This is a genomic window from Herbiconiux sp. (genome assembly GCF_023264895.1).
Lineage (GTDB): Bacteria > Actinomycetota > Actinomycetes > Actinomycetales > Microbacteriaceae > Herbiconiux.
The window spans coordinates 1-43,110 of sequence record NZ_JAHFUY010000037.1; the positions used below are offsets into that span (position 1 = coordinate 1).

General features: G+C 69.3%; 37 protein-coding genes and 1 pseudogene. 30 read left to right on the forward strand and 8 right to left on the reverse strand.

Features of this window, described 5'->3' with window-relative positions; all coding sequences use genetic code 11:
• Positions 1 to 466 precede the first annotated feature (466 nt).
• From Q0D57_RS08420 to Q0D57_RS08450, 7 genes are all read left to right on the forward strand, one after another.
• Positions 467 to 622, forward strand: a complete 156-nt coding sequence (locus tag Q0D57_RS08420; RefSeq protein WP_162841963.1) for a hypothetical protein — start codon at positions 467 to 469, stop codon at positions 620 to 622.
• 93 nt (positions 623 to 715) lie between these two features.
• Positions 716 to 988 (forward strand): hypothetical protein, encoded by a 273-nt coding sequence (locus tag Q0D57_RS08425; protein WP_090586856.1) that lies wholly within the window; start codon positions 716 to 718, stop codon positions 986 to 988.
• A gap of 133 nt (positions 989 to 1,121) precedes the next feature.
• Positions 1,122 to 2,228 (forward strand): CBASS cGAMP-activated phospholipase, encoded by a 1,107-nt coding sequence (locus Q0D57_RS08430; RefSeq protein WP_090586858.1) that lies wholly within the window; start codon positions 1,122 to 1,124, stop codon positions 2,226 to 2,228.
• A complete protein-coding gene (locus Q0D57_RS08435; protein ID WP_090586860.1) occupies positions 2,225 to 3,220 on the forward strand; it encodes a cyclic GMP-AMP synthase DncV-like nucleotidyltransferase in 996 nt (331 codons plus the stop codon). The genes Q0D57_RS08430 and Q0D57_RS08435 overlap by 4 nt, the downstream gene beginning before the upstream one ends.
• Positions 3,217 to 4,971 (forward strand): ThiF family adenylyltransferase, encoded by a 1,755-nt coding sequence (locus Q0D57_RS08440; RefSeq protein WP_090586862.1) that lies wholly within the window; start codon positions 3,217 to 3,219, stop codon positions 4,969 to 4,971. The genes Q0D57_RS08435 and Q0D57_RS08440 overlap by 4 nt, the downstream gene beginning before the upstream one ends.
• A 153-nt stretch (positions 4,972 to 5,124) precedes the next feature.
• Entirely contained in the window at positions 5,125 to 5,496 is a 372-nt protein-coding gene (locus tag Q0D57_RS08445) for a sulfate permease (protein WP_090586863.1), read from the forward strand.
• 151 nt (positions 5,497 to 5,647) lie between these two features.
• Entirely contained in the window at positions 5,648 to 7,651 is a 2,004-nt protein-coding gene (locus Q0D57_RS08450) for an AAA family ATPase (protein WP_291041346.1), read from the forward strand.
• A 9-nt stretch (positions 7,652 to 7,660) separates the two neighbouring features.
• Here Q0D57_RS08450 and Q0D57_RS08455 read toward each other — a convergent pair whose 3' ends face one another.
• Positions 7,661 to 7,987, reverse strand: a complete 327-nt coding sequence (locus Q0D57_RS08455; protein ID WP_245702830.1) for a hypothetical protein — start codon at positions 7,985 to 7,987, stop codon at positions 7,661 to 7,663.
• Positions 7,988 to 8,261: 274 nt separating this feature from the next.
• Here Q0D57_RS08455 and Q0D57_RS08460 point away from each other — a divergent pair, with 274 nt between their 5' ends.
• The gene (locus tag Q0D57_RS08460; RefSeq protein WP_291041349.1) at positions 8,262 to 9,287 is read left to right on the forward strand and encodes a LacI family DNA-binding transcriptional regulator; all 1,026 of its coding nucleotides are present in this window, start codon (positions 8,262 to 8,264) and stop codon (positions 9,285 to 9,287) included.
• Positions 9,288 to 9,309: 22 nt separating this feature from the next.
• Here Q0D57_RS08460 and Q0D57_RS08465 read toward each other — a convergent pair whose 3' ends face one another.
• Positions 9,310 to 10,620 (reverse strand): NtaA/DmoA family FMN-dependent monooxygenase, encoded by a 1,311-nt coding sequence (locus tag Q0D57_RS08465; RefSeq protein ID WP_291041352.1) that lies wholly within the window; start codon positions 10,618 to 10,620, stop codon positions 9,310 to 9,312.
• Positions 10,621 to 10,948: 328 nt separating this feature from the next.
• On the opposite strand from Q0D57_RS08465, the gene Q0D57_RS08470 reads away from it, so the two are divergent.
• From Q0D57_RS08470 to Q0D57_RS08500, 7 genes are all read left to right on the forward strand, one after another.
• A complete protein-coding gene (locus Q0D57_RS08470; RefSeq protein ID WP_291041355.1) occupies positions 10,949 to 11,440 on the forward strand; it encodes a RidA family protein in 492 nt (163 codons plus the stop codon).
• 1 nt (position 11,441) lies between these two features.
• Positions 11,442 to 12,596 (forward strand): ABC transporter substrate-binding protein, encoded by a 1,155-nt coding sequence (locus tag Q0D57_RS08475; protein ID WP_291041357.1) that lies wholly within the window; start codon positions 11,442 to 11,444, stop codon positions 12,594 to 12,596.
• 90 nt (positions 12,597 to 12,686) lie between these two features.
• Entirely contained in the window at positions 12,687 to 13,595 is a 909-nt protein-coding gene (locus Q0D57_RS08480; RefSeq protein ID WP_291041360.1) for a branched-chain amino acid ABC transporter permease, read from the forward strand.
• A 2-nt stretch (positions 13,596 to 13,597) separates the two neighbouring features.
• Positions 13,598 to 15,439 carry a branched-chain amino acid ABC transporter ATP-binding protein/permease gene (locus tag Q0D57_RS08485; protein WP_291041364.1) on the forward strand — a complete coding sequence of 614 codons (1,842 nt, stop codon included), beginning with the start codon at positions 13,598 to 13,600 and terminating at the stop codon, positions 15,437 to 15,439.
• On the forward strand, positions 15,436 to 16,146 hold the full coding sequence (locus Q0D57_RS08490) for an ABC transporter ATP-binding protein (protein WP_291041367.1): 711 nt from the start codon (positions 15,436 to 15,438) through the stop codon (positions 16,144 to 16,146). Before Q0D57_RS08485 ends, Q0D57_RS08490 begins: the two co-directional genes overlap by 4 nt.
• A gap of 51 nt (positions 16,147 to 16,197) precedes the next feature.
• Positions 16,198 to 17,793 (forward strand): gamma-glutamyltransferase, encoded by a 1,596-nt coding sequence (locus Q0D57_RS08495; protein ID WP_291041370.1) that lies wholly within the window; start codon positions 16,198 to 16,200, stop codon positions 17,791 to 17,793.
• Positions 17,794 to 17,851: 58 nt separating this feature from the next.
• A complete protein-coding gene (locus tag Q0D57_RS08500; protein ID WP_291041373.1) occupies positions 17,852 to 19,234 on the forward strand; it encodes an NtaA/DmoA family FMN-dependent monooxygenase in 1,383 nt (460 codons plus the stop codon).
• A 3-nt stretch (positions 19,235 to 19,237) separates the two neighbouring features.
• Here the strand turns inward: Q0D57_RS08500 and Q0D57_RS08505 are convergent, their stop codons facing one another.
• Positions 19,238 to 20,194 carry a Dyp-type peroxidase gene (locus Q0D57_RS08505; RefSeq protein WP_291041377.1) on the reverse strand — a complete coding sequence of 319 codons (957 nt, stop codon included), beginning with the start codon at positions 20,192 to 20,194 and terminating at the stop codon, positions 19,238 to 19,240.
• 116 nt (positions 20,195 to 20,310) lie between these two features.
• Between Q0D57_RS08505 and Q0D57_RS08510 the strand changes: the two genes are divergently transcribed.
• The 4 genes from Q0D57_RS08510 (at position 20,311) to Q0D57_RS08525 (ending at position 25,920) form a co-directional block, all read left to right on the forward strand.
• Positions 20,311 to 20,949, forward strand: a complete 639-nt coding sequence (locus tag Q0D57_RS08510; protein WP_291041380.1) for a PadR family transcriptional regulator — start codon at positions 20,311 to 20,313, stop codon at positions 20,947 to 20,949.
• A 101-nt stretch (positions 20,950 to 21,050) separates the two neighbouring features.
• On the forward strand, positions 21,051 to 21,263 hold the full coding sequence (locus Q0D57_RS08515) for a hypothetical protein (protein WP_291041383.1): 213 nt from the start codon (positions 21,051 to 21,053) through the stop codon (positions 21,261 to 21,263).
• A 2-nt stretch (positions 21,264 to 21,265) separates the two neighbouring features.
• The gene (locus tag Q0D57_RS08520) at positions 21,266 to 24,301 is read left to right on the forward strand and encodes a LuxR family transcriptional regulator (RefSeq protein ID WP_291041388.1); all 3,036 of its coding nucleotides are present in this window, start codon (positions 21,266 to 21,268) and stop codon (positions 24,299 to 24,301) included.
• A 65-nt stretch (positions 24,302 to 24,366) separates the two neighbouring features.
• A complete protein-coding gene (locus tag Q0D57_RS08525; RefSeq protein WP_291041391.1) occupies positions 24,367 to 25,920 on the forward strand; it encodes an MFS transporter in 1,554 nt (517 codons plus the stop codon).
• Here Q0D57_RS08525 and Q0D57_RS08530 read toward each other — a convergent pair.
• Entirely contained in the window at positions 25,889 to 26,818 is a 930-nt protein-coding gene (locus Q0D57_RS08530) for an alpha/beta hydrolase (RefSeq protein WP_291041394.1), read from the reverse strand. The two genes, Q0D57_RS08525 and Q0D57_RS08530, sit on opposite strands and share 32 nt — an antisense overlap.
• 233 nt (positions 26,819 to 27,051) lie before the next feature.
• Between Q0D57_RS08530 and Q0D57_RS08535 the strand changes: the two are divergent.
• Positions 27,052 to 27,438 (forward strand): annotated as a pseudogene (locus Q0D57_RS08535) (Pr6Pr family membrane protein); the annotation flags it as partial.
• A gap of 52 nt (positions 27,439 to 27,490) precedes the next feature.
• Here Q0D57_RS08535 and Q0D57_RS08540 read toward each other — a convergent pair.
• Entirely contained in the window at positions 27,491 to 28,951 is a 1,461-nt protein-coding gene (locus Q0D57_RS08540; protein ID WP_291041397.1) for an FAD-dependent oxidoreductase, read from the reverse strand.
• 116 nt (positions 28,952 to 29,067) lie between these two features.
• On the opposite strand from Q0D57_RS08540, the gene Q0D57_RS08545 reads away from it, so the two are divergent.
• Positions 29,068 to 29,538: a pilus assembly protein CpaE gene (locus tag Q0D57_RS08545; RefSeq protein WP_291041400.1), complete on the forward strand. Its 471-nt coding sequence runs from the start codon at positions 29,068 to 29,070 to the stop codon at positions 29,536 to 29,538.
• 42 nt (positions 29,539 to 29,580) lie between these two features.
• Positions 29,581 to 30,411: an aldo/keto reductase gene (locus Q0D57_RS08550; protein ID WP_291041403.1), complete on the forward strand. Its 831-nt coding sequence runs from the start codon at positions 29,581 to 29,583 to the stop codon at positions 30,409 to 30,411.
• Here Q0D57_RS08550 and Q0D57_RS08555 read toward each other — a convergent pair.
• Positions 30,408 to 31,235 carry a DUF1295 domain-containing protein gene (locus Q0D57_RS08555; RefSeq protein WP_291041406.1) on the reverse strand — a complete coding sequence of 276 codons (828 nt, stop codon included), beginning with the start codon at positions 31,233 to 31,235 and terminating at the stop codon, positions 30,408 to 30,410. The genes Q0D57_RS08550 and Q0D57_RS08555 overlap by 4 nt on opposite strands.
• 165 nt (positions 31,236 to 31,400) lie before the next feature.
• On the opposite strand from Q0D57_RS08555, the gene Q0D57_RS08560 reads away from it, so the two are divergent.
• The 3 genes from Q0D57_RS08560 to Q0D57_RS08570 all read left to right on the forward strand — a co-directional run bounded on the left by Q0D57_RS08560 (position 31,401) and on the right by Q0D57_RS08570 (position 33,217).
• The gene (locus Q0D57_RS08560; RefSeq protein WP_291041438.1) at positions 31,401 to 31,814 is read left to right on the forward strand and encodes an FHA domain-containing protein; all 414 of its coding nucleotides are present in this window, start codon (positions 31,401 to 31,403) and stop codon (positions 31,812 to 31,814) included.
• Positions 31,814 to 32,512 (forward strand): MerR family transcriptional regulator, encoded by a 699-nt coding sequence (locus Q0D57_RS08565; protein WP_291041409.1) that lies wholly within the window; start codon positions 31,814 to 31,816, stop codon positions 32,510 to 32,512. Before Q0D57_RS08560 ends, Q0D57_RS08565 begins: the two co-directional genes overlap by 1 nt.
• Positions 32,513 to 32,653: 141 nt before the next feature.
• Positions 32,654 to 33,217 (forward strand): MerR family transcriptional regulator, encoded by a 564-nt coding sequence (locus tag Q0D57_RS08570; RefSeq protein ID WP_291041412.1) that lies wholly within the window; start codon positions 32,654 to 32,656, stop codon positions 33,215 to 33,217.
• A gap of 372 nt (positions 33,218 to 33,589) precedes the next feature.
• Here Q0D57_RS08570 and Q0D57_RS08575 read toward each other — a convergent pair whose 3' ends face one another.
• On the reverse strand, positions 33,590 to 34,399 hold the full coding sequence (locus Q0D57_RS08575) for a ParA family protein (protein ID WP_259528174.1): 810 nt from the start codon (positions 34,397 to 34,399) through the stop codon (positions 33,590 to 33,592).
• A gap of 75 nt (positions 34,400 to 34,474) precedes the next feature.
• Here Q0D57_RS08575 and Q0D57_RS08580 point away from each other — a divergent pair, with 75 nt between their 5' ends.
• The 3 genes from Q0D57_RS08580 (at position 34,475) to Q0D57_RS08590 (ending at position 39,517) form a co-directional block, all read left to right on the forward strand.
• Positions 34,475 to 37,882: a pyruvate carboxylase gene (locus Q0D57_RS08580; RefSeq protein ID WP_291041418.1), complete on the forward strand. Its 3,408-nt coding sequence runs from the start codon at positions 34,475 to 34,477 to the stop codon at positions 37,880 to 37,882.
• 31 nt (positions 37,883 to 37,913) lie between these two features.
• On the forward strand, positions 37,914 to 38,405 hold the full coding sequence (locus Q0D57_RS08585) for a peptide deformylase (RefSeq protein ID WP_291041421.1): 492 nt from the start codon (positions 37,914 to 37,916) through the stop codon (positions 38,403 to 38,405).
• A 134-nt stretch (positions 38,406 to 38,539) separates the two neighbouring features.
• Complete coding sequence (locus tag Q0D57_RS08590) at positions 38,540 to 39,517, forward strand: cell wall-binding repeat-containing protein (protein WP_291041424.1); 978 nt, start codon at positions 38,540 to 38,542, stop codon at positions 39,515 to 39,517.
• Between the two features lie 59 nt (positions 39,518 to 39,576).
• On the opposite strand, the gene Q0D57_RS08595 is transcribed toward Q0D57_RS08590, so the two are convergent.
• The gene (locus Q0D57_RS08595) at positions 39,577 to 41,400 is read right to left on the reverse strand and encodes an AMP-dependent synthetase/ligase (protein ID WP_291041427.1); all 1,824 of its coding nucleotides are present in this window, start codon (positions 41,398 to 41,400) and stop codon (positions 39,577 to 39,579) included.
• Between the two features lie 103 nt (positions 41,401 to 41,503).
• On the opposite strand from Q0D57_RS08595, the gene Q0D57_RS08600 reads away from it, so the two are divergent.
• Entirely contained in the window at positions 41,504 to 42,466 is a 963-nt protein-coding gene (locus Q0D57_RS08600) for an ROK family glucokinase (RefSeq protein ID WP_291041431.1), read from the forward strand.
• A partial coding sequence (locus tag Q0D57_RS08605) for a lysophospholipid acyltransferase family protein (protein ID WP_291041435.1) occupies positions 42,466 to 43,110 on the forward strand: 645 nt, incomplete at its 3' end. The genes Q0D57_RS08600 and Q0D57_RS08605, both read left to right, overlap by 1 nt.

The window sequence follows — 43,110 nt, forward strand, 5'->3', positions numbered from 1 at the left end:
CCGTCGGCCTCGGCAACATCCCATCGATCAGAGACCACTGAGCATCCGTAAGCAACCGAAACCGCGTCACCGCTCCAGCGTCTCAACCGATCCCCTCAACCTTTGTCAGACACGCCCTAGACCTCTGGAATGTTGAGCAGTTCCATGCGCCCATCCAGCGCGACTTCGACAGCCGTCCGCTGCTCACTGGCTCATGTTGTGGGACGACGTTCGAGCGGCGAGGGTACCCGTGCTCGAACTGTGGCCAGCCGTTCTGCCCTCGTTGCGGCGATTGCCGCTGCGAGCGAGACGCCAAGCGTGAAGTGGTCTGCACTGAGTGCTTTCTCCAGTTCCAACCACATCTCGTCGTCGACGGCCTCTGCGTGGACTGTCGCTCCTGACGCTAACTCCGCACGGCCCTATCTCGACTACCCAGTGAGAGCCCCCGCTGACTCGGACCTGGGCTGTCGGAATGGAGGTGAAGGAGATGGCTAAGAACACCGGACGAGGACACCGCGTCGGTGCCGTGAAGAGTCGCAGCGAGTTCAAGCGTGGCACGACGTGGTTCAAGCGCGACGCCGGTACCGGTCGCATCCTCAACGGCAGCCCCAAGCAGCACAAGGGCGTCCGCAACGAGAAGTGACTTCGTGGCCGGCGGCGCCGTGGTGTCGCTGGCCCAACACTGCGGCAGCGGGCGTGCCGTACAGAACCGATTCGAGTACAGCAGGAGGACGGCATGGCAGTTCACTGGGTCAACTACGACCTCAACAAGGCGGGACAGGACTACACCAAGCTCATCGACTACTTGAAGTCGCACCAGAGCTGGGCGAAACCCCTCAAGAGCAGCTTCTTCGTGAAGACATCCCTGACAGCGGCGCAGCTTCGAGACGGAGCCAAGAAGCACGTCGACGCGAACGACGACATCGTCGTCGTGACGGTCACCGGCCAATCCTGGGCCACCCACAGTATTCCCTCGGACGTGAACGAGTGGCTGAAGAAGAATCTCTAGTGTCCGACTGGGCACACGGTTCAGCGCGCCAAGGGCGGATGACAACGTCCTCTGCGGTTCGATGCCGTTTCCGTCGAAGCAGCCCGATCTTCGAGCCCGAAGGAGTGTCGGTGCCCCAGCGTAGGATACTTACATGGGTGTAGTTCGCGCAAATTCGACGGGCACCGGCGGCGAAACGCCGTCCGGGCCGCTCGAGGTGCTCGGCCACCAGGACCACTTGTCGGCGACAGACGAGCCGACCAGGCCGCCGTCCGATCGTTTCCAGATTCTCGCCCTTGATGGCGGGGGAGCCAAGGCACTGTTCACCGCTCACGTGCTCGCGCGGCTGGAACAGGACCTCGGCGTCAGCATCAGGGACTCGTTCGACTTGATCGCCGGCACGTCGGCGGGTGGGATCGTCGCGCTCGGGTTGGGTGCCGGTCTCACCCCGAGCGAGATCGTGGCGCACTACGAAGAACTGGTCGAGGCGGTCTTCCCGGCCGTGCGCCGGCGACTGTGGCGGCGACCTCGGCAACTCACTGCACCCATCTACGACGGCGATGCGCTGCGTACCGCCTTGACGAAGGTGCTTGGCGAAGGGCTGCTGGGAGACAGCGCGAAGCGGTTAATCATCCCGGCCTGGGACGTGCAACGAGGCTCCGTGCACATCTTCAAGACGCCGCACCACACACGGCTCGTCCGAGACTGGCGCATCCCGATGGTGGACATCGCGATGGCAACCTCGGCGGCACCGCTCTACTTCCCTGCCGCGCGTGTCGATGGGCACCGCCTCATCGACGGCGGCGTGTGGGCGAACAACCCCTCTGTCGTCGCGATCGCCGAGGCCGTGAGCATGCTCGACGTACCGCTCGCCTCGATCAGGGTGCTCAACGTCGGCACCATCGACCAGCTCACAAACCACCCCAAGCGCCTCGACCGCGGCGGGCTGTTCAACTGGGCGAAGCCGATCGCGCCACTGATCCTCACCGCCGGCAGCCGTGGCGGACAGGGCATCGCTGAGCATCTGATCGGCGAGTCCGCTTTCACGAGGTTCGATGCTCTCGTGCCGGGCGGACTGTACGCACTCGACTCGGCAGACCCGAGCGATGTCGTCGGCCTCGCCGCGTCCGTGAGCCGCGAGCTCAGCCCCGTCTACACCGCGCGGTTCGCAGATCATCGCGCGGCCGACTACACACCGTTGATCGGAGACCGACACCGCGGCGACCCGACCAGCACGTCGACCACGGAGGTCTCCCGATGAAACTCACTGACTACTTCAACGTCCTGCTCAAGGACACCGTCAACCTCAGCCAGGTGAAGCTCGACTCGCTCGACTCTCGCGTCGAGGCGGTCTACCAGGCGTTGAAGGCCGACGAACAGATCGGGCGCCTGATCCTCGGCAAGACGCCCCAGGGCTCGTGGGCGCACAAGACCATCATCAACCCGGTGGGCAGCAACGAGTTCGACGCGGACTTCATGCTCGACATGAGCGAGAACGCGGACTGGTCCGACGATCCCAAGAAGTACATCGAGGAGGTCTACGCGGCCCTGCACCGTCACAGCACCTACGGCAACATGCCGCACTCACGCAAGTGCCGTTGCGTCCGACTCGTCTACGCGAACTCCATGCACCTCGACATCGTGCCGCACCTCAACCTCGCCGATGGTCGCGAAGTCATCGTCAACCGCGACGACAACGACTGGGAGCAGACCGACCCCCAGGGCTTCACGGACTGGATGAAGGACAAGGACACGCTCGCGAAGGGCAACCTCCGCAAGGTCATCCGGCTGATGAAGTACCTGCGCGACCACAAAAACTCCTTCACCGGCACACGGTCGATCCTCCTGACGACACTGCTCGGCGAGCAGGTCACCGAGCTGCGCACGCTGCTCGACCCCGGCTACTACAGCGACGTCCCGACCACCCTCCTGCACCTCGTGAAGGACCTCGACGCCTGGCTCCAGGCGCGCCCGATCAAGCCCTCCATTCCAGACCCGTCCGGGTCCGGGGTCACCTTCGACCATCGGTGGGAGCAGTCGACCTACAGCTACTTCCGAGACCGCATCCATGTCCACGCCGCCGAAATCGAGGAAGCGTACGAAGAGGAGAACAAGGAGCGCAGCATCGAGCTTTGGCAGGGCATTTTCGGTGACGGATTCAAGGCCCCGGCCACCTCGTCCAACAGCGCGAAGTTCCCGGCAGCAGCTCCCGCGGCCGCTTCCACGGTGGGGCGGTCGGGCCGCGCGGGATGAGCCGACGCAACCGGGCCACGCTTTCGGCCTGGCAGAAGCATCTCGTTGACGAGTTGAGGTCACTCGCCAGGGAGCGCCCCCACGACGTGCGGATAGTCCAGCAGCCTCGGCTCGACTCTGACGGCGACGCCATCCTCCGACTCCGGCTCCACACCGCAGATATCCCTCACCGCCCCGGCGGGCTGGAACTTGGAGAAGACGAGGAGTTCATCGTCAAGATTCGCCCCTCGCTGTTTGCGCCCCCGAGCGCCGAGGTTGACCACACACGCTTCCTCGGTTTCCCGCACGTCCTCCAAGGGCAGCGGCTCTGCATCTATCTCGACCCTTCCCGCGAGTGGCGGCCGTCCGCCGGGATGGCCGGATTTCTCAGCCGACTGTGGGACTGGCTCACCGATGCCGCCGGCGGAGCATTCGATCCCTCGACCGCGATGTACCACGCTGTCGGAGGAGTGCTCCACCACGCTGACGACACACCCACCATCGTCGTCCGCGAACCTGGTCCGCCGAAGCGGCAGCAGATCGCTCGGCTCGTCGCCCGCTCACCGCACCGCTACGACCTCACCTACTCGACCGACCGCGACGGACACCGCACACCCGTCTTTGTCCTCGCGAGCGACCTTCCATTCGGCGCGGCATCCACCTTCGCGCTGTTCCTGACGCTCCTGGACGACCCGCACCTTGACCGCGCCGAAGGGCGACCACCAGAGGTCTCGCCGCAGTCGCCTGCGTTCCTTACCTCGCTGCTCGCCAGTGCTCTACGAAACCCTGACGGTACGGAGCAGTACTTCGTGCTTGCTGTGCCGCACCCCGCAGGGGGAGCGCACCATCTTCTCGGCGGACGCCTTCCCGCAACTACCGCCGACGCCTTGCGACGCCTCGCCAAGAAGCACGGCACCGCGGTCAACCTCGATCCCGCGATCATCAACGCCGACATCCCGATCGAATGGTGCAACATGTCCGACGAACGGCAAGAGGTCACGACCCGGCGCGACGACAACCGTCCCGTCAACGGCTTTCAAGGAAAGACTGTTCACATCTGGGGCTGCGGTGGCCTGGGCTCATGGCTCGCCGAGTTCATCGCACGCGCCGGAGCCAGCGCCATCACCGTCTGCGACCCCGGCACCGTCACCGGCGGACTGCTTGTGCGACAGAATTACACCGAAGCCGACATCGGCCAGACGAAGGCCGATGCCCTCGCCATACGCCTCCGCGCGATCCGCGACGACCTGACCGTCACCGTCGCAGAAGGAAGCGTCCCCGATCCAGCCGTTTCTCTCGCCGCGGACCTCATCATCGACGCCACCGTCAGTCACAGCATCGCTACCTACCTTGACACCCTCGCCGGCGAAGCCCGCAAGGCCCTCATCGCCCAGATCGCCACCGACGCCAGGACGGGATCGCTCGGTATCGCCAACATCTGCGCGCCCGGTGCCGCCTGTACGCCGTCTGAGCTTGACGACCAGGCAGGCCGCTCGGTAGTGGCCGATGGTGAGTTGGAGCTGTACCACCCGCTCTGGGAGGACGCAGCCGAAGGCGACGAACTGATCCCCACCAGAGGATGCTCAGTACCCACGTTCCACGGCTCGGCCGCGGACCTCGCTGCCGTCGCCGCGACACTCGTCAACATGATCGGCCTGCACCTCCAACAGGCAGAGGCACCTGTTTCAGGAACCCACCTCATCGCCCTGCCACACGCACCAGCAGGCCCACGGCATCGCTTCCTTCCCGCGGCGTCGGACCCCCGCGGATGAGATAGCGCGGGGTTACGTCTGTCGGCGCGCGGGCGTACAGTGGAGGCCGAGGCAGGTCCTCCTCGATTGCAGGTCCTTCGGGACGGCCCAGCTTGGGCGCTCATACACGTACTGCCTCCTCGACGGAGAGACACGTGTGACGAGAGGCCCGCCATGATCCGCATGATCTGGACGCTCAGCGCCCACACCCGCTACTACCTGCGCCGCTACATGCCGACCAATCGGCTGCTCGACGCGATCCGCCGCCGACGCAACTTGAAGTGGGGCATCCCCACGATGCTCCTCGCCGTTCCCTACCTGCTGATCGCGAGCATCTGCACCAACGCCCTCGCCGCCGGCGCCCCAGGCTGGCTGCATCTGGTCGTGTTGTGGGCGGTGTGGAACGCGATGAAGTTCATCATCATGGGACCGGTCAGCCTCATCCTCCTGATCCGTGCCCGGACCCAGGAAGCCATCGCCCGACACCGCATTCCTGCTCGTCCGGCGGTCAAGCCGTTTCAGGGAACCTCCGTCCTCCGACGGTGACAGTCGCCTCACGGGGCACGACGAGTAACCCTCGGGCGGTCACCTCCCTCGGGCCGACGCTTGCCCGCGGCGTGGCAGACGTCTCTCCCTGCTCGCCGCGTGACACGATGAGTTTGTGTCGAGGTGAACGAGAGGAGCGACACCGATGCGGTTGTCGACCATCGAGTTCAACGGCTACAAGCGCCTCGATCAGGCCTCGTGCAACGTCGACGGTCACACGATCGCGTTCATCGGCCCCAATGAGTCCGGCAAGAGCAGCGTCCTCCAAGGATTGGCGTGGCTGACGGACGACGATCGCGATGATCCTGCGCTGTCTCTGCGTGAGCAGAATCGCCGGACGCGGCCAGACTCGGGCGCCCTCGTCGTGCGCGCACTCTACAGGCTCGACCCTGACGACCTCGAAGCTCTACGCAGCCTCAACATCGACCCCAGTGGACCGATAGATGCCAAGACGGTAACCCAGTTCCGGTTCTCCCGACGCAAGGATGGCGGGCACGTCACTGGACTCTCCACGACAGTTGGCCGGAACCGCCTCCCGTTCGCGAACGCCTTCGACGCCTTGTCAAAGGTCGAGCTCGCGCGCGCTGACTCCGTTGCCCTGCTTGACGAACACGATGTAGACGACCTCGAAGCTGTCGTCCGTGAAGCCCAAGCGGCTGTCGATCCGGATGACTCGGACTGGAATATGGAACGGGTTGCTCGCGGCCAAGAGGCGCTCACCCGCCTTCAGGCGGTGATCGACCAGATCAGCCAGATCGATGTGCGTTCGGCAAAGCTCACAAAGATTCGCCGGAACGCGGAGAAGGCCATCCCGCTCCTCCAAGCGGCCGCTGAGGCAGGTGAACTTGCCGATCCGGTCGACAGCATGCGAGGTCTACTCGCCACGAGGGTCCCGAAGTTCGTTCTGTTCAGTGACGACGACCGTGACCTGGCTGAGTCATACAACCTGAGTGACGAAGCGGTGCGTTCACAACCACCAGCCCCGCTTCGGAACCTTCTGACCGTCGCAGGCACTACCGCCGAGGAAGTATGGAGCGCCATAGCCAGCGGCGATCCTGCGACGATGCGGACGCTGGGACGCCGCATGAACGAGATACTGAGTTCACGTCTCGAACCGATGTGGACTCAGTCGAAGCTGACGATTGAACTCGCACTGAACCAAGGTGGGATTCTCGAAGTCAACATCCACGAGCTGGACAGCCCGGACTTCACCGTGACTCCGATCGCCGAACGAAGTGACGGGTTGCGCACGTTCCTTGGCCTTGTGTGCTTCCTGATCGCCGCCGACCTGGAGATCCCTCCCGTCCTCATGATCGATGAGGCCGAACGCAACCTCCACTACGATGCCCAGGCCGACCTCGTGCGCGTGCTGACGCGAGAACTGCAAGTCCACAAGGTCATCTACACGACGCATTCTCCCGGCTGCCTGCCACTCGACCTCGGAACCGGCATCAGGGTGGTGGCGCGCCGGCCCGACGACCTAGCCATCAGCACTCTTGAGAACAACTTCTGGACGAAAGAGGAGCCCGGCTTCTCCCACCTGCTGTTCGCGATGGGCGCCGAAGCCGCTGCGTTCTCGGCGTTCCGGCGAGCCGTGCTGGCGGAGGGAGTAAGCGAGATGATCCTGCTCCCTACACTGCTCAGGAACGCCACAGACGGATCGCAACTGGACTTCCAGGTAGCGTTCGGGCTCTCGAATCTCTCAGCCCCACGGGCAATCAGCTCCGTAGCGCTCATCACCACGTTCCTCGTGGACGGAGATAAGTCGGGCAACGACAAGAAGAAGCAGCTCGTCGCAGCCGGAGTGCCCAAGGGTCACGTCTTCCAACTGCCGAAAGGAAAAGCGATCGAAGACCTCGTGGATCGTGCGACGTATCTGCACACAGTCAACGAGTTCCTGGCCGAGCAGGACAAGAGCATCCCCTCGGGTGCACTGGCGAACAACACGACAATCGCAAAGGCCGTGGATGACTACGCGAAGACTCACCTCTCCATGCCGGGCGGCGTCAGCCACAAGATCATCGCCACCCGCCTTGCGCTTCTCGGTGAACATTTACCCCTCAACGCGGTCGGTCGACGATTCCTCTCCGACCTGAGACCGAAACTCGAAGACGCCTTTAAGCAGGCGTACGTGCTCACGCAGGAGAACGACTGAAGAGGCGCATCACACCGTCGCTCGAACACGACGGCCGCTCGGACGGATCGCGACTCCCTGGGCCTCAAGCGCACGACGCACCGCCTGCTGGCTGACCCCGAACCGCAACCCCACCTCCAACAGCGTCAGGCCTCCGTCGTATAGCTCGACCGCTTCGGCGAGGTGACACTCATCAAGGCCGCGCCGGCGGATCGGGACCGACCGGCGGAGCAGGTGCGCCGCCGCGGTGCGGCGATGAATGCTGAACCGCTCGCCCAACTCCACGAGTGTTGCGCCCGCCTCGTACAGGGCCACCAGCTTGTCCACCTGCGCTGGGCTCAGAAAGGTTTGAGTCATCCCAACCGCTCGCACCATCCGGCCCCGCGAGTCCACCACAGACGGCTCCAACGGCCTCCGATCCCGTCGGTAGACCCCGCGCGACCTGCGAGAAGCCACCGTTTTCAAGGCCGGGCAGGGGTTCTCGAACTCTCTACGGAGGTCCACCACACAGAAGGCCGCCTCCGGGCGGCCTTCGTCGTTTCCGGGATAGTGCTCGTCCGGGATCGTGCTCGTCCGGGCTCAGGCCTATCCGAGCTCCATGCTCGTCGCGGCATGCTGGTAGCGTCGCAGCGTGAACCGCTCCAGGCCGACCACCCTCGAAGACGTCGCGCGGGTCGCCGGCGTCTCGCGGGCCACGGTCTCGTTCGCCCTCACCGGCACGGGCCGGCTGTCGGATGAGACGCGCGAGCGGGTGCGCCGCATCGCGGCCGAGCTCGACTACGCGGTGAACATCGGCGCCCGCAACCTCCGCCGGGCCAAGGCCGGCGCCATCGGCATCTACCTGCCCGAGAGCACCAACGGGCTGGCCTACTACATGAACTTCCTCTTCGGCGTGGTCGAGGTGGCGGCCGCGAGCTCGCTCTCGGTCACGATCGTGCCGGGCGGTCGTGCCCGCGACGCCGGCCGGGCCCACGTCGACGGCTTCATCCTCATCGACCCGCCGGACGACGACGACTCCGTCCGCAGCATCCTGGCGAGCCGGATGCCTGTGGTGAGCGGCGAGATCACGCCCGCCGGCGCGGACCGGCCGTGGGGAACGGTGTACTCCGACCACGCCTCGGGCATGCGCGCGATCCTCGACCACCTGCTCGAGCGGGGAGCGCGGCGTCCGGCCCTCCTGGCGCCGCCCACGACCACGGCGTGGGCCCGGGAGGTGCGCGCCTCCTACCTCGCCTGGTGCGCCGAGCAGGCGATCCAGCCGCTCGTGGAGGAGTCCACCCGTCGCGCGACCCCCGACGACGTGCGCCGCATCACGACGGGGCTCCTCAGTGCGAGCGCTACTCCGGATGCCATCATCTCGGCCCCCGACGGATCGGCGGTCGGCGCGGTGTCGGCGGTCAGGGCCCTCGGGCTCTCGGTGGGCGACGACGTGCTCGTCACGGCCTACGCCGACAGCCTCGCCATGGAGATGTGCGACCCGCCCGTGACCGCGATCGACCTGCACGCCCGCGACTTCGGCGTGCGCTGCGCCGCCCTGCTGCTGCAGGCCCTCGGCGACCCCGGCCCGGCCGCCGAGGAGGTGCAGGAGGCGTTCACGATCGATCTGCGGGCGCGGGCCTCGACCCTCGGTCGAGGCGCCGCTCCCGCGACCGTCTGACCAGCGACCGGCTGACCCGCGATCAGAACTCGCGCAGGTTCTCCCGCAGGGTCTGCTTCGTGTAGCGCGGCCGGGTGAGCCCGAGCCGCTTCAGCTCGGGCACGAGGCCGTCGGTGATCTCGGCGAGGTTCTTGCGGTTGAGCGGGCCCGAGAGCAGGAACCCGTCTCCGCCCACCTCCTCCATGACCTCGCCCATCTTCGCGGCCACCGTGGCGGGGCTGCCGACGAGGTCGATCGTGGCCACCATGTTGTGCTCGATCACGAGCTCGCGCAGGGTCTTGCCTGCGGCATCCTTCTGGTAGCGCGCCATCGTGCTCTGCTGGGCGTTGACCTTGCCGTCGAGGTCGGGCATCGGCTGGTCGAGGTCGAAGGCGGCGAAGTCGATGCCGCTGAAGTACGACATCACCGAGAGGTGCTCCTCCACGTAGGCGTCGCTCCGCTTGGCGTCGGCGCGGGCCGCAGCGATGTCGCGGGCCACCTGATCGGTCTCGCCGATGACGGGATCGACCATGAACAGGATCTTGCACTCGCCGGGCTCACGGCCGTACTTCTCCATCCGGCGGTGGATGTCCTCGCGGTAGGCCCTCATCGAGTCGAGGCCGTTGGGAACGCAGAAGATCACGTCGGCGAAGCGCGCGCCGAACTCGCGGCCGGCGGGGGAGCCGCCCGCCTGCGAGATGACGGGGCGGCCCTGAGGCCCCGGAGGCGTGTTGAGCGGGCCGCGGGAGGAGTAGAAGCGGCCCTCGAACTCGATCGGGTGCACCTTGGTGTAGTCGGCGAAGACGTGCTTCTCGGTGTCCATGATCACGGATCCGGGCTCCCACGAGTCCCAGAGCTGCGTCACGAGATCGGCCCACTCCTCGGCCATCTCGTAGCGCAGGTCGTGAGCGTGGTGGTTGTCGAAGCCGAAGTTCTGGGCCGCACGGTCGCTCGCCGAGGTCACGAGGTTGCCGCCCGCGTGGCCGCCGGAGAGCTGATCGAGGGTCGTGAGCATCCTGGCCGCCATGAAGGGCGGGTAGAACGAGGTCGAGATGGTGGGGATGTAGCCGAGGTCCTTCGTGACCTGGGAGAGGATCGCGACCATGGCCGTGGGGTCCGAGCGCGGGATCTCCTGGGCGAACTTCAGGTCGGCCTCCATGCTGCCGCCGAAGATGTCGGGCACCATCAGGCCGTCCTGGAACACCATGAAGTCGAAGGCGGCTCGCTCGAGGGCCCGCGCCGCGTCGGAGTAGAGCGCCGGTGAGTACCAGTCCTCGTTGTCGGTGCCGGCCCAGTCGCGGTTCCAGGACTGCACGCTGTAGCCGTTGCCGACGAACCAGCCGAGATGAAACATGGGTGTCTCCGTATCGCGTTGAGGGGGGATGCCCTCTGATGATGGGAAGCGCCGAGAAGCCCTGTCAAACCGATCGGATGCCATCCGGGATCTTTTTACACAGCGGCCACAAAGCCGAAACACGGGTCGAGCCAAGGAGTGCCCCCGACGGAGGTCGATTCGGCGCGGAATCCTGCGGGGAACGGCACCTCCGCCTCGATGCGACAACCGATTCCGCAGGTTACCTCATGTTTCCACCACGTAAATCCTCCGCCCGTCGGTTGCTTCGCCTGACCCCTGCTGTCACGATTTAGCAACCACCACCCCGCACCAGACCCGAGGAGCATCCGTGTCGTTCGAATCCCGCGCCGCCGAACTCGGCCTCGCTGTTCCGGACTACTCGGCCGTGCCCTATCACGGCCTCTCGTACGGCTCGATGAAGGCCTTCCACAGGACCGGGAACCTGCTGTTCCTCTCCGGTCACGTCGAAGACGCCCCCGGCCACGAGGGCGCCGCGCTCCACGCGGGCCGCCTTGGCGCCGAGGTCACGGTCGACGAGGGCTACGAGGCCGCACGCCTCACCGCCCTCAACTGCCTCGCCACCATCCGGCTGGCCCTCGGCAGCCTCGATCGGGTGAAGAGCCTCGTCGGTTCGCTGAACTACGTCGCCGTCGCACCCGGGTTCACCGATGTCCACCTCATCTCCAGCGGTGCCACAGACCTCTTCCTCGAGCTCTTCGGGGAGGAGGCCGGCCTCGGCGGGCGCGCCACCATCGGCGTCGCGGCCCTCGCCGGCAACCACTGCTTCGAGAACGTCCTCACTATAGAAACGGTTGATTGACATGATCCGACGCACCACCACGGCGGCTTCCCTCGCCGCCGTCGCCGCGCTCTCGCTCACGCTCGCGGCCTGCTCCAGCAGCGCGAGCTCCGACTCCGGATCCGGCGACGCGGAGGGCGAGATCGCCCTCGGCTACACGGCCACGCTCACCGGCGACTTCGCCAGCTACGGCCTCGAGATGCGCGAGGGCGTCGACCTCGCCGTGGAGGAGCTCAACGACGAGGGAGGCATCGACGGCCGCCAGGTGAAGATCGTCTCGGCCGACGACGAGGGATCGCCCGCCAACGGCCCCGTGGTCGCCCAGCAGTTCTGCGACGACACCGCCATCGCCGCGGTGCTCGGCTACAGCTTCTCGAGCGTCGCGCTCTCGGCCCTCCCCGTCTACGACAGCTGCGGTCTGCCGATCGTGGCCTCCGCCGTGACCTCGCCCGAGCTCACCGGTGCGAGCGACGTGTTCTTCCGCGACGTCTTCACCGACGCCTACCAGGGCGCCGAGATGGGGGCGCACGTCGCCGACGGCGGCGTGGAGAAGGTCGCCGTGCTCTACCAGCAGGACGACTACGGCCAGGGCGTCTCCGAGGCCTTCAGCACCGCCTTCGAGGAGGCCGGCGGCGAGGTCACGAGCTCCCAGGCCTACCAGCTCGGTGCCGTCGACTTCGGCACGATCGTGAACACCGCGCTGGCCGACGAGCCGGATGCGATCTTCATCGGCGGCTTCTACACCGAGGCCGCCAAGATCGCGACGCAGCTGCGCACGAGCGGATCCGACCTGCCGATCTACGGCACCGACGGCGCCGTGAGCCCCGACCTCGTCTCGCTCGGCGGCGACGCCGTCGAGGGCATGACCGTCTACTCGGCCTTCTCGGCCGCGGCGGGCACCGACGCCTCCTCGGCGTTCATCGACGCCTTCACCGCGAAGTTCGACAAGGAGCCGAGCTCGTGGGCCGCGCTCGCCTACGACGCCACCATGGTGGTCGCCGAGGCCATCACTGAGGCGGGTTCCACCGACCGCGCCGCCGTGGCCGAGGCCCTGGCCTCGATCGAGGGCTTCGGCGGGGTCACGGGCGACATCACCTTCGACGACGGCGGCGACCGGCTCGGCGAGCTGATCTTCCTGCAGGTCGACGGCGGCGAGTTCGTGGCCGCGGCCGAGTAGCAGCCACCGGACAGCAGCACCGGACAGCGGCCGGGTGCCCCCACACACCCGGCCGCCCCCGTTCATCTCCACCCCGAGGAAAGCCTCCCCATGACCCAGGTACTCATCAACGGCCTCGCCGTCGGAGGGATCTACGGCCTGCTGGCCGTCTCCTTCAGCGTCGTCTACGGCGTGCTCGGCATGGTCAACTTCGCGTTCGGCGAGGTCTTCATGTTCGGCGCGTTCGGTGCGCTCGTGGCCGCGGCCGCGAACACCCAGATCGCGGGCGCCGACTTCGCCGGCCCGGCGCTGCCGCAGTGGGCGGCCATCGGCGTCGGCCTCGTCGTAGGGGCGGTCGTGGGCCTCCTGGTGGAGCGGATCGCCTACAAGCCGCTCCGGAACGCCCCCATCCTCTCGATGCTCATCACGGCGATCGCGGTGTCGATGCTGCTGCGGGCGGTGGGGACGTTCCTGTTCGGGGCGTCCCAGTCTCCCGTGCCCGCTCCGGACCTCGGCGAGGCGTTCGAGGTGCTCGGTGCCCGCATCCAGCCCATCGACATCGTGATCTTCTCGGTGGCGATCGTGGCGACGGGAGCCTTCTGGGCCCTCGTGAAGTTCACCCCGATCGGCCGCGCCATCCGCGCCACCGCGCAGGATCGCGACGCGGCCAGGCTGATGGGCATCGGCGTCGACAAGGTCATCTCCACCACCTTCGTGCTCGGCTCGGTGATGGCAGCCCTCGCCGGCATCCTCTACTCCCAGAAGTACGGCTTCGCCGCCGCGGGCATGGGCTTCATCCCGGGGCTCAAGGCCCTCGTGGCCGCGGTGCTCGGCGGCATCGGCAGCATCCCGGGCGCCTTCGTGGGCGGTCTCGTGATCGGCCTCACCGAGGAGCTCGCCGCCGCCTACGTGCCCGAGGGCGCCGCCTACCGCGACGTGATCGCCTTCGGCGTGCTCGTGCTCATCCTGTGGCTCCGGCCCCAGGGCATCCTCGGCCGCCGCGAAGTGCAGAAGGTGTGACCATGATCGTCAAATCCTCCCGGGCGCTGCCCCGCCTGACCCGCCTCGCGATCCCCGCGGTGCTCGCCATCGTGGCCGTGCTGCTGCCCTTCATCCTGCCCGGCGACCGCTGGGTGCGGGTCGCCGCCCTCGCGCTGATCTACATCGCTCTCGCGAGCGGGCTCAACATCCTCGTGGGACTCACGGGCCTGCTCGACCTCGGCTTCATCGCCTTCTTCATCGTGGGGGCGTACACGACCGCCATCCTCACCGTGCAGCTGTTCGTGAACCAGCTCGGGTTCGACCCCGACACCCTGTGGTGGCTGTTCCCGATCAGTCTCGTCGGCGCGCTCGTGCTCGCCGGCATCGCCGGCTGCATCCTCGGCTATCCCACGCTGCGGGCCCGCGGGGACTACCTCGCCATCATGACGCTCGCCTTCGGGGAGATCGTGCGGCTGGTCTCCATCAACTGGATCGGCCTCACCGGCGGCTCCGTCGGCATCCGGGGCATCCCGCCGTTCGCGATCGGCGACCTCGAGCTCACGTCGCCGTCGGCCAACTACTACGTGGTGCTCGTGATGGTCGTCGTCATCCTGGTGGCCCTCGCCGGCGTCGTGGCCTCGCCCGTCGGCCGCGCTTGGGTGGCGATCAGGGAGGACGAGCTCGTCGCCTCCTCGATGGGCATCCGCACCCGGCGCTACAAGCTGCTCGCCTACGTCTGCGGCGCCTCGATCGCCGGAGTCACGGGGGTGTTCTTCGCGCACATGCAGCAGTTCATCAACCCCGACAGCTTCACGCTCGAAGACAACTTCATCGTGCTGAGCCTCGTGATCCTCGGCGGTGCCGGCACCTTCTGGGGGCCGGTCGTGGGGGCGACGCTCTGGATCTTCTTCCAGGCGATCGCTCGCGACTGGACGATCGTGCAGGAGCACCCTGAGTTCCGCACCGGGTTCCTCGCACTGATCGTCGTGGTGCTCATGATCGTGCGGCCGGGCGGCATCGTCTCCCGGAAGCTCAAGCTCACACGCTCGGGGGGCGACCCGGAGCGGCCGGCGCCGAGGACAGCGGCCGAGGTCGGCGAACCCGACCCGGTCGAGGCGGGCGCTCCCGTGCTCGTGGTCGACGCGGTCGGCCGCACCTTCGGCGGCCTCACCGCACTCGGCTCGGTGAGCTTCGAGGTGCGGCGGGGCGAGATCCTGGGCCTGATGGGCCCCAACGGGGCGGGCAAGTCGACGCTCCTGAACGTGCTCTCCGGGGTCACGAAGCCCTCCCGCGGCAGCATCACCTTCCGTGGGGACCGGATCGACGGCCTCGACTCGGATCGGGTCAGCGTGAAGGGCGTGGCCCGCACCTTCCAGACCGTGCGGCTGTTCTGGCAGATGACGGTGCTCGAGAACCTGCTGGTGGGAGCACACGAGCGGCTCCGCGGCTGGGTGCCCGCCTTCGCGCTGCGGCTGCCCCGGCACCGGCACGACGAGGCGCGCGCGCTCACCGAGGCGGGATCGGTGCTCGAGTTCGCCGGGGTCTGGGACGAGCGGACGAGGCGGACCTCGACCCTCAGCTACGACTCGCAGCGGCGCGTCGAGATCGCCCGCGCGCTCATGACGAGGCCGAAGCTGCTGCTGCTCGACGAGCCCGCCGCCGGCATGAACGAGTCCGAGACGAAGGCACTGGCCTCGCTGATCACCGCGATCAGGGACTCCGGCACCGACGTGGTGCTCATCGAGCACGACATGGACCTGCTGATGAGCGTCTCGGACCGCATCGTGGTGCTCGACCACGGCGAGGTCATCGCCACGGGCACCCCCGACGAGGTGCGGCGGAACCCCGCCGTGCTCGAGGCCTACCTGGGGAGCGACGCATGAGCCTCTTGACCGTGGACGGGCTCGGCGTGCGCTACGGCGCCGTGCGGGCCGTGACCGGGGCATCGCTGCACGTCGACGACTCCGAGCTCGTCGTCATCGTGGGCGCCAACGGTGCCGGCAAGTCGAGCCTCCTGCGCGCCGTCGCCGGGCTCGCGAAGTCGGAGGGCACCGTGGCGTTCGCCGGCCGCACGGTCTCGGGATCGAGCACCGAGTCCCGCGTGCGCTCGGGGCTCTGCCTCGTGCCGGAGGGCCGGCACCTCTTCGGCCGGATGAGCGTGCTCGAGAACCTGCAGATCGCCACCTGGGGGAGCAGGCACCACCTGAAGAACGAGCTCGAGCGCATCTACGAGCTCTTCCCCGTGCTGAAGGAACGCGCGCACCAGGTGGCGGCCACGCTGTCCGGCGGCGAGCAGCAGATGCTCGCCATCTCGCGGGCCCTCGTGCGGCACCCGAAGCTGCTCATGCTCGACGAGCCCTCCATGGGGCTCGCGCCGCTCGTGGTCAAGCAGATGTTCGAGCTCATCGCCGATGTCAACGCGCAGGGCACGAGCGTGCTCCTCGTCGAGCAGAACGCCCGCATGGCGCTCTCCATCGCCCACCGCGGCTACCTGATGGAGACGGGCACCCTCTCGGGCGGCGGCAGCGCCGCCGCCATGGCCGACGACGAGAGCCTGCACGCCGCGTACTTCGGGCGATCCTCGCCCTGACGACGCCGCGGCCCGCCTCCTCCCTCTCACCTCGATTCACGGAAGACCACCATGAACCCCTCCTCCCTCGCGCCTGCGGCGACCCCCGGCGTGGCCCTCGCGGCCCCGCACCTCGACGCCGTCGACGCCGCGCGGCGCATCGTGGCCGAGGGCGGCACGGCGATCGACGCGGCCGTCGCCGCGGCCGCCGTGCTCACCGTCGTCTACCCGCACATGTGCAGCGCCGGGGGAGACCTGATCGCCCTCGTGCGGACGCCCGACGGGGTCGAGACCTGCGTCAACGCCTCCGGCGCCTACGGCTCCGCGCGGCCGGTCGAGGAGCTCTTCGACGGGGTCGCCACGATGCCCGTCGCAGGTCCGCTCACCGTCTCGGTGCCGGGAGTCGTGGCGGGATGGGCCGAGCTCCTCGAGCGCTGGGGAGCCCTGTCGGCCGCCCAGGTGCTCGCCCCGGCGATCGCGCTGGCCCGCGACGGCATGGTGGTGAGCCCCGGGCTCGCGAAGGCACTCCAGGTCGACCGGGAGGGCCTCGCCGCCGACCCCGGCATGCGAGCGATCTTCTTCGACGGCGATCTCCCCGCCGCCGCCGGCACCCTGGTGCGGCAGCCGGCGCTCGCCGCGACCCTCGAAGCCCTCGCCCGTGACGGCCTCCGCTCCTACTACACCGGTGAGGTCGCGCAGACCCTCGCGCAGGGCTTCGCCGAGCTCGGGGTGCCCGTGACGGAGGCCGACCTGGCGGCGCACACGGTGCGGCTGGAGGAGCCGATCGGGCTCTCCGTCGACGGACTGCACGTGTCGACCGCGGGCCCGAACTCCCAGGGCTACACGATGCTCCGCACCCTCGGTGCCGCTGAGGTGCTCTCACCCGCGGGCATCACGGGCCTCGACGCCGCGGTGCTCGCCGAGCTCTTCCACAGCGGCGACGTGCTGCGCGACGCCGAGCTCGCCGATCCGCTCGTCGTCGACGTCGACGTGCAGGGGGTGCTGTCTCCCGACGGCCTGGCCGAGGCCGCGGAACAGGCCGTCACCAGTGCCCGCACGGGGGAGCGCGCCGTCTCGGCGGTGACCCCGCGGCCGGGTGGCGACACGGTGGCCGTGGCCGCCATCGCCGACGACGGCACGGCGATCTCGCTCATCCAGTCGGTCTTCCACTCGTTCGGATCGCTGCTGCTCGAACCCACGACGGGGCTCGTGCTGCACAACCGCGCGGCCTTCTTCACGCTGCAGGAGGGCGCCCCGAACCGGGTGGCTGCGGGCAAGCGCCCGGCGCACACGCTGCTGCCGGTGATCGTGCGGGATGCCGAGGGTGCGGTCGCCGCGCACGGCACGATGGGCGGCAAGGCGCAGTCGCAGATCCACACCCAGCTCGTGCTGCGGGTGCTCGAGGGGGCCGATCCGGCCACCGCGGTCAGCGCCCCGCGCTTCATCGTGGGAGGTCTCGACAAGGGGACGACCAACGACTACGTGATGGTCGAGGCCGATCTCGACGACGGCACCCGCAGTGAACTCGAGCGAGGGCGCCTGCGGATCGTGGCGGGCTCGGTGCACGACTCCGACGCGGGGCACTCGATGATCGCGAGGCGGGCGGCCGACGGAACCCTCTCGGCGGGAGCCGATCCTCGAAGCGACGGCGGGGTCCTGCTGCCGTGAGCGCTCCGCGACCCACGGCCGAAACACCCCCGAAAACTGGGTGTGGGATAACTGCAGCATGGCGGCACTGAGCTTCGGCATCTTCCAGTACATCGGCCCGAACGGCACCGTGGGGTCGGCGTGGCAGCACCCCGACGACACGTCGGCGGAGTTCACGAGGCTCTCGCACTGGACGGCGCTGGCCGAGAAGTTCGACGCCGCCGGGCTCGACTTCCTCTTCCTCGCCGACAGCTACGGCTTCCCCGCCCTCGACGGGGAGCTGCTCGAGGCCGCCGTGCGCGAGGGGCGCGGCGTGCCGCAGGGCGACCCCATGCCTCTCGTGTCGGCCCTCGCGGCGGTCACCCGGCGGCTCGGCTTCATCGTGACGACCTCCACCACGGTCGAGGCACCGGCCGCCAACGCCCGCCGCTTCGCGACCCTCGACCACTTCACCGACGGGCGCGTGGGCTGGAACATCGTCACCGGATCATCCGGTGCCACCGCGGCGGCGCTCATGGGCAAGGAGCTCATCTCGCATGATCTGCGCTACGACATGGCCGACGACTACGTCGACGTGAACCTCACGCTCTGGGAGGGCTCCTGGGAGGATGACGCGCTCGTCCGCGACAAGGAGACCGGCGTCTACGCCGACCCCGATAAGGTGCATCTCGTGCACCACGACGGGCCCTATTTCCGCACCGACGGCATCCTGAACCTGCCGCCGTCGCCGCAGCGCACGCCGCTGCTCGTGCAGGCCGGCGCATCCGGGCGCGGCCGCCAGTTCGCGGGGCGGAACGCCGAGGCCGTCTTCGTGGGTGGGGGAGAGCCCGCGACGGTCGCTCGGAACGTCACCGGCATCCGGGAGAGCGCCGTGGCCGAAGGCCGACCGGCCGACTCGATCCGGATCCTCGTGGGCGCGCTGTTCATCACGGCGCCGACGAGCGAGGAGGCCTGGGCGAAGCACGCGCAGATGCTCGAGCTCTCGAGCCCCGAGGGTGCCGCCGCGATCTACGCGGGCAACACCGGGGTCGACCTGCTGGCGCTCGACCCCGATCGGCCGATCGCACAGACGAGCACCGAGATGGGGCAGTCCAACCTCGAGCGCTACCTCGGCAAGGACGGCAAGCCCGCGCCGCTCGTGCGCGACATCCTCGAGAACTTCCGGCGCACCGGCATCAACGGCAGCGTCTTCGTGGGGTCGCCCGAGGAGGTCGCCGACCAGATCGAGGCGCTCGCGGCCGAGACCGGGGTCGACGGCTACCTCGTGCAGCCGCACCTGACTCCGGGCACCTACGACGACCTGATCGAGCTGCTGCTGCCGGTGCTGCGGGAACGCGGGCTCGCGGCACCGCTCGCCGCCCCGGACGCTCCGTCGACGACGCTCCGGGAGCGGCTGTTCCCGGAGGGCGGGCCGCACCTGCCCGCCACGCACCGCGGCTACGGGTTCCGCGCGGGGCGCTGACCGTCAGTCGTCGAGCGCTTCGAGCACGTCGTTCGAGGGCACGAAGAACGTCGATCCGGTGACCGCCGTCGAGAAGTCGAGGATGCGGTCGTAGGAGCCGATCGGATCACCCACGAACATGTGGCGGAGCATCTGCTCGATCACCCACAGCTCGCGGGCGTAGCCGATGAAGTAGGTGCCGAACTCGCCCGCGCCCGGCCGGCCGAAGGGCATGTTGTCGCGCAGGATGTCGTGCTCCACGCCGTTGGCGTCGGTGATGGTGTTGAGCGCCTTGTGCGACTTGCGCTCGCCCGGCACGTCGTCGAGCTCGACGTTGTCGGCCTTCGTGCGGCCGATGATGCGCTCCTGCTGCTCGGTGCCGAGTGCAGCCCATGCCGTGAGATCGTGCAGGTACTTCTGCACCACCACGTAGCTCCCGCCCGCGAAGGCCGGATCCTCCTCGCCCACGAGCGACCAGTGCGCCATGGCGGCGCCCGTGGGGTTCTCGGTGCCGTCGACGAAGCCGAGCAGGTCGCGGGCGTCGAAGTAGCGGAAGCCCTGCACCTCGTCGACCACGGTGACCGCGTCGCCGAGCTTGTCGAGCAGCAGGCGCTCGAGCTCGAACGTGAGGTCGCCGCGCTCGCTCCGGATGTGGAACAGCAGGTCGCCGGGGGTCGAGGGCGCCGTGTGCACGGGGCCGCGCACCTCGAAGAACTCGCGCAGCTGCGCCGGCCGCTGCTCCTGGCCGAAGCGCTCCCAGGCGCGGGCGCCGATGCCCACGTTGCACGAGAGGTGGGCATCGAGGTCGCGGAAGCCCACCGCGCGCACGAGTCCGCCGATGTCGGCGATCACCGAGCGCGCACGGGCGGCGGCCTCGGCGGAGTCGCCGATCGTCACCACCAGGAAGACCGCCGCGCGCGACAGCGGGGCGTTGACGCTCTGCGGTTCGATGGGGGTGCGGTCCCAGGATTCCTCGTGCATGGGGCGAGTCTAAGGTGTGGTCGCCCGATCTCGAACGATATATCGGCGATGTATTGACAGAACCATCAAAGCGATATATCGTTGGCTTATCGTTCAGACAGAAAGGCGGATGCGACATGAAACGCCATCCAGAGAATCACCACCAGCACGACCATCACTTCCACCCCGCGGGCTTCGACCGGGGCTTCTCCGCGGGCCGCGGTCCGCGTGACCACGGCCACGGCCGATCCGGGGGCCCCGGCTTCGGCGGGTTCGGTCCCGGTTTCGGCCAGGGCTTCGGCCCCGGATTCGGCCCGGGCGGCCCCGGCGGAAGGGGCAGGGCGAACCGCGGCGACGTGCGTTCGGCCATCCTCTCCCTGCTCGCCGAAGCACCCTCGAACGGCTACGGCCTGATCAAGGCCATCGCCGAGAAGACCGCCGGGGTCTGGCGCCCGAGCCCGGGCTCCATCTACCCCACGCTGCAGCAGCTCGTCGACGAGGAGCTCATCGCCTCCACGGGAGACGGCAAGCGCACGGAGTTCGAGCTCACCGAGGCGGGCAGGGCCTACGTGGCCGAGCACGCCGAGGAGCTCGCGAAGGCGTGGGAGGCCACGGCCGGCCAGTCGGCCGCCGACGGCGAGTTCCACGCGAGCGTGGCCAAGCTCATGGGGGTCGTGCAGCAGTTCCGCTTCGCGGCCACCGACGAGCAGCGCGTGAAGGCGACCGAGAAGATCGACGAGGCCCGCAAGGCCCTCTACCTGCTCCTCGCCGACTGACCGCGGCCCGGATCGTGGTGCCCTGAGATAGGGAACCCTACCGATGACCCGAGACCTCCTTAGAGAGGAGTCTCGGGTCATCGACGTTCCAGGAGGACACCATGATGATCAGCGAATTCTCGTTCGGATGGCTGCACGAGGCCGAGGAGGAGCGGTTCGCCCGCGAGCTCGAGCAGCGCCGGGTGATCGCGGAGCGCGCGGCCGAGGACGACGAGCTCCGGCGGGAGACGCGACCCGGGAGCCGGGCCCACGGCTCCGGGCATCCGCTCCGCCGGGCCCGTCGGCGGCTGTCGGCCGCTGATGGCACGATGTAGGGATGCAGGCCACGAGCCCCTCGCTCATCGGGCGCGAGAACGACCTCGAGGCCCTCGTCGACGCCCTGCGCGAGGCGGAGGGCGGGTCGACCCGCGCCGTCGTGGTGAGCGGTGAGGCCGGGATCGGCAAGACCCGGCTGGTGGCGGAGTTCCTGCGGGTCGCCGGATCGGCCCCGCTCGTGCTCCGCGGACAGTGCGTCGACCTCGATCGCGACGCTCCGCCCTACGCTCCCATCGTCACGGCCGTGCGCGGGCTCGTCGCCGAGATCGGCGGCAGCGCGCTGCTCGACGCCGCGGGTCCGGCGCGTGACGCGCTCGCCGTGCTCGTGCCCGAGCTCTCGGACGACGGCGATGCTCCCAGCCGTGGCTCGGGCCAGAGCGCCGAGCGGCTCTTCGACGCCGTCGCGACCGCCCTCGAGACCGTCGCGGGAGCGCGGCCGCTCGTCGTCGTGATCGAGGACCTGCACTGGGCCGACCAGGCCACGCTCGGCCTGCTCAAGTTCCTGCTCCGCGTGCTCGAGCGGGCGCGCATCCTCTTCGTGGTCACCTACCGGAGCGACGAGCTGCGCCGCGGCCACGGGCTGCGCGGCTGGATCCCCGAGCTCGACCGCAACCGCCGGGTGAGTCGGCGCGAGCTCCCGCGCCTCAACCGCCGCCAGGTGCGACAGCTCACCACGGCCCTCCTCGGCCGGCCGCTCGACGCTCCGGGGCTCGACGCCATCTGCACCCGCACCGACGGCGTGCCGTTCTTCATCGAGGAGATCGTGGGGTGCGACGTCGACTCGCTCGACTCGCTTCCCGACAACCTCCGCGACCTGCTGCTCGCGCGCTACGAGACCCTGGGTGAACCGGCGCAGCGCCTCGTGCGGCTGCTCGCCGCCGGCGGGGTGCGGGTGGAGCACGAGCTGCTGGCCTCGGTGCAGATGTCGGTGGCCGCGCTCGCTCCCGCGTCCGGAATCGACGCTGCCGGAGTCGACGACGCCGCGCGCGAGGCCGTGGCGGCCAGGGTGCTCGTGGTCGACGACACGTCGTACTGCTTCCGGCACGCGCTCGTGCGCGAGGCCGTGCACGACGAACTGCTGCCGGGGGAGCGCATGCGCTTCCACGCCGCCTACGCCGAGGCGCTCGAGCAGCGGCAGAACGCGTCGAGCTTCGACGCCTCCGCGGTCTCCTACCACTGGATGGCGGCGCACAACCTGCGAGCCGCCTTCACCTCCTCGATCTCGGCCATGCGCGTCGCCCGCTCCTCGTTCGCCAACATCACCGCCGCCCAGCTCGGCGAGCGGGCGCTCGAGCTCTGGGATCAGGTCGCCGACGCGGCCGAGCTGGCGGAGCAGACCCGCGTGGAGCTCCTCGCCGAGACCGCCTATGCGCTCCGCGACGCGGGTGAGAGCGGCCGCGCGGTGGCGCTCGTCGACGAGGCGCTCGCCCTCGAGACCGAGCCGGCGGCCCGAGCGCGCCTGCTCCGGGGTCGCGCCTCGTTCCTCGCCAACCTCGGCCAGACGGGCTCGATCGAGCTCCTGCGTGAGGCCCTCGACCTGCTCCGGCCCGCCGAGGGGGAGCTCATCACGGCGAGCGTGCTGCGGGCGAACGTCCTCGGGGAGCTCTCGGCCAGGCTCATGCTCGAGGCCTGCTTCGACGAGGCGATCGCCACCGCCGATGCGGCGTTCGCCGAGGCGGAGGCCGTGTCGTCCCGGGCACGCATGTCGGTGGCCGCCAACATCCGCGGCATCTCCCGTGTGCTCTCCGGTTCGATCGACGAGGGGCTCGGCGACCTCGCGCTCGCCGGTCGCCTCGCCGAGGGCAGCGACTCGGCCGTGCTCCGCCACCTCGTCAACGAGTCGGATGCCTTCAACCAGCTCGGCGCGTTCGCCGACGCCGTGCGCATCGCCGAGTCGGGCGTGGAGCACGCGCGCCGCCGCGGCGTCGAGCGCACGTCGGGGGCGGCCCTCGCCTCCAACGTGGTGGCGCCCCTGTTCAGTCTGGGCGAGACCGCCAGGGCCACCGAGCTGCTCGACCGCGCGCTCGACCTCGACCCGCCCATCGGCTACAGCGCCCACCTCCGCCGGCTGAAGCTGCAGTCGACCCTCTGGGCGGGAGATGCTCCCCGCGCGGCCCAGCTCCTGCGCGGCTGGCGCTCCGAGCTCGGCCGCCAGCTGCGCATCGACACCCAGTCGCGCCTGGGCCTCGCCGCCGTGGCCGCCGAGATCGCGCTCGCCACCGGCGACATCGAGGCCGCCTGGCTCGAGTCCCGGGTGCTCCTCGAACCCGGCCACCGTCCCTTCCCGGCCTACGACCTCCCGCTGGCCGCCACGGCGGCCCGCGTGCTCGCCACGGCCCGCGCCGCGGGACTCCCTCGTGCGCTCGTCGAGCCACCACCGGCCGACGCCTCTGGCGCCGATACCGGTGTCGCCGTCACCGCCGCCGCCGCTGACGCCGATCCTGCGGACGATCCGCTCGAGCGCCTCCTGCGGTCGCGGCTCGACGCCTGCACCGGCTGGCCGACGGCCGCCACCTACCTGGCCCTGGTGGAGGCCGAACTCGGCGGACCGGCGGGAACGGGCGACGACCCCGGGCTGTGGGCGGCGGCGGTCCTGGCCGCCGAGGTGCCGACCGCCCCCGCACAGCTCGCGCCCTACGCCCGGCTGCGCCACGCCGAGGCCCTCGCGAGCACCGGCGACCGCGACGGTGCACGCCTCGCCGCGACCGGTGCCCGTGCCGCCGCCGAGCGCATCCGCCTCGACCAGGTGGTGGCCTTCGTCGACGACCTCGAGCGCCGACTCGGCATCGCGCGGCTCTCCGGAGGCCGCGAGGTCTCCACCCCCGACGAGCTCACCGACCGGGAGCGCCAGGTGCTCGACCTCATCGCCCAGGGCCTCAGCAACCGGCAGGTCGCGGAGCGCCTCTTCATCAGCGCCAAGACCGTGAGCGTGCACGTCTCCAACGTGCTCCGCAAGACCGGCACGGCGAGCCGCACCGAAGCGGCCTTCCTCGCCCGCACGCTCCCGCCTTCGAGCGCGGCCGCGACCTCTCGCTGACCGAGTTCACGCGCCATTCATCCGCGCCGCTCGCGTCGGTCCTCCGCGTGGCCCATAATCCAGCCATGGCCGAAACCCGCATGCAGCACCTGCTCGACGGCCTGCGGTTCGGTGCGGGGCACCGCCGGGTCTGGCTGCTGTCGTGCCTCGGCATCATGCTCGACGGCTTCGACTTCTTCGTCATGGGGGTCGCCATCCCGCTCATCGTGGCGGAGTGGTCGACCAGCCCCCTCGAGACCGGCCTCATCAGCTCGGCCGCCATCCTGGGCGCCATCCTCGGTGCGGCGGTCATGGGCCCGCTCTCGGACCGCATCGGCCGCCGGCTCGCCTTCCGCATCGACCTCGCCCTCTTCGTGGTCTTCGCCCTCGCCTCCGCCCTCGCCCCCGGCGTCTGGTGGCTCATCGCCTTCCGCTTCCTGCTGGGGGTCGGCATCGGGGCCGACTACCCGATCAGCGCGAGCTACGTCTCGGAGATCGCTCCCCGCCGCCTCCGCGAGCGCCTGCTCATCGGCGCCTTCAGCTTCCAGGCCGTCGGTCAGCTGCTCGGCGCCCTCGTGGGGCTGCTCGTGCTCACGCTCGATCCCTCGCCCGACGCGTGGCGCTGGATGCTCGCCGCCGGCGTCGTGCCGGCCGTCGTCATCGTCATCCTCCGCCGCGGGGTCCCGGAGAGTCCGCTCTGGCTCGCCTCGACCGCCCGCTACGAGGAGGCGGCCCGCTCGCTCCAGGTCTTCGCCGGGCGCCGGGTCGAGATCGAGGAGGTCCTGCTCGAAGAAGCCCCACCCGCAGACCCTGCCGACAGCACCCGTGTCGACAGCACCCGTGTCGAGGACGCCCGGCGTGCGGACACTCCCGCCGGCATCGCCTCGGCCGCCCTCGCCCGCGGCGAGGCCACCGCACTGCCCATGCCGGCCCCCGTCATCTCGGGCGTCGTGCGACCCGCGGATGCCGCGCGCGACATCCCGAAGCGGTCGCTGTTCTCGAAGCCGCTCCGCCGTGCGACCGTGCTCACGAGCGTGCCCTGGTTCTTCATGGACATCGCCACCTACGGCGTCGGCGTCTTCACGCCCACGATCATCGCGTCGATCGCCATCTCCTCCGCCAACAGCGACAAGGTGGTGAGCGCCGACATCATCTCGACCGAGGGGGCCGCCTTCCTCGACGTCTTCCTGGTGATCGGATTCGTCGCCGCCCTCCTGCTCGTGCGACGCCTCGGCCTCCTCACGATGCAGGTCGGCGGCTTCGTCGTGATGGCGGCGGGACTCGTGGTGCTCGCCTTCAGCCTCCTCCTGCCGCAGGACTCGGCGCTGCAGCTGGGCATCGTGTTCCTCGGCTTCGCCGCCTTCAACCTGTTCATGAACGCGGGCCCGAACTCCACCACCTTCGCCCTGCCCACCGTGGCCTTCGACACGATCTCCCGGGGCGCGGGTGCCGGGTTCGCGGCGGCGGCCGGCAAGGCGGGGGCCGCGATCGGCGTGTTCGCGTTCCCGCTCCTGCAGGCCGCCGTGGGGCTGTTCACCACCCTGCTCGTCATCGCCGTCGGCTGCGTCGTCGCCGCGGTCGTCACCTTCGCGCTCGGGCGCCGCATCCTCAGGACGCACTCCGCGTCGGCTCGCCCCTGAGCACGTGCGCCCCGAGCGCGTCGAGCACCTCACCCGGAGCCTCGATGTGGCCGAAGTGCCCGGCCCGGCCGAGCACTCGCGTGACCGCTCCCGGCACGGTGCGTTCGAGCATCCGGTCGTCGTGCGCGGTCACGAACACGTCGCGGGAACCCCGCACCGAGACCACCCGGCAGCTGATGTCCGCCCACGCCTCAGCCGGCTGGTAGTCGGCCGCCGCACGCGCGGCCGCGGCGAACGCGGCGGGTCGCACCTCGTCGGCGAGAGTCACGAGCACGGCGGAGGAGACCCGTGACGGCTCCGCGAACAGCGGCGCGAAGACCGCGCGCAGCAGGTGCAGCCGCCGGAGCCCGGCGAGCAGGGCCGCGGTGACCCGGCCGGAGGGCGACAGGCGGGCCAGCGTGGCCATCACGGCGCGGAGCGCCACATAGGGAGCCACGAGGTGAAGACCACGAAGCGGATGCCTCGACGCCTCGGCCACGTCGAAGGTGGTGGGGGAGACGAGCCCCACCGCGCGCGTCGCGGCCGGCTCGATGGCCGCGAGGTGGAGTGCGATGACGCCTCCCAGCGAGTGCCCCACCGCACGCCAGCGCGCGTAGCCGAGGGAGCGCAGCACCTCCGCGACGGCCCGCCCGTAGCCGTCGACCGAGAGGTCGTGCGCCGGGAGCGGGCTCTCCCCCCAGCCCGGCAGATCGAGCAGCACGATGTCGCGGGGGAGCACGTGTCGTCGCATCGCCTCCTCGAGGAGCGGGAGCCAGGTCGTCCACGACCCGGCCGCACCGTGCAGGAGCACGAGGGCCTCGGCGTCCTTCCGGGAGTCCGTCGCCGAGCGCCGGAAGCGCACGGCGACGGATCCGAGCCGCGTCGGCACGCGCACGTGCTCGAAGTCGTCCGGATCCATACCGGTGGTTCGGAGCGGCGGGTCGGTCCGGATGGAACCGACTACCCTCGAGAGGAACGAAAACGATCGGAGCCGGGTTGCGACGTGCTGTGGGCATCGCGCGACTCGCGATCGCCGCGATCGGTGCCGTGGCCCTCGTCTTCGACTTCGACTACGTCCTCGGCTTCAGCACGTTCTCCACCGTCAACTACTTCAGCTACTTCACGTTCCAGAGCAACCTCCTGAACGTCGTCGTGCTCGCCGCCTCGGGCGTGCTGCTCCTGCGGGGCCACGTCGTCGGCCGATTCCTCGTGAGCCTGCGCGCGATGACCATCTGTTACGTCGTCGTCTCCGGCATCGTGTTCGGCCTCATCGTGTCGCAGGCCGGCAGCCACAACTACCGCATCGACGTGCCCTGGCCGAGCCAGGTGCTGCACTTCTACCTGCCGCCGCTCGTGGTGGCCGACTGGCTGATCGGCGTGGGCCGGGTGCGACTGCGCTGGCGCACGGTCGCCGTCGTGCTCGCCTTCCCTGTGGTCTGGGGCGTCTTCACCCTCATCCGCGGAGCCGAGGTGGGCTGGTACCCCTACTTCTTCCTCGATCCCGCCCAGGTGAGCGGACCGCTCGAGTTCGCGCTCTACTCGGGCATCGCGCTCGGGCTGTTCTCCGGGCTGATGGCGCTGCTCGTGCTGCTCAGCCGGCGTCGCCCGTGGGCGTCGTCGTGGGGGAGGGCGTCGCGACCAGAGCGGGATCCAGGTACGGCTCGAGGGTCTGCAGAGCCGCCTGCAGGAACTCCTGATCGCTCTGCTTCAGCACCACGGGAACATCGTCCGCAGCCGTCAGACCGATCAGGATCGGCTGTCCGGTAGCCGGCAGCAGGTTGATCCACTCGGCGATCTCGGAGGTCTCGTCGAAGACGGACAGCACGGTCGCCTCGGTCGACCAGAACGGCTCGTCGAACCGCAGCCAGAGCTGCTCGAGCGAGCCCATGCCGAGCTCCTCGATGGCGGCGGCGGTGGGCGCAGGCAGCTCGGGCGAGAACTCGATCGTGCCGGCCTTCAGCACCCCGATCGGCACGGTCACCACCACGCGGTCCATCGAGAGCGACTCGCCCGTGCCCAGGCGCACGCTCGCGCCCGCGTCGTTGTGCGAGATCCGGATGACGGTGCTCGAGAGCAGCACGTCGACATCGTCGAGCGAGGCGGTCACCACGGTGTCGAGGCCGCCCACCACGAGGCCCGTCCCGTCGACGAGCCCCGTGCGGTCGAGTCCGTAGCTCGCCGAGAGCTCGAACGGGCTCGAACCGTAGCGGCTCGCCACCGTGGTCTCGAGGTAGTGCACGAGCTCGTCGGCGGGTGACACGCCCTGGGCGCCCGGCTCGGCGGGCAGCGCGTCGGCGCCCGACGCCGAGAGGGCGGAGGCGAGAGACGTGTCGGTCGGCTGCGCCCTGGCCCAGGCGACCGCCTTCGCCACCGCATCCGGACCCACCGTGCTCGGCGGCACGACGATCCCTGAGGCGGTGCGCGCCTGGCGGGACGCGTCGAGTGAGATCGTGCCCACGTCGTTGATGCGCAGCAGCTCCTCGAGCCCGTCGGCCGAGACGGATGCCGAGCCCAGCTCCACGGGGAACGGCCAGCCGTCGTCGTCCCGGGTGTCGATGCGCCCGCCCACGCGGTCCCGCGCCTCGATGACGACGACCTCGAAGCCCTGCTCCGCCAGGATCCGTGCCGCCGTCGCTCCGGCGAGGCCCGCTCCGACGATGCCGATGCGCTCCTCGGGATCGGCCACCGCCGCCACCCGGGCCGCGACCGACTCGCCGGACGCTGCGGCGCCCACGACGGTGCCCGCGAACTCGGTCGAGGTCGCCTCGCCGGCGAAGAACAGGCGGTTGCCCACGGTCTCCCTGAGCGTCGTGCGCGACGCCGGGGTGGCTCCCACGGGTGTCGTGCTGAAGGAGCCGAGGGCGAACGGGTCGTCGGCCCAGGCGCTCCGGGCGAAGGCCGCGGGGTTCGGCACGGGGCCCGTGGGCAGCTCGGTCGGGGTGATCGAGGGCGAGGGCACCGGGCGCGGGGCATCGGGCGTGCAGGCCGCGAGCGCCGAGAGCGAGAGGGCCGAGACGGCCCCCGCCAGGAAGGTGCGTCGCGCGATTGCCACTGTCTGCGGTGCCGTCTCTCGATCGGGGACGATCGGGGAGGCCGATCACCTCCACGTTAGCGGGCGATCCCCGATTCCGCGTCGGCGCGTCCGCCGATCGCTGGGATGATGGGCAGATGATCGCCGTCGAACTCGCCAGGGCCCTCCGCACAGCGGGCCTGCGCTGGCACCCGCGCTCGGGCGACGCCTTCGTGATCGAGACGCTCGAGCGGGCGGGGGAGTCGGGCGCCGCGGGCGAGGTGTTCACCGTGAGCGAGATGACGGCCGAGGTGCACGAGTTCCCGTCCGGCACCCTGATCGGCTTCAACGGCACGACGGAGTGGGCGCTCGACTCCGTCGACCTCGCCGACACCCTCTGGCTCCCGCGCGAGGATCAGCTGCGCGAGATCCTGCGCGACGGCTTCCGTTCGCTGACCGCGGAACAGCTGCCGGGGGAGCCGGGCGAGGAGTCCTTCACGCTCTACGTCGTGACCGCCCTGATCCGCGGCCGTTCGCGCCGGTTCGAGGCCGAGAGCGCCGTCGACGCCTACGCGGAGGCCGTGCTCGATCTCATCGTGCAGAGCCTCGTGGCTGACGAGGACGACTGATCTCCCGCCCTCCCGGAGGCACGTCGGAATAGGCTGGAGGACATGACGGAAAACGCAGTCCCCACGGTCGGCCTCAACAACGGCACCCAGATCCCCCAGCTCGGCTTCGGCGTGTTCAAGGTCGATCCCGACAAGACCAATCGCATCGTGCGCGACGCCCTCGACGTCGGCTACCGCCACCTCGACACCGCGAAGATCTACCACAACGAGGAGGGCGTGGGACACGCCGTCAAGGAGTCCGGCATCGACCGCGGCGACCTCTTCATCACCACGAAGCTGTGGAACGACGACCAGACCGACGCGCTCACCGCCTTCGACAAGAGCCTCGCGCGGCTCGGCACCGACTACGTCGACCTCTACCTCATCCACTGGCCCACCCCGGAGAAGGACACCTACCTCGACGCCTGGCGCTCGCTCGAGAAGATCCTCGAGTCGGGCCGTGCCAAGGCCATCGGCGTCTCGAACTTCAACATCGACCACCTCGAGCGGCTGATCGCCGAGACCGAGATCGTGCCGGCCGTCAACCAGGTCGAGCTGCACGTCGACTTCCAGCAGGCCGAGCTCCGCTCGTTCGCCGCCGAGAAGGGCATCGCCATCGAGGCGTGGGGCCCGCTCGGTCAGGGCAGGATCAACGACTCGCCCGAGCTCGCGGCCATCGCCGAGGCCCACGGCAAGTCGGTGCCGCAGACGATCATCCGCTGGCACCTCGACGTCGGCAACATCGTCATCCCGAAGAGCAACAACAAGGAGCGCATGGCCGAGAACTTCGACGTGCTCGACTTCTCGCTCTCCGCCGCCGAGATCGCCAGCATCGCGTCGCTCGATCGTGGGGCCGAGGGCCGCAACGGCAGCGACCCGCTCGAAGTCAACTAGCCGACGGGGACGTCGGCGCTCTTCCTTCCGGGAAACCAGGGGACGAGCGCCGACGTCCTCTTCTTGTACTCGGCGTACTCCGGGTACTTCGACGTCGTGATGCTCTCGGTGAAGATCGTGGAGCCGACGAACAGCAGGGTGAGCAGCACGGGGCCCGCCACCGTCCACTGCAGCACCGAGCCCGCCGCGCTCGCGCCCAAGAAGAAGACCACCCACCACTGCGCCTGCTCGAAGAAGAAATTCGGATGCCGGGAGAACCGGAAGAGGCCGGTGTGCAGGAAGCGGGGTCGCGGCTCCCGGCCCGCGGCCGCCTCCCGCCGCTTCCACTCGTGGAACCGCCACTGCTGCTCGTCGGCGATCGTCTCGCCCACGAGGAACAGCAGGAACACGGCGACGAGCACGAGGTCGAGCAGGCTGAACGGCGTGGCCCGGTTCTCGAACATCGTGTACGCGGGCATCGTGATGAGGAAGAGGATCACGCTCTGGTAGATCGTGATGAAGAGCAGGTTGAACACCTGGAACTGCGCCGTCGACATCCGGCCGCGGAGCACCGCCCAACGATAGTCCTCGCCACCGGGCGCGTAGCCGCCCTTCCGGGAGAAGTTGAACGTGAGCCGGGCGCCCCACAGGGTCACCACCGCCGCCAGCAGATCGAGCCTGAGATCGGTGAAGCCCGCCGCTCCCGCGAAGATCCAGACGTACACGATGGGGATGACCGACCAGATCCGGTCGACCCAGGAGTACTCCCGCGTGACGAGCGAGAGCACCCAGACGACGACGCAGCTCGCCGCCAGGACCCAGAGCGACGCGATCAACGGAAGCATGGGGGAAGTGTAGGGCACACCCACGGCCGGGACAGGGAAATCCCGGCTCGGAGCGGCGGCCTGATCGGCTACGCTGGAGGGAGCAAGGAGGGCAGCCGGACGATGAACGAGAACGACGATCACACCACGAGCATCCCCGTCACCCCCTCCGGGGCCGACACCACGATGTCTCTCACGGGCGAGTTCGCCGCCCAGCTGGCCGCCCTCGAAGGCGGTGTCACTACCGAGGAGCTCGAGTCGATCGCAGCCCTCCCCTCGGGATCGGCTCTGCTGATCGTGCGTCGCGGCCCCAACACGGGCGCACGGTTCCTGCTCGACACCACCGTCACCACGGTGGGCCGGCACCCCAACGCCGACATCTTCCTCGACGACGTCACGGTCTCCCGCCGGCACGCCGAGTTCACCCGGCACGGCCACACCTTCTCGGTGCGCGACCGCGGCTCGCTCAACGGCACCTACGTGGCCGGCGTGCGCGTCGACGAGGCACTGCTCGAAGACGGTGCCGAGGTGCAGATCGGCAAGTTCCGCCTCACGTTCTACCCATCGCGCATCGACGTGGTGACCGCAGCGGGAGAGTAGTGGCGGCCGCTTCCCCGGCGCCCGGAGCTGCTCCGGCGCCGCTGCTCGGCATCGGCCAGGTGCTCTCCAAGCTCACCGCCGACTTCCCCGACCTCACGCCCTCCAAGCTGCGCTTCCTCGAGGAGCGCGGGCTCGTGCATCCGGCCCGCACACCCTCGGGCTACCGCAAGTTCTCGCAGAACGACCTCAGCCGGCTCCGCCTCATCCTCACCCTGCAGCGCGACTGCTATCTGCCGCTCGCGGTCATCAAGGAGTACCTCGCCGACGTCGACGCAGGGCTGAACCCGCCGATGCCCGGCGCGGGGGTCGCGAACGGTGCGTCCATCCTGCAGACCGGCCGCCGCCTCAGCCGCGACGACCTCACCCGGGAGGCCGGCGCCACGCCCATGCTCGTGCAGGACGCCTTCTCCGCCGCCGTGCTCTCGCCGGCCGACAGCTACGGCGAGGATTCGCTCGTGGTGCTGAAGGCACTCGTCGAGCTGCAGCGCTCGGGCATCGAGCCGCGGCACCTCCGCGGGTTCCGGCAGGCCGCCGAGCGCGAGCTCGGACTCATCGAGAGCGCGCTCATGCCCGTGGCCAGGCGGCGCGACCCGTCGAGTCGCGCGAAAGTGGCCGAGATGGCGCTCGAGATCGCAGGTCAGCTCGAGATCGTGCGCTCCAGTCTCATCCGCTCCGCCCTCGGCAAGATCGCGCCGTGAGGTAACGATCCGCCCCTGATCGCGACACGCCGGGCATCGAAACGGTGATGTCGTTGCCCCGGACTGTCGACGTCGATAGCGTGGGGTCAGCACTGCGGGAACGGACATCCGTCTCCCGTGCCACCACGATGGAAGGCCCCGATGAACGAGACAGGTCATGACAACCTGGGCCGGGACGACGACTCCCGGTACGACCTCGGTCTCCTGTTCACCGACGGCATGCCCGATCTCGACGGGGCCAACGGCTACCGCGGCGCCGTAGCGGCCCGCGCCGCCGGCATCACCTACCGTCAGCTCGACTACTGGGCGCGCACCGCGCTCGTCGAGCCCACCGTGCGCGGTGCAGCAGGCTCGGGCACGCAGCGGCTCTACGGCTTCCGGGACATCCTGGTGCTCAAGCTCGTCAAGCGACTGCTCGACACCGGCATCTCGCTGCAGCAGATCCGCACCGCCATCAACCAGCTCCGCGAATCCGGCATCAACGACCTCGCGCAGACCACGCTGATGTCCGACGGCGCGAGCGTCTACCTCTGCACCTCCAACGACGAGGTCATCGACCTCGTGAGCCGCGGCCAGGGCGTCTTCGGCATCGCCGTCGGCAAGGTCCTCCGCGAGGTCGAGAACTCCCTCGTCGACCTCGACAGCGTGGTCACCGACCCGGCTGACGAGCTGGCGGCGCGCCGCGCCAATCGCAAGGCTGTCTGAGCTAGCTGCTTCGCAGCCGTGCTTCGCGCGGCTGCTCAGGCGTCGCCGGTCCCTGCCCGGCGCCGCGCGATGTGTTCCGGTGAGGTCGATTCGCGGCCTCGCCGTCACTCTGGGTCGTCGAGTACGGCCTGTTGCGTGGTGACTCGCCGGGCGGTCGCGCCACCAGCAAGCACTACTGAGTGTGCCGTTGCGTGTTGACCTGGTCGGAGGTCACTCAGATGCAGGTGGCGCTCATTCGCCCGTTCTGAAAGTGTTTGGCCATTTTCGACGACCCAGAGTGACGGCGAGGCCGCGAAGCGACCTCACCGGAACATGTCGCGCTACGCCGGGCGGGGACCGGCGTAGCAGCCTGAGTCAGCGCGCAGCACTGGATCAGGCTTTAAGTTCAGCGTATTCGCCGACCCGGCCCGTGCGCATCACGCGCTCCAGGAGCAGGTCGAAGTTGCGGGCCATCTCCTGGGCGCCCTCGCCCGGCCAGACGTGCAGGGGCTTGGCGGCGCCCTGGGCCTGCTGCAGGGAGGTGCGCTCGGGGAGCTGGGGGCTCAGCACGAGCGGGCCGAACATGTCGCGGAGCTCCTTGATGCGGAACTGGTGCTCGAGCGACTGGGAGCGCACGCGGTTCACGATGATGCCGAGCGGCTGAAGACGGGGGGAGAGGCCACGACGGATCTCCTCGATGGCCCGCAGCGCGCGATCGGCGGCCGCCACGGAGAAGAGGCCGGGCTCGGTGACCACGGAGACGCGGTCGGAGGCCGCCCAGGCGGTGCGGGTGAGCGCGTTGAGCGAGGGGGCGCAGTCGATCAGCACGAGGTCGTACTCGTTCTCGACCGTGGCGAGGGCCTCTTCGAGCTTCCAGATGTCGCGGATCGAGGGGTGCGGGCCGTCGAAGTTGAGTGCCGAGGGCGAGCCGATGAGCACGTCGATCTTGCCGCCGCGGTCCTTCGTCCACCCCGAGGGGGCGATCGCCGCGCGCACCACCTTCTCCTTGGGAGAGGCCAGCACGTCGGCCACGTTGAGGTGGCCCGCGACGCGGATGTCCATGCCTGTGGAGACATCGGACTGGGGGTCGAGGTCGACGACGAGAGTGCGCAAGCCCTTGGCGAACGCTGCGGACGCGAGCCCGAGCGTCACAGTGGTCTTGCCCACGCCTCCCTTGAGGGATGAGACGCTGAGTACATGCACAGTCGACAACGTTACCTTCACTAGGCTTAGAGAACCTAACTGTTCGCTGTACGCGTGTGCACCCGAAAGGTCTTCATGTTCACAAAGATTCTGGTGGCGAACCGTGGGGAGATCGCGATCCGGGCGTTCCGGGCCGCGTATGAGCTGGGCGCGAAGACGGTCGCGGTGTTCCCGTATGAGGACCGCAACTCGATGCATCGGCTGAAGGCCGACGAGGCGTATCAGATCGGTGAGATCGGTCATCCGGTGCGCGCCTACCTCGACGTGAGCGAGATCATCCGGGTCGCGAAGGAGTCGGGCGCCGACGCCATCTACCCGGGTTACGGGTTCCTGTCGGAGAACCCGGAGCTGGCGAAAGCGGCCGCCGAGAACGGGATCACGTTCATCGGTCCGGGCGAGCACGTGCTCGAGATGGCGGGGAACAAGGTCACCGCGAAGGAGCATGCGATCGCGGCCGGGGTGCCGGTGCTGGCGTCGTCGCCCGCGACGACCGACCTCGACGTGCTGATCGCGGCGGCGGATGAGATCGGGTTCCCGGTGTTCGCGAAGGCGGTCGCCGGTGGTGGCGGGCGGGGGATGCGCCGGGTCGAGACCCGGGAGGAGCTGCGGGGTGCGCTCGAGGCGGCGATGCGGGAGGCCGATTCGGCGTTCGGTGACGCGACGATGTTCTTGGAGCAGGCGGTGCTCCGGCCGCGTCACATCGAGGTGCAGATCCTGGCCGATGGTGCGGGGGAGACCTTCCATCTGTATGAGCGGGACTGCTCGGTGCAGCGCCGCAACCAGAAGGTCGTCGAGATCGCGCCGGCCCCGAACATCAGCGACGAGCTGCGCGCGGCGTTGCATGCGGATGCCATCAAGTTCGCGAAGTCCATCGGCTACGTGAACGCCGGAACGGTGGAGTTCCTGGTCGACACGGTGGGGGAGCGTGCCGGGAAGCATGTGTTCATCGAGATGAACCCGCGCATCCAGGTCGAGCACACGGTGACCGAAGAGGTCACCGATGTGGATCTGGTGCAGTCACAGATGCTCATCGCGTCCGGCTCGACCTTCGCCGACCTCGGGCTGACCCAGGACGGGATCGTGCTGCACGGTGCGGCGTTGCAGTGCCGGATCACGACGGAGGATCCGACGGCGGGGTTCCGGCCCGACACGGGCAAGATCGCCGCGTACCGGTCACCGGGCGGCGCGGGGGTGCGCCTGGATGGCGGGACGGTCGATGTGGGGGCGCAGATCTCGCCGCACTTCGATTCGATGCTCGCGAAGATGACCTGCCGGGGGCGCGACTTCCCGGCCGCGGTGCGTCGTGCGCGGCGCGCGCTGGCGGAGTTCCGGATCCGGGGTGTGTCGACGAACATCCCGTTTTTGCAGGGCGTGCTCGATGACCCGGACTTCATGGCGGGTGACCTGTCGACGTCGTTCATCGAGGAGCGGCCGCAGCTGCTCGGCGGGCACCAGTCGAAGGACCGCGGGACGAAGATCCTGAACTGGCTCGCCGACGTCACGGTGAACCAGCCCCACGGCGCCCGGGTGGGGTCCGTCGATCCGGTGCAGAAGCTCCCCGCGGTCGACCTGCAGGCGCCCGCTCCGGCGGGGTCGCGGCAGCGGCTGCTCGAGCTCGGGCCCGTGGGCTTCGCCGAGGCCCTGCGCGCGCAGACCTCTCTGGCGGTGACCGAGACCACGATGCGGGATGCGCACCAGTCGCTGCTCGCGACCCGGGTGCGGACCCGTGATCTCGTGGCCGTCGCCCCGTACGTGGCCCGGCTCACGCCCGAACTGCTGAGTGTGGAGGCCTGGGGCGGTGCCACCTACGACGTCGCGCTGAGGTTCCTCGGCGAGGACCCGTGGGAGCGCCTCGCGACGCTGCGGGAGGCGCTGCCGAACGTCGCGATCCAGATGCTGCTCCGTGGCCGCAACACGGTCGGCTACACGCCGTACCCGACCGAGGTCACCGAGGCGTTCGTGCAGGAGGCCGCCGCGACCGGGGTCGACATCTTCCGGATCTTCGACGCCCTCAACGACGTGAACCAGATGCGGCCTGCGATCGACGCGGTGCTCGCCACCGGATCGACGCTCGCCGAGGTCGCGGTCTGCTACACCGGCGACCTCCTCGACCCGGCCGAGGATTTCTACACCCTCGACTACTACCTCGGGCTCGCATCGCAGATCGTCGACGCCGGCGCCCACGTGCTCGCCATCAAGGACATGGCGGGCCTGCTGCGCCCCGCGGCGGCGGCGCGGCTCGTCGAGGCCTTCCGCCGCGAGTTCGCGCTGCCGGTGCACGTGCACACCCACGACACCGCCGGCGGCCAGCTCGCCACGCTCCTCGCCGCGAGTGCGGCCGGGGCGGACGCGGTCGACGTCGCGAGCGCGCCGATGGCCGGCACCACCTCGCAGCCCAGCGCATCCGCTCTCGTCGCCGCCCTGGCCCACACCGAGCGCGACACCGGCCTCTCGCTCGCCGCCGTCAGCGACCTCGAGCCGTACTGGGAGGCCGTGCGCCAGGTCTACCGGCCCTTCGAGTCAGGGCTCCCGGGCCCCACCGGCCGCGTCTACAAGCACGAGATCCCGGGCGGGCAGCTCTCGAACCTCCGCCAGCAGGCCATCGCGCTGGGCCTTGCCGACGACTTCGAGCTGATCGAAGACCTCTACGCCGCGGCGAACCGGATCCTCGGCCGCATCCCCAAGGTCACACCGTCGTCGAAGGTCGTCGGCGATCTCGCCCTGCACCTCGCCGCCGTGAAGGCCGACCCGGCCGACTTCGAGCAGAACCCGGGCAACTACGACATCCCCGACTCCGTGATCGGGTTCATGGCCGGCGAACTCGGCGAGCTCCCCGGCGGGTGGCCCGAACCGTTCCGCTCGAAGGTGCTCGAGGGCCGCACGGTAAACGTGGGTGTGACCCCGCTCGGTGACGACGACCGCACCGGTCTCGCCGGTGACTCGCGCACGCGCCAGGCGACGCTGAACCGGCTGCTGTTCCCGGCGCCGACGTCGGCGTTCGAGCAGCAGCGCGACCTCTTCGGCGACCTCAGCGTGGTCGACACCGTCGACTACCTCTACGGTCTCACCCAGGGCGTCGAGCACGTCGTCGAGATCTCGACCGGCGTGCGCCTGTTCGTGGGGCTCGAGGCCATCGGCGAGGTCGACGAGAAGGGCATGCGCACCGTCATGACCACCCTCAACGGCCAGCTCCGCCCCGTCAACGTGCGCGACCGCTCCGTGAAGGTCGAGACGAAGGCGGCGGAGAAGGCGGATGCGGGGCGGCCGGGCGAGATCGCGGCGCCGTTCTCCGGCGTCGTGACCCTCAAGGTCGCCGAGGGCACCGTCGTGGCCGCGGGCGACGCCGTCGCCACCATCGAGGCCATGAAGATGGAAGCGGCCATCACCACCCCCGTGGCGGGCACCGTCTCCCGCCTCGCCATCCCGACCACCCAGCAGGTGGAGGCCGGCGACCTCCTGGTCGTCGTCACTCCCGGCGCCTGAGCGCGCACCCGAGAACGAAGGCAGCACCAGAGTGACCGTACGTGAGATCCGCATCTTCGGCGATCCCGTCCTGAAGACCGTCTCCGACCCGGTCGTCGACATCGACGACCGGGTGCGGGGCCTCATCGAAGACCTCCTCGACAGCGTGAAGGTGCCCGGCCGTGCCGGTGTCGCCGCGTCGCAGATCGGCGTGAACCTCCGCGCCTTCAGCTACAACGTCGACGGCGAGGTGGGGTACATCATCAACCCCGTGCTCGTGGAGGTCTCGGGCGAGCCCGAGCTCGTCGACGAGGGCTGCCTCTCGGTCCCGGACCTCTGGTTCAAGACCAGCCGCCACCCCTTCGCCCGTGCGACCGGCATCGACCTCGACGGCAACCCCGTCGAGGTCGCCGGTACCGGCGTCCTCGCCCAGGCGCTCCAGCACGAGACCGACCACCTCGACGGCCTGCTCTACCTCGACCGCCTCGACAAGCCCACCCGCCGCGAGGCCATGCGCCAGGTCCGAGAGTCCCCCTGGTTCTGAGTACCCACTGCTCATAACGCCCGAGCCGGATCCGCCGCGAAGGTGAGAGGTCACCCCTCACATTCGAGAAAGCGACCCGGTCCAGGCACCTCCGACCTCTCCATCACGGCGCCATCGCGGCCGCCCTCCTGGCCGTGGCAGTTCTTGCGCCCGCTCTGAGCGCATCGGCGGTGCCGATGCTCGATGAGCGACGGAGTACCCCTACCGTCTCGCGCATCGAAGGGCTCGACCGCTACGACCAGGCCGTCAAGGTGTCGGAGGCCTCATTCGCGAGCTCTGACATCGTCTACGTCGCCAGCGGCGAGAAGTACCCTGATGCTTTGAGCGCGGCATCTGTCGCGGGCTTGAGGAAGGCGCCGTTGCTGCTCTCCCGGTCGACGACGATCACCACGAGCACGTCGGCGGAGCTGCTGCGGCTCAACCCCAAGCACGTCGTGATCGTCGGAGGCACCGCGTCGGTGGCGGAGATCGTGGTGGATGCGCTCAAGGCGATCGTGCCCGACGGCGTTACATTCACGCGAATCGGAGGCGCCGACCGCTACGCGGTTTCGCGTGCTCTGATTGCAGACAAGCAGTTCGGTAGCCCCAAGACCCAGACGGCATACATCGCAACCGGCACCGACTTCCCAGACGCCCTGTCCGCGTCCTCCGCCGCCATCCAGGTCAAGGGCCCAGTCCTGCTCGTGCGTGGTTCGCAGGCCTCACTCACCGCCGACGAGTCGGTGCTGCTCGTGGCTCTCGGTGTCAAAGCGCTGCGCATCGCTGGTGGGCCTATGTCTGTCTCTGCGGAACTCGAGGCGCTACTCGCGAAGTCGTATTCCGTGACCCGAGCCAGCGGTGTGGATCGCTACGAGGCTGCGGTCTCGATCAACAAGGAAGGGTTTCCGGGCACTGCGGAATCCGTCCATCTGGCGAGCGGGACCGCCTTCGCAGATGCGCTGAGCGCTGGGCCAGTGGCCGGGAGGGACGGCAGCCCGATCTACCTCGTGAAGAACGGGTGCGTGCCGAACTCGGTGCTGCAGGAGATCGTGCGGCTGGCGCCGGCGAAGATCATCGTGCTCGGCGGGACGGCGACGCTCAGCGCCGAGGTAGAGGCACTGAAGTCCTGCTGACCCGCAACGCAGAAGCGCCCCCCACCGTGAGGTGAGGGGCGCTTCTGCATGGAAGAGGGTCAGTGCACCAGGGACTGGCCCTCCGTGGCCGGGGCCGCGTTGTAGATGTTCTCGATGATGGGGGCGTAGTCCTTGAGGATGACGTTGCGCTTGATCGTGAGCTTCGGCGTGAGGTGACCGGAGGCCTCCGTGAAGTCGTCGGTGATCACGACGAACTTGCGGATGGACTCCGCTCGGGAGACGAGGGCGTTCGCCTCGTCGACCGCGCGCTGCACCTCGGCCAGCACCGCCGGGTTCTCGGCGGCCTCGGCGACCGTCATCGTGGCATCCTGACCGTTGTTGTTCAGCCACACCGGGAGCATCTCGCTGTCGAGCGTGATGAGGGCCGAGATGAATGGCCGCTGGTCACCGACCACGACGACCTGACCGACCACCGGGTTCGAGCGGATCGGGTCCTCGAGCGCAGCCGGAGCCACGTTCTTGCCACCCGCCGTGACGATGATCTCCTTCTTGCGACCCGTGATGGTGAGGAAGCCGTCGTCGTCGAGAGCGCCGATGTCGCCCGTCTTGAACCACTCGCCGTCCATCACCTCGGCCGTGGCCTCGTCGTTCTGCCAGTAGCCGCCGAAGACGTTGATGCCCTTGACGTGGATCTCGCCGTCCTCGGCGATCTTGAGGCCCACACCGGGGAGCGCGGGGCCCACGGTGCCGATCTTGAACTTGTCGGTGAGGTTGACGGTGGCCGGCGCCGTGGTCTCGGTGAGGCCGTAGCCCTCGAGGATCGTGACGCCGAGGCTGCGGTAGAAGTGCCCCAGCCGGTGGCCGAGCGGCGCCGATCCGGAGACCGCGTGCACCACGCGCCCGCCGAGGGCCGCACGGAGCTTCGAGTAGACCAGCCGGTCGAACAGCTTGAACTTGAGCTTGAGCCCGAGCGGCACGTGCCCGGCGTCGAGCGCCTCCGAGTGCTCCACGGCCACGTGCGCGGCCGAGCGGAAGATCTTGCCCTTGCCCCCGCCCTCGGCCTTCTGCTCCGAGGAGTTGTAGACCTTCTCGAACACGCGCGGCACCGCGAGCAGGAACGTCGGCTTGAACGAGCCGAGCGCCGGCAGCAGCTGCTTGGTGTCGGCCTGGTGCCCCACCTTGACCCCGCTGTGCACGGAGAGGATCGAGATGAAGCGCGCGAACACGTGCGCGGTCGTGATGAACAGCAGGGTGGAGGCGCCCGGCGCCACGACGTCTTTCATGGCCACCGCGGCGTTGCGGCTGAGCTCCACGAAGTTCGAATGGGTGAGGATGCAGCCCTTCGGCCGGCCGGTCGTGCCCGACGTGTAGATCAGGGTCGCGAGGTCGCTGCCCACCGCCAGGTTGCGGCGGCGCTCGACCTCGTCGTCGGACACCGCCCCACCCGAGGAGGCGAGCTTGTCGAGGTCGCCGAGGTCGACCTGCCAGACCCGCGTGACGTTCGGCAGGTCGGGGTGGATCTCGTCGAACTTCGAGAAGTGGTCGGCCGTCTCGACAATGATCGCCGTGGCGCCCGAGTCGGAGAGGTTCCACTGCACCTGGGCGGGCGACGAGGTCTCGTAGATCGGCACGAGCACGGCACCGGCGAACCAGGTGGCGAAGTCGATCAGGGTCCACTCGTAGCGCGTCTTGCACATCAGCCCGATCTTGTCGCCGGGCTCGATGCCCGCGGCGATCAGGCCCTTGGCGACGGCGCGCACCTGGGTGAGGAACTCGGCGGCGGTGATGTCGCGCCAGCCGGCGCCCTCGGGCACCGCGAAGAGCGCGTCGTCCGGGGTGAGCCGGACCCGCTCGATCAAGAGGTCGGTCGCGTTCGCCTGAGGGTCGGCGGTGACGACGGGGGGAACGAAATACTGGTCCACGGCAGCTCCTTCGGTACCGGTCGAGTTCACTTCATCTACACTCTACTTGGTGCGCCCGGGGCTTCTCCTGGCGCCGTCCCATCACGGTGAGAGGAATCGCGGCATGCGCGCCATCGGAATCGACATCGGTGGCACCAAGATCGCCGGCGCCGTGGTGGATGAGCTCGGCACGATCGTGGCCCACGACCGCCGCCCCACGAGCGCGACCGACACCCAGCTCATCGAGGACACCGTGGTCGAGATGGTGCAGCACCTCACCGCCGGCGAGCTCGCCAAGGGCGAGCAGATCGCCGCCGTGGGCGTGGCGGCCGCGGGCTTCATCGACGCCTCGCAGTCGACCGTCTACTACGCGCCCAACATCAGCTGGCGCAACGAGCCCTTCCGCGAGAAGCTCGAGCGCCGCCTCGAGGTGCCCATCATCGTGGAGAACGACGCCAACGCGGCCGGCTGGGCCGAGTTCCGCTTCGGCGCCGGTCGCCTGGTGAGCGACATGGTCATCCTCACCATCGGCACGGGCGTCGGCGGTGCCATCGTGAGCGGCGACCGGCTCTTCCGCGGCGGCTTCGGCGCGGGCGCCGAGCTCGGGCACCTCCGCATGGTGCCTGGCGGCCTGCCCTGCGGCTGCGGCGCGCACGGCTGCATCGAGCAGTACGGATCGGGCCGCGCCCTCCTCCGCATCGCCGGCGAGCTGGCGGATGCCGGGGGCATCGGCCGTGAGCTGGCCGCCCTGCGGACTCGCGACGGCGGACTCACGGGCCTGCACGTCGCCGAACTGGTCCAGTCGGGCGATCCGGGAGCCCTGTCGGCCGTCCGCACCCTCGGCGGCTGGCTCGGCCAGGCCTGTGCGAGCCTCGCGGCCGTGCTCGACCCGCAGCTCTTCGTGATCGGCGGGGGAGTGGCGCAGTCGGGTGACGTGCTGCTCGACCCGATCCGCGCCGCCTTCCTCGAGCACCTGCCGGCCCGCGGCTACCATCCCGAACCCGAGTTCGCGATCGCCGAGCTCGTCAACGACGCGGGGGTCGTCGGTGCCGCCGACCTCGCCCGCCACTACGCCGGGGCGGTCTGATGTTCTACTTCCTCGCCAAGTACCTGCTCATCGCCCCCGTGCTGAAGACCCTGTTCCGGCCGTGGGTGATCGGCCTCGAGAACATCCCGGCCAAGGGCGGCGCCATCCTCGCCTCCAACCACCTCTCGTTCAGCGACTCCGTCTTCCTCCCCGTCGTGGTCGACCGGCAGGTCTCGTTCCTCGCCAAGAGCGAGTACTTCACCGGCAAGGGCATCAAGGGCTTCTTCGTCAAGCTGTTCTTCACCGCCTCGGGCCAGCTCCCGATCGACCGCGCGGGCGGCAAGGCCTCCGAGGCGTCGCTCAACACGGGTCTCCGGGTGCTCGCTCGCGGAGACCTGCTCGGCATCTACCCCGAGGGCACCCGCAGCCCCGACGCCAAGCTCTACCGGGGCCGCACGGGTGTGGCGCGGATGGTGCTCGAGGCGCACGTGCCGATCATCCCCGTGGCCATGATCGACACCGAGAAGGTCATGCCGATCGGCTCCAAGATCCCGAAGATCCGGCGGATTGGCATCGTCATCGGCGAGCCACTAGATTTCTCTAGGTTCGAAGGACTGGAATCAGACAGGTTCATCCTCCGCTCCGTGACCGACGAGATCATGTACGAGCTCCACCGCCTCGGCGGCCAGGAATACGCCGACGTG

Bases quoted from the DNA above. Each gene is read 5' to 3' on its own strand.
- Q0D57_RS08465 (WP_291041352.1), bottom strand. From the start codon at position 10,620: ATGTTTCATCTCGGCTGGTTCGTCGGCAACGGCTACAGCGTGCAGTCC.
- Q0D57_RS08555 (WP_291041406.1), bottom strand. From the start codon at position 31,235: ATGCTTCCGTTGATCGCGTCGCTCTGGGTCCTGGCGGCGAGCTGCGTC.
- Q0D57_RS08445 (WP_090586863.1), top strand. From the start codon at position 5,125: ATGATCCGCATGATCTGGACGCTCAGCGCCCACACCCGCTACTACCTG.
- Q0D57_RS08550 (WP_291041403.1), top strand. From the start codon at position 29,581: ATGACGGAAAACGCAGTCCCCACGGTCGGCCTCAACAACGGCACCCAG.
- Q0D57_RS08480 (WP_291041360.1), top strand. From the start codon at position 12,687: ATGACCCAGGTACTCATCAACGGCCTCGCCGTCGGAGGGATCTACGGC.
- Q0D57_RS08495 (WP_291041370.1), top strand. From the start codon at position 16,198: ATGAACCCCTCCTCCCTCGCGCCTGCGGCGACCCCCGGCGTGGCCCTC.
- Q0D57_RS08530 (WP_291041394.1), bottom strand. From the start codon at position 26,818: ATGGATCCGGACGACTTCGAGCACGTGCGCGTGCCGACGCGGCTCGGA.
- Q0D57_RS08510 (WP_291041380.1), top strand. From the start codon at position 20,311: ATGAAACGCCATCCAGAGAATCACCACCAGCACGACCATCACTTCCAC.
- Q0D57_RS08430 (WP_090586858.1), top strand. From the start codon at position 1,122: ATGGGTGTAGTTCGCGCAAATTCGACGGGCACCGGCGGCGAAACGCCG.
- Q0D57_RS08490 (WP_291041367.1), top strand. From the start codon at position 15,436: ATGAGCCTCTTGACCGTGGACGGGCTCGGCGTGCGCTACGGCGCCGTG.
- Q0D57_RS08580 (WP_291041418.1), top strand. From the start codon at position 34,475: ATGTTCACAAAGATTCTGGTGGCGAACCGTGGGGAGATCGCGATCCGG.
- Q0D57_RS08525 (WP_291041391.1), top strand. From the start codon at position 24,367: ATGGCCGAAACCCGCATGCAGCACCTGCTCGACGGCCTGCGGTTCGGT.
- Q0D57_RS08435 (WP_090586860.1), top strand. From the start codon at position 2,225: ATGAAACTCACTGACTACTTCAACGTCCTGCTCAAGGACACCGTCAAC.
- Q0D57_RS08475 (WP_291041357.1), top strand. From the start codon at position 11,442: ATGATCCGACGCACCACCACGGCGGCTTCCCTCGCCGCCGTCGCCGCG.
- Q0D57_RS08425 (WP_090586856.1), top strand. From the start codon at position 716: ATGGCAGTTCACTGGGTCAACTACGACCTCAACAAGGCGGGACAGGAC.
- Q0D57_RS08560 (WP_291041438.1), top strand. From the start codon at position 31,401: ATGTCTCTCACGGGCGAGTTCGCCGCCCAGCTGGCCGCCCTCGAAGGC.
- Q0D57_RS08600 (WP_291041431.1), top strand. From the start codon at position 41,504: ATGCGCGCCATCGGAATCGACATCGGTGGCACCAAGATCGCCGGCGCC.
- Q0D57_RS08505 (WP_291041377.1), bottom strand. From the start codon at position 20,194: ATGCACGAGGAATCCTGGGACCGCACCCCCATCGAACCGCAGAGCGTC.
- Q0D57_RS08570 (WP_291041412.1), top strand. From the start codon at position 32,654: ATGAACGAGACAGGTCATGACAACCTGGGCCGGGACGACGACTCCCGG.
- Q0D57_RS08515 (WP_291041383.1), top strand. From the start codon at position 21,051: ATGATGATCAGCGAATTCTCGTTCGGATGGCTGCACGAGGCCGAGGAG.
- Q0D57_RS08440 (WP_090586862.1), top strand. From the start codon at position 3,217: ATGAGCCGACGCAACCGGGCCACGCTTTCGGCCTGGCAGAAGCATCTC.
- Q0D57_RS08520 (WP_291041388.1), top strand. From the start codon at position 21,266: ATGCAGGCCACGAGCCCCTCGCTCATCGGGCGCGAGAACGACCTCGAG.
- Q0D57_RS08500 (WP_291041373.1), top strand. From the start codon at position 17,852: ATGGCGGCACTGAGCTTCGGCATCTTCCAGTACATCGGCCCGAACGGC.
- Q0D57_RS08455 (WP_245702830.1), bottom strand. From the start codon at position 7,987: ATGACTCAAACCTTTCTGAGCCCAGCGCAGGTGGACAAGCTGGTGGCC.
- Q0D57_RS08420 (WP_162841963.1), top strand. From the start codon at position 467: ATGGCTAAGAACACCGGACGAGGACACCGCGTCGGTGCCGTGAAGAGT.
- Q0D57_RS08545 (WP_291041400.1), top strand. From the start codon at position 29,068: ATGATCGCCGTCGAACTCGCCAGGGCCCTCCGCACAGCGGGCCTGCGC.
- Q0D57_RS08485 (WP_291041364.1), top strand. From the start codon at position 13,598: ATGATCGTCAAATCCTCCCGGGCGCTGCCCCGCCTGACCCGCCTCGCG.